This window comes from Curtobacterium sp. VKM Ac-1376, assembly GCF_015351025.1.
In the GTDB taxonomy this organism is placed as follows: Bacteria; Actinomycetota; Actinomycetes; order Actinomycetales; family Microbacteriaceae; genus Curtobacterium.
The window spans coordinates 1-41,331 of record NZ_JADKRV010000021.1; the positions used below are offsets into that span (position 1 = coordinate 1).

Sequence of the window (41,331 nt, forward strand, 5' to 3'; positions counted from 1 at the left end):
GTACCTCAACCGCGTCGGGCTCGCCGCCCGGGACCCGTTCGCGTGCCCCATGGTCACCGAGCTCCGCATCCACTGACCGCATCACCGGAAGCGAGCCGCATGACCGACCCACACGCCCCGCAGCGCGCAGCCGTCGTCGTGAACCCGATGAAGGCCGACGGCGCGCGCCTGCGAACGCTGGTCCTCGCCGAGGAGCGCGCGCACGGCTGGGCCGAGTCGCTCTGGTTCGAGACGAGCGCCGACGACGACGGACGTGCCGCGGCGCGGGCGGCCCGTGACGCGCACCCGGTGGTCGTGCTCGTCGCCGGCGGGGACGGCACGCTCCGGGTCGTCGCCGAGGAACTGCGCGGGACCGGGACGCCGGTCACGCTCGTCCCGAGCGGCACCGGTAACCTGTTCGCCCGCAACCTCGGGCTGCCCCTGGGCGACACGGGGCGGTCGGTGCGTGCCGCCTTCACCGGGACCGACCGGCCGATCGACGTCGGGTTGGCCGAGCTCACGGACGGGTCGGGCACCACCACGTCCCACGCGTTCCTCGTGATGACGGGGATCGGGCTCGACGCCAGCATGGCGGCCGACACCAACGCCTGGGTGAAGAAGCGGTTCGGCTGGGTGGCCTACTCCGACCCCATCGCGCGCTCGATCATCGGCAACCGGCAGATCCCGGTGCACTACCGCATCGACCAGGGACCGCTCCGCGACATGAGCGCGCACACGATCATCGTGGGGAACTGCGGCACCCTCACCGCCGGCGTCCTGCTGCTCCCCGCCGCGGAACCGGACGACGGCTTCCTCGACGCGGTGGCGTTCCGGCCCGCCGGTTGGTTCGGGTGGACGAAGGTGGGCTACGCCCTGACCCTCAACCGGTTCTACTCCCGCACCGGGTTCGGACGGCTCCTGGCGCGGGTGCTGCCGACCTCGCGGGCGCTTCGCTACACCCGCGCGCGCACCCTGCACCTGACCGTCGACACCCCGGAACGCGTGCAACTCGACGGCGATGCCTTCGGCGAGGTCACTTCGGTGACCCTCACCACGCACCGTCACGGCCTCGTGCTGCGGATCCCGTCCGACGCGCGCGAGCGCCGCAGTCGTCGGGGCCGACAGGCCGTGAACAGCTCCTAGACGGAGGTGCCCAGATCGGCACCGCGCTGGACGACGTCCTCAGCCATCGCACGCATGCCGCCACCGGCCGTGTGCGCCGCCCGGCGCAGGACCTGGAACGCCTCGTCGATGCGGATGCCGCGTCGGTAGGCCAGTGCCCCTTTCGCCTGCTCCACGAGCACCCGCGCCTGGATCGCGTCGTCGATCTGTTCCTGGAAGCTGCGCAACCGACCGGCGTCCCGTTGCCGCACGAGCGCGGCCGATGCTGCGTCGGCGAGGAGCTGGATCACGACCACGTCGCTGTCGTCGTGCCCGTCGGTGTGCTCGGCGAACAGGCACAGCGAACCGATCACGCCGTCCCGAAGCCGAACCGGTTCGGCGAACGTGCCGCGGAGGCCCCGTTCGCGCATCGTCTCGGCGAACGTCGGCCACACGGCCTCGTGGGTCGAGACGTCGGGAACGTCGATCGTCTTCCCGGTGCTGAAGCAGTCCAGACACGATCCCTCGTTCGTCCCGAGCTGCGCCTCCTCGGCGTCGCTGGTGCGTTCGCTCGTCGAGGCGATGACGTGCAGGGTGCCGGACGGGTCACCCAGGACGATCCCGGCCTCCGTCGCCGAGGTGAACTCGACACACGCCGCGATCACGCGGTCCATCGCGTCGAGGGCCTCGAGGTCCGGGTCCAGGACACCGCTCAGGCCCGCGGACAGGCGCTCGAAGCGGTCCTCGCCTCGATGTGCCTCTTTCGTGGTCATGTGCCGACCCTACGACGGGACGAATGGCGCAACTCTCAGCCGCGATGCGACTCTGCTCCGGTTGCTGCGGGATCGTGCGCACCGGCGACGCGGTGCCGGGTGTCGTTCGGGGTCTCGCCGTACCGCTCGCGGTACGCGGCACCGAACCGGCCCTGGTTCGAGAAGCACCAGCGCGCGGCGATCGTCCCGATGGGCGTCACCTCGTCGACGAGCAGTTCGGCGTGCGCCCCCGCGAGCCGCGCGTCGCGGACGTACCGCAGCGGGCTCGTCCCGAGCGAGCGCTGGAAGACCAGCTGCAGCGCGCGGGGCGAGACCCCGGACGCGGCGGCGATCTCCGCGGCGGTGACGGTGCGGCGCAGGTTCGCTCGGATGAACGCGACGGCCCGACGGACGGTCCGCGGCTGCTGGGAGCCCTCGTGGTCGGGGCGGAGCTCCTGCGGAACGACCGCCGCGGCCGCTTCGAGGTACCGGGACGCGGCCCCGCGAGCGGCATCCGTCCCGCCGACCGGGTGGGTGAGGATGAACTGGACGTGCGCCGACACGTGCGCCCAGTACTGCACGAGCGCAGCGCGGGCGTCGGGAGAAGAGGAGAGAAGGGAGATGCCGTTGGCCTCTGCGCACCATGGGGAAGAGGCGCCGCAAGATGCGTGGGAGACGGTACCGAGCAACGTCGTTGCCCACGAACCGTACCCCGGCCGATTGTGAGCCGGCGGTGAGGTCCTCCACCGGTACTCCGTCCTGCTGTCGCGGGCCGTCGCCCTCAGCTGAGCGCCTGCGCGGGCGGGTGGACGACAGTGGGCGCATGAGCCAGTACGAGAAGCGCGACCCGAACACCCTCTACCCGGCCCCGCCGTACCCGAAGCAGGAGCAGTCGCTGCCGGGCGCTGCCTGGAAGATGGACCCGAAGCCCGACCACGGCGAAGAGAGCTACGTGGGCAAGGGGCGCCTGACGGGCTACCGCGGGATCGTCACCGGAGCGGACTCCGGCATCGGTCGCGCCGCCGCCATCGCCCTGTCGCGCGAGGGCGCCGACCTGGTGCTCTCCTACCTGCCGGACGAGCAGGAGGACGCCGAGGAGGTCCGCGACCTGCTCGAGTCCGAGGGTCGTCGTGCCGTGCTGTTCCCCGGGGACATCTCCGACGAGCAGTACTGCACGGACCTGGTGCAGAAGGGCGTCGACGAGTTCGGCGGCCTCGACACCCTGGTCATGGTCGCTGGCCGGATGGACAGCAACGGCGACATCCTGACGCTCGACACGTCGATGTTCGACTCGACGTTCAAGACCAACATCTACTCGCTGTTCTGGCTGACGAAGGCCGCGGTGCCGCACCTGGAGCCGGGGTCGACCATCGTCACGACCGGTTCGATCCAGGCGTCGACGCCCTCCCCGGACAAGATCGACTACGCGGTGTCGAAGGGTGCGATCAAGCTCTTCACCGAGGCCGTCGCGCAGCAGCTCGCGCCCAAGGGCATCCGCGTGAACTCCGTCGCACCGGGACCGGTGTGGACACCGCTGCAGCCCGGATCCGACGACGCCGAGACCGTGTCGCACTTCGGGGAGAGCTCGCCCTTCGGCCGCCCCGGGCAGCCTGCCGAGCTCGGTGCCGCCTACGTGCACCTGGTCAGCCCGGAGTCGAGCTACCAGTCGGGGTCGACCATCACGGTCGCCGGCGGCACGCCCGCGTTCTGATCTCGGCAAGAGGGGACCACGTGTCCGGAGTGACGCACACCGTGCTGGTCGAGTGGGACGGGGATGACCGGTCCTCCGAGGCCGGCGCCCTGTCGCGCCGACACCTGCCGCGGGTCGACGGTGTCGAGTCCGTGCAGTGCGGGCGGAGCGTGAGCGCCGAGGGGCTGGAGGGCGGGTTCCACTGGATGCTCGTCGTCCGGTTCCGCGACCGTGCGGCGCTCGCCGGGTACCTACCGCACCCCGAGCACCGGCCGGTGGCGGAGTTCATCGGCGGGGCGAGTGCGCGGGTGGTCGTGTTCGACGTCGAGGACGCGGTGTAGCCCGAACGTCGACGAGCCGAGCCGCGACTGTCCTGTGGACATCGTGCTGGTTCTCGTCCTCGACGACTGCGGGGCGGCTGGCAGGATGACCTGATGGCGGATGGGTCCACGGCAGCGGTGGGGGACTACGCCGGCCAGGCGGCGCAGTGCATCGAGACCATGCGGGAGGCGCTCCGTGCAGCAGGGGCGTCGATCGGTGACGTCGTGAGCACCCGTGTGCTGGTCGCGTCCTCCCGGCAGGCCGACCTGGTCACCGCTTGGGAGGTCGTGCGGGACGCCTTCGGGAGCCACGACGTGCCGAGCACGCTGCTCGGGGTCACCGTGCTCGGCTACGACGACCAGCTCGTCGAGATCGAAGCCGTCGCCGCCGTCACCGACGGAGCGCCGCGGCCCAGCGCCGGGCCGTGACGCGCCAGGAGCGAGCGCCCGCTCTGATGCTGACGCAGTGACGGCCTGGAGGCGCGGCGCCGACTGGCACCGTGCCTCCCGGCCGTCAGCCGGTCGCGTCTACAGCAGCTGCCGTGCGTTGGTCGACGCGAGGTCCAGCAGCTCGTCGCCGCGACCGGACAGCACCGTGCGGATGGCGTAGAGCGTGAAGCCCTTCGCCTGCTCGAGCGTGACCGCCGGGGGCATGGAGAGCTCCTGGCGGTTCGCACGGACGGACACCAGCGCGGGGCCGTCGTGCGCGAGCGCGGCGGCCATCGCGTCCTCGAAGTCGTCGGACACGTCGACCTTGAAGCCCTTGATGCCGATCGCCTCGGCGACGGCGGCGAAGTCCGGGTTCTGCAGCTCGGTGCCGTAGTTGACGAAGCCGGCGGCCTTCATCTCGAGTTCGACGAAGTTGAGCGACGAGTTGTCGAACACGACGATCTTCACCGGCAGCTTGTTCTGCACGATGGTGATGAGCTCGCCGAGCAGCATCGTCAGACCGCCGTCACCGGCGAGCGCGATCACCTGGCGGTCCGGGAACGCGGTCTGCGCACCGATCGCCTGCGGCACGGCGTTCGCCATCGTGCCGTGCACGAACGAGCCGATCAGTCGGCGCCTGCCGTTCATCGTCAGGTAGCGCGACGCCCAGACGACGGGGGAGCCGACGTCGGGGATGAAGACCGCGTCCTCGGCGGCGAGCCTGTCCAGCACGCGTGCGACGTACTGCGGGTGCAGCGGCTTGTGCCGACCGGCGGGGACGGCCAGGTCGTCGAGCTTCTCGCGGGTCTTCCGGTAGTGCTTGAGGGAGTCCTCGAGGTGCTTCGTCGGGTGCGATCCGGTCAGCAGGGGGATGAGCGCGAGTGCGGTGTCCTTGACGGTGCCGACCAGGCCGATGTCCACCGGGTGCCGCCGGCCGAGCTGCGAGCCGCGGATGTCGACCTGCACGTGCTTCGCCTTCGCCGGGAAGAACTGCTGGTACGGGAAGTCCGTGCCGAGCATGAGGACGACGTCGGCGTCCTCCATCGCCCGGTAGCCGGAGGCGAAGCCGAGCAGCCCGGTCATGCCGACGTCGTAGGGGTTGTCGTACTCCAGGTACTCCTTGCCGCGGAGCGCGTGCACGATCGGGGCCTGCAGGCGCTCGGCCAGGGCGACCACCTCGTCGTGGGCATCGGCGACCCCGGCGCCGGCCAGGATCGTGATCCGGTCGGCGCCGTTGAGCAGGTCGGCGGTGCGCTGCAGCTCGGCTTCGCTCGGCACGACGCGCGGCGTGGTCCGCTCGATGCGGGTGACACGGTCGTCCTTCGCCTCGGCGAGCAGGACGTCTCCGGGGATGACGAGCACGGCGACGCCGCGCTTCTCGATGGCCTCACGCATCGCGATCTCGAGCAGTCGGGGCATCTGGACCGGGTCGGCGACGTACTCGACGTAGACCGAGCACTCGCGGAACAGCTCCTGCGGGTGGGTCTCCTGGAAGTAGCCGGTCCCGATCTCGGCGGTGGGGATGTGCGCGGCGATCGCGAGGACCGGCACGCGCGACCGGTTCGCGTCGTACAGGCCGTTGATCAGGTGCAGGTTGCCGGGCCCGCAGCTGCCGGCGCAGACGGTCAGGTCACCGGTCAGGGCGGCTTCAGCGGAGGCGGCGAACGCGGCGGCCTCTTCGTGGCGGACGTGCTCCCACCGCATCGTCCCGTCCTTGCGCAGGGCGTCGGTGAACCCGTTGAGGGAGTCACCGGGCAGGCCGTAGACGCGGTGGATGTCGTTGGCACGGAGGGTGGCGACGATGTTCTCGGCAACGGTTGGCATGCCCCCTGTCTACTCGTCTCCGTCCACTCGTCTCCGTCGCGCTGGTCGATGACCCGCGGCCGACTGAACGCTTTCGAGGGATGCGCGCCGTCCCGACGCGGGTGGCCCTGTCACGATGGCCTGATGACCGACGACCCGCCGCTGCTCCACCCCCGCCCACGGGAGCCAGACGCGGACGGGATCCTGGAGCGCTCGCCGTACCCGCTCGTCTCGATCGCGATCGCCGTCATCGCGGTCGTCGTGATCACGATCGTCGGGTTCACGCTCGGCACGGTGGACCTCGGGCTCTCGATCGCCGTGAACGCGCTGCACACCGGGGCGATCGGGGCGTTCAGCACGGCGGTCTACCACGTCATCAGCCCCGCGCCGGCGATCGGGATCACGGTCGTCATGGTGGCCGGGATCTGGTGGCGGACGCGGGACCTCCGCCCGGCGCTGGCCTTCGGCGGCACCATCGCGATCACGTGGGTGCCGTCCGCGATCGTGAAGGAGATCGTGCACCGCGCGCGTCCCGACGTCGCCGTGCTGCCGCACCCGTTCCCCGTGCAGCCGGACGCCGGCTACCCGAGCGGGCACACCGTCTACATCACGGTGTTCGTGATCGCCCTCGTCTGGTTGCTGCGCGAGACACGCTGGCGACGACTTGCACTGTGGCTCGGGATCGTGGCGATCGTCGTGGTGTTCTTGGCGGTGTCGATCGACGCCGTGCACTACCCGACCGATGCGGCGGTGTCGATCCTGTGGGCGCTGGCGGTCGCACCGGGCGCACGGGTGGTGTGGGTCGACTGGCTGATGCCGCGGATCCTGCCCTTGCGGCCGCGTCGGGGCTGACCGGGACCCGGGACCCGGGCTGGGCGACAGTCCGCGGGCTCGTCGGCGCGAGGACTGTCGCTCAGTCCGAGACTCGGCGGGGCAGCGGCGCGTCGTCCTCGATCGGCAGCAGCCGCCGGGCACCGTGCCCCTCGTCACCCAGGGCGTCGCCGGGGTTCACGACCGAGCACGCCCCGAGTGAGACGCACCCGCAGCCGATGCACTGCGTCATCTCCTGCTGCAGCCGCTCGAGTTCGAGCTGGCGTGCTCGCAACCGTGCTCGCCACCGCTCGTTCAACCGGTTCCAGTCGCGCAGCGAGGGCATCCGGTCCGCGGGCAGCGCCTCGAACTGCTCGGCGACCTCGCTGAGCGGGATGCCGAGCCGCTTGGCCACCTGGATGATCGCGATCCGCCGCTCGACGTGCCGCGGGTACACCCGGGTCCCGCCGTCGGTGCGCTCGGGGCGGATCAGGCCCTTGCGCTCGTAGAAGTGCAGGGCCGAGGCCGGGACGCCGGTGCGGCGGACGATCTCGCCGATGGGCAGCAGGTCGGTCGGCCGCGGTGGCTGGAACTCGACCATGGTGCAGATCCTATTGCTGGAACGATTCCCACAGCAGGAACCCGGTGAACAGCACGAACGGCGTGCAGGCCAGCGCGTTCAGCCAGCGGTGCTCGACGATCACCGCGGCGAACTCGCGCAGGAACGCGCTCGGGATGAAGTAGGCGGCGGTGCGCGCGCCGACGACCTGCGCCGGCAGCTCCAGCCGTCGGGCCAGCGTCGCGGCGCGGAGCACGTGGTAGTCGTTCGTCACGACGACGATCGGCCCGTGCCGCCCGGCAGCGGTCTGCACGTCCCGCGAGAAGCGCAGGTTCTCGCGGGTGTTCCGCGACTCGGTCTCCGGCGCGACGTCGTCCGGGTCGGCGCCGTTCGCCACCAGGTACTCGGCCATCGCGGTGCCCTCGGGGCGTGGCTCGTCGTCGCCCTGCCCACCCGAGGGGATCAGCAGCGGTCGGCGTCCGGCGGCTCGTTCGGCGCGGTACACGGTGAGTGCGCGGTCGAGCCGGCTGCGCAGCAGGGGCGGGACCTCGCCGTGCACGAGTCCGGACCCGAGCACCACGATCGTGTCCGGCGCGATCCTCTGCCGCGTCCGGCCGTAGACCACGGAGGAGACGGCGAACGCGACCAGCGACAGGGCGAAGTACCCGCAGACGAACACCATCAGGACGGCCAGCGCGATCTTCGTGCCGTCCCAGAGCGTGAACCCCTCGCCGCTGCCGGAGACGAACAGGGCGATGGCCAGTGCCGGCAGCACGAACACGGCCACCCCGGCGGCGAGGGACAGCAGGTTGCCGAGGCTGCGCCCCTCGGACCGGAGCATCTGGAAACCGTTCGCGATGAGGGCGACGCCGAGCACGACGACCGCGAGCGGCACGAGCAGCAGGACGACCGCGACGAGCAGGCTGAACCCCGGCACCACCGCGGTCAGCACGGACACGATGGTCGCCAACCCGAACAGCACGGCCGCGGTCAGGAACACCCCGTTCCGGAGCATCCGCGGGTCCCGTCGGCGGCCCAGGACGTACAGCACCAGGAAGAGCAGGGCGAAGACGGGTGCAGCACCCAGCCCGAGCACCGTCAGCCGACCGCGCGGCGGATCAGGTCGGCCACGACCGCTTCGTCGGCCTCCGAGAACTCCGGGGTGATCGCCCACGACGTCGGCCAGAGCGTGCCGTCGTCGAGCGCGGCGGAGTCCTGGAACCCCAGCGTCGCGTACCGGGCCTTGAACTTCGCGGCGTCCTGGAAGAAGAACACCACCTTGCCGTCCCTGGCGTAGGCGGGCATGCCGTACCAGAGCTTGGGGGCCAGTTCGGGGGCGACCTCGAGCGCGATGCGGTGGATGCGCTCGGCCAGCCCGCGGTCCGGCTGGGGCATCTCGGCGATCTTCGCCTCGACCGCTGCGGCGTCGGCCGCCGCCTTCTCGGCCCTGGTGCCCTTCGTGCCGCGAGCGCGCTTCACCTCGGCGGCGTGCTCCTGCATCGCGGCGCGCTCCTCGTCGGTGAACGTGGTCTCGGTCTTCGCCGTCCGTGCCATGGTCGTCTCCTCCTGGTCTCGTGCCCCCATCATGGGTCCGCGAAGCGAAGCATGCGAGGCCCGGGTCCGATCGAGTGCCAGGCTCGACCCATGACCTACATCGCCAGTGACGACCGCTACGACTCGATGACGTACCGCCGGACCGGCCGCTCGGGCCTCGACCTGCCGCTGCTCTCCCTGGGCTACTGGCACAACTTCGGGGACGACCTGCCCTTCGAGAACCAGCGCGCGATCAGCCGCCGGGCGTTCGACCTCGGGATCACCCACCACGACCTCGCCAACAACTACGGCCCGCCCTACGGCGCCGCCGAGGTGAACTTCGGCCGCCTCATGCGTGAGGACTTCCGCCCCTACCGCGACGAGATGGTAATCTCGACGAAGGCCGGTTGGGACATGTGGCCGGGGCCGTACGGCCAGGGCGGCGGGTCGCGGAAGTACGTGCTCGCCTCGCTCGACCAGTCCCTGCAGCGGATGGGCCTCGACTACGTCGACGTCTTCTACTCGCACCGCCTCGACGCCTCGACCCCGCTCGAGGAGACGATGGGCGCGCTGCACACCGCCGTCCAGCAGGGCAAGGCCCTGTACGTCGGCATCTCGTCGTACGACGCCGAGCGCAGCCGGCAGGCGGCCGAGATCCTCCGCGACCTCGGCACCCCGCTGCTCATCCACCAGCCCTCGTACTCCATGCTCAACCGCTGGATCGAGACCGAGGGGCTGCTCGACGCGGCCGGCGAGCTCGGCTTCGGTGTCATCGGGTTCACCGCGCTCGCGCAGGGCCTGCTGACGGGCAAGTACCTGGACGGTGTGCCGGAGGGCTCCCGCGCCGCGGCGGGGAAGTCCCTCGACGCGTCGAGCATCACCCCCGAGGTCGTCAGCCACCTCCGCGCCCTGAACGACGTCGCCGCCGCTCGAGGCCAGTCCCTCGCGCAGCTCGCACTGGCGTGGGCGCTCCGCGACGAGCGGGTGACCTCGCTCGTGATCGGTGCCTCGCGGGTCTCGCAGCTCGAGGACAACGTGGCGGCGCTGTCGAACACCTCGTTCACGGACGAGGAACTCCGCGTCATCGACGAGCACTCGGTCGGCATCACCGACGTCGACCTGTGGGCGGGAGCGCGCGCCGGCGAGGTCTCCTGACCCCAGCCCGCTGGGGCGCTGCGGCCGGTTGGTACGATCGACACCGTTCGACAACACGCAGTGTGTATCTACCGGCCGCCGGCATCCCGGCGGACAGCGGCGGCACCCGATGGGTCCGCCTCCACCGAACCGGGCGGGCCGAGAAGGCACACCCCCATGCTCCAGACGCGTTCCACCGCGGACCCCTCGCTCGTCTCCCTCGCGGGCCGCTGGTACTTCCCGGTCGCGTTCATCGCCCGGCTCCCGTTCGCGATGATGGTCGTCGGCGTCCTGACGCTCGTCGTCGCCGCCCGTGACTCGGTCGCCCTCGGCGGCATCAACTCGGCCTCGGTCGGCATCGGCTCGGCGATCTTCGGGCCGATGGTCGGCGCGGCGGCGGACCGTTTCGGCCAGCGGGCCGTACTCGTCCCCGTCGGGCTGGTGAACGCGGCGCTGCTCGGGGTGTTCCCGTTCGTGGTCAGCGGCACGGCGCCCGACCTCGCGGTCCTCGCGATGGCGTTCTGCATCGGCGCCTCGGCCCCGCAGGTCGCCCCGATGTCGCGCACCCGGCTCGTCGCGATCGTCCGGCAGCGGATGGCCCCGGACCGCCGCGAGAAGACCCTCAGCGGCACGATGGCCTACGAGTCGGCCGCCGACGAGACCGTCTTCATCATCGGCCCGTTCCTGGTCGGCATCCTCGCCAGCGCGATCGCTCCGTGGGTGGCCGTCGCCGGCGCCTCGGTGCTGACCTTCGTGTTCGTCACCGCGTTCGCGCTGCACCCGACCGGCAAGCTCGTGGTCGGCCAGCACGCGGAGCTGACGCAGGCACCCGCCCGCCAGCTGCTGCGCCCGCGACTCGTCGTCGTGGTGGTCGGCATCCTCGGCATCGGCCTGTTCTTCGGCTCGACCCTCACCTCGCTCACCGCCTTCATGGAGATCCACGGCGAGGCGTCCCAGGCCGGCCTGCTCTACGGGCTGATGGGCATCGGTTCCGCCGGGCTCGCCCTCGGGTCCGCCGCGTTCCCCCGAGCGTTCGGCCTCGGATGGCGCTGGCTCGTGTTCGGCGTCGTGCTGTTCGGCGGTGCGGTCGCGTTCGCCGGCGCCGACTCCGTCGCCGCCGCGGGCATCGTCCTCGCGATCATGGGCATCGGGATCGGCCCGACCCTGGTCGCCCAGTACAGTCTCGGTTCGGACCGGTCCCCGGTCGGCCGCTCCGCGACCACCATGACGATCCTCGGGTCCGCCGTCATCGTCGGCCAGTCGATCGCCTCCGCGATCACCGGTGACGTCGCCGAGCACCACGGCACCGCCGCAGCGATGCTGCTGCCCGCGGCATCCGCTGCGATCGTCGTGGTCGCTGCGGTCCTCAACCTGCTGTTCCCGCGTCGGGTCGCCACCGCCTGATCACGAACGTGGACGTGACCGCCTGACGGACGGGAGGCCCGTGGTGACGCCGCCACGGGCCTCCGGTCCGTCAGGTCGGTGCGTCAGGACACGCGTCCTCAGGACTCGGTGTCGTCGACGAGCAGGTCCTCGTGCCGGTAGTCGTCGGCGCGCAGCCCGGCACGGGCGATCATGTGCGTCGAGACGGGCACCAGGAACAGCTGGAACACCATGATCGGCAGCACGACCCACAGCGCCGTCCACGTCCCCACCGCGACGACGATGGCGGCCAGGGCGAGGGCGAGCCCGAGCACCTGCGGCTTCGCCATCGCGTGCAGGCGGACGAGCGGGTCGGGGAACCGGACGATGCCGAGTCCCGCACCGAGCGACAGCAGGGACCCGACGAGCAACAGCCCGATGGCGATCCACGCGCGGATCCCGGCGTCGTCGATGAACGACTCGATCATCTCGATCACGACAGCTCCTCTTCCGCGGCGCGCTCGGGGGTGGTGACCGTCAGCCCCTCGTCGGACGGGTCCGCCGAGGGCGTGACGGCCCGGGCGACGGCGATGGTGGCGAACACGCTCGTCGCGGCGATGACCACGAGGACGGGGATGCCGCTCAGGTCCTGCCGGATCACCATGGCGGCGGCGATGACCACGAGCACGGTCGTCAGGACCATGTCCGACCCGATCATCCGGTCGAGGATCGTCGGGCCGCGCACGATCCGGAAGACCGCGAGCGCCAGGGTCGCACCGAGGAGCGCGAGCACCAGGACGATCGCGATCCCCATCACGACGACGGCGGCGCTCACCGGGGTACCTCCGGCAGCGGCCCGGACAGCTCGGAGACGTCCTGCTTCGAGCCGAGTGCCCGGATGACCATGGCCTCGATGCCGAGCGCCTCGCGCTTCGCGTCGTCGACCTGCTCCGGGCGCTCGGTGTCGAGCACGTGGAGCAGCAACCGACGGCGTCGCAGGTCGACGTCGGCGACGTAGGACCCGGGCACGAGCGAGATCGCGAGGGTGGCCAGCGTGAAGGTCATCTCGGACGTGGAGTGCAGCTGCACGAGCGTGATCGAGCTGCGCCGGACACCGCGCGGTCGGAACGCGACCCAGGCGACCCGGAACGACGCCACGATCACGAGTCCGGACCACACGGCCAGGAACCGCACGGCGTGCACGATCGAGAACCGTGCCGACAGCGGGACCGGGGGCAGCGGCAGCGCCTGGGTGACGAGGAGCGCCACGACGAGACCGCAGAGCAGGGTCAGCGGCGTCCACGATCCCCAGAGCAGGGCCCACAGGACGGTGAGCCCGGCGACGAGCGGGACGTCGTAGCGCCACGCCACGGCGATCCGTCGGGCGTTCGTGATGCGGCGGACGTCGGTCATCGTTCACCTCCGAGCACGGCCTGCACGTAACGGTCGGGCGATTCGAGGGACTCCGCCGCGCGGGTCGCGTAACCGTACAGGGGCCCGGCGACGACGGTGAGGGCGACGGACCCGAGCACCGCGATCGTCGTCACGCCGACGAGCATGCGCGGCAGGCGCACCTTCTCGGGTGCCTCGCCGGCCGTCGCGGTCGCGCCGGTGGTCGGACGGGAGGAACGGCTCGCGTGCGGTGCGTCGGTGACCGTCACCGAGCCTCCCGGGTGGTAGGCCTCTCCCGTCTCCTCGGAGACGGTGAGCGGCGCCGGTTCCGGCGACCGCAGGTGGGCGTGCGGTTCGGCGCTCGTCGCGTGCGGTGCGGCCGCTTCGGCAGCCGGCTTCGGCCGCCAGAAGGCGGCGTCCCACACGCGCATCAGCGCGTACAGGGTGAGCAACGAGGTGACGACGCCGGCCCCGATCGTGACGTACGCCATCGGGGAGCCGTCCTCGGCAGCGGCTCGGAACAGGCCGAGCTTGCCGATGAAGCCGGAGAACGGCGGGATGCCGCCCAGGTTGAACGCCGGGATCAGGTAGAGCGCCGCCAGCAGCGGTGCGGCCTGCAGCAGGCCGCCGAGCGATCTCGTCGAGGTCGTCCCACCGACGCGTTCCATCAGCCCCGACACCAGGAACAGCGTGGTCTGCACGACGATGTGGTGCACGGTGTAGAACACCGCGGCCGCCGTGCCCGCGACGGTGCCGAGGCCGATCCCCATCACCATGAAGCCGATGTGGCTGATGAGCGTGAAGGACAGCAGCCGTTTCACGTCGGTCTGTGACACCGCGCCGAGCACCCCGACGATCATCGTCAGCGCCGCCACCACGAGCAGTACCGTGTTGAGCTGCGGCCGGGGGAAGATGATCGTCTCGAGCCGGATGATCGCGTAGATGCCGACCTTCGTCAGCAGGCCCGCGAAGACCGCGGTGACCGGCGCCGGGGCCGTCGGGTACGAGTCCGGCAGCCAGAACGCCAGCGGGAACACGGCAGCCTTGATGCCGAACCCGATCAGCAGCATCGTGTGCAGCAGCAGCTGGACGTGCTCGGGCAGGTCGGCGACGCGCTCGCTGATCTGGGCGATGTTCACCGTGCCGGTGGCGCCGTAGACCAGGCCGATCGCCGCCAGGAAGATCGCCGACGCGATCAGGCTCGTCACGATGTACGTCGTGCCGGCCCGGACACGCTGTTCGCTGCCGCCGAGGGTGATGAGCACGTAGCTCGCCACCAGCAGCATCTCGAACGCGACGTACAGGTTGAACAGGTCACCCGCGATGAACGAGTCGAGCACGCCGGCGGCCAGCACGAGGTAGGTCGGGTAGAAGATCGTGACCGGGGCGTCCTCGTCGTCGGCGGCCAGGCCCTGCCCGATCGAGAACAGCAGGACGAGCAGCAGGACGCTCGCGCTGACGGTGAGCAGGAGCGCGCTGAGCCGGTCGACGACGAGCGAGATGCCGTACGGCGCATCCCAACCGCCGACCTGCACGACGACGGTGCCGTGCCGGTCGACCAGGACCATGAGCGTCGCGGCGACGGCCAGGGCCACGACGAGCACCACGACGGTGATCGCCCGCTGCAGCTTCTGGTGCCGGAGGAGTCCGAGTGCGACCGCGGCACCGAGCAGCGGGACGAGGACGAGGAGCGGGACGAGCCAGGTCATCGGGTCGCCTCCTGTTCTGCGTCGGTGGTGGTCTCGGGGTCCTCGTCCGCCGGCTCGTCGCGCTCGCGGCCGATGGCGGCGTCGGCCTCGTCGACCTCGACCTCGTCGGCACGGGACAGCTGCCACGAGCGGTGGATCAGGGCGAGCAGGAACGCGCTCACGGCGAAGGTGATCACGATCGCGGTGAGGGCGAACGCCTGGGGGAGCGGATCGGTGATGCCCTCGGCGCTCGTGCCGATCGGTGGGTCGCCAGCGGCGCCGGACATCACGAGCAGGAGCAGGTTGAGCGAGTTGCCGAGCAGCAGGAAGCCGAGCAGCATCCGGGTCAGGGAGCGTTCGAGCAGCAGGTAGACGCCGCACGAGAACAGCACCGCCATCGCGATCACGAGGACGAGGGTGACGGTCATGTGGCGCTCCCTTCCGGGGTGGGGGCATCGATGGCGTCCCGGACGGAACCCTCGCTGGTGTCACGCGAGGACTCCGAGGCGTCCTCGAGGCGCTGGCGGTCGACCTCGGCGCCGAGACTGCGGAGGACGTCGAGCACCAGGCCGACGACGACGAGGTAGACGCCGATGTCGAAGAACGTGGCGGTGACGAACTCGACGTGCCCGAGGACCGGGACGGTTGCCTCGAAGAACTCGGAGTACAGGGCTTCGCGGCCGAAGAACAGCGGCACGATCGCGGTGATGGCGGCCGTCGCGACCCCCAGGCCGAGCAGGCGACCAGCGCGCACCGGGGCCGCGGCACCGAGTTCGGCCGGGCCGCCGGCCAGGTAGCGGGCCGCGAGGGCGATGCCGGCGACCAGGCCACCGGCGAACCCGCCACCGGCCGAGTTGTGGCCGGCGAACAGCAGGTAGACCGACAGCACGATGAGGCCGTGGAAGAGCAGGCGGACGACCACGTCGAGCAGCGCCGAGCGGCCGGTCGGGATCGCGGCGCTCGTCGGCAGCCAGGCCCGGGGCTCGCCGTCGGTGCGCTCGCCGTTCGCGGTCAGGGTCTCGGGGAGGTCGCGCAGCCGGGGCAGGGTGTCCTCGCGCGAGTTCACGAAGATCAGGCTCGCGACGCCGGTGGCCGCGGCGACCACCACGGTCAGCTCACCGAGGGTGTCCCAGCCGCGCAGGTCGACGAGGGCGACGTTCACGACGTTGAGGCCGTGCCCGAACGAGCTCGTCAGCGCGGGCAGGTCCGGCCAGAGCGGCTTCGCGGTGCGGGCCGACGCCGCCACGACCACGACGATCGCCAGCGTGAGGCCGGCGAGCCCGGCGAACAGTGCGCGCACGACCCGGAACCGCGACGGGTTCGTGGTCGCGATGCGCGGGGGCAGGCGGCGGAGGACCAGGACGAAGGCGATGAGGGTGACCGTCTCGACCACGAGCTGTGTGAGGGCGAGGTCGACCGCGCCGTGCAGGACGAACAGCACCGAGAGGCCGTAGCCGGTCACGCCGACGAGGACGGCGGCCGCGAACCGGGTCTTCGCCGTGAGCACCGCGATGCCGGCGGACGACATCACGATCATCACGGGGACCTGGCCCCACGAGTCGGCGAACCGGACGTGGATCTCCCACGGTCCGCCGAGGACCAGGTTGGCGAGCGCCCCGGCGACGAACACCGACAGGATCACCGTCAGGTAGTAGGGGAGCGACCCGCGCTGCAGGCTCGCGGTGAGCCCGGTCGCGGCACGGTCGAGCAGCCGCATGCCGTGCCGGTAGGTGCCGGCGGCGCTCGGGAACCCGGCGAGGCGGTGCTGCAGCGCCTCGACCGGACGGCGTGCGGCGAACAGTGCGCCGCCGCCGACCAGGGTGATCGCGGACAGGCCGAGCGCCGGCTCGAGGCCGTGCCAGAGCGCGAGGTGCGGCACCGGTTCCCCCGCGAGCGCGGCGGTCGCGGCGGCGGGCTCGAGGCCGTGCGCGACCACGGGCGTCAGGAGCCCGAGCGCGACACCGGTCAGGGCCAGGATCGAGGGCACGACCGCGAGACCGTGCAGGGCGTGCGGCTCGGTGGTCGCGACGCCGGGCTTCCGGGCGAAGGCGCCCCAGAGGAAGCGGAGCGAGTACGCCACGGTCAGCACCGAGCCGACCGTCACGCCGATCAGTGCGAACCAGGCCCAGTGGGCGTCCGGTCCGTGCAGCGACTCGGCGAAGCCGGTCAGCACGGCTTCCTTCGCGACGAACCCGACGGTCGGTGGGATGCCGGCCATCGACAGGACCGCGAGCGCCGCGACGACCATCAGCCAGGGGCGGGACCGGCCGAGTCCGCTGAGACGGGCGAGGTCGCGGGTGCCGGTGACGTGGTCGATCGCGCCGACGACCAGGAACAGCGTCGACTTGAACGCGGCGTGTGCCACGAGGAGCGCGATGCCACCGAGGGCGACGGCGGGGGCGCCCCACCCCGCCGCGAGCACGAGGAACCCGAGCTGGGCGACCGTGCCGTAGGCGAGCAGGAGCTTCAGGTCGGTCTGCCGCAGCGCCCGGTACCCGCCGACGAGCATGCCGAGCACACCGAGGATCGTGATGGTCTCGCGCCAGCCGTCGAGCAGCGCGAACGCCGGGGCGAGCCGGGCCACCAGGTAGATGCCGGCCTTCACCATGGCCGCGGCGTGCAGGTACGCGCTGACCGGGGTCGGGGCGGCCATGGCGGCGGGGAGCCAGAAGTGGAACGGCACGATCGCCGACTTGGTGAGCGCCCCGAGCAGCACGAGCACGACCGACACCGACACGACGGTCCCGCTCGGCGGGTCGGCGACGACGCCGGACAGCGAGGTCGTGCCCGCCGCGACGGAGAGCATCACGAGGCCCGCCAGCATCGCCAGGCCGCCAGCGGTGGTGACGACGAGGGCCTGCATCGCGGCCGCCCGGCTCGCCCGCTTGGCGGCGTCGTGCCCGATGAGCAGGTAGGAGAAGACCGTCGTGGCCTCCCACAGGACGAACAGCACGATGACGTCGTCGGCGATCACGAGGCCGTACATCGACCCGGCGAACGCGGTCAGGACCCCGGCGAACCGACCGAGTCCGGGTTCGTCCCGACCGAAGTACGACGCGCAGTACACGAGCACCAGGGCGCCGACGGCCGACACGACGAGGGCGAGCACCCACGACAGGGCGTCCATCCGGAGCGTGATGTCGAGGTCGAGCTGGGGGACCCACCGGTGCCGTTCGACGACGCTGCCGTGCAGTGCGGCGTCGGTCTGCGCGATCGTCAACACCGCTGCCGCGGCGGGCGCGAGGGCCGCGACGAAGAACACACGGCGGCCGAGGACGGGGGTCAGGGCGGGGACGATCAGGGCGACGATCGCGAACGCGACGAGGACGAGGACCATCGGGCACCTCCTCGGGGTCGGGCTGCTGTCCGGCTCACTGGGCCCTCACAGCTTACGAAGAAGGCCATGTGGAGAACCTGTGCGGGCGGACAGCCACCCGTTCAGGTTCGGCCGTGCGCCCGCGCCGGGATCTGGGTCGCCAGCTTGCCGCCGGACACGTCGAGCAGGCTGCCGGTGATGTACCCGGAGGCGTCGCTCGCCACGAAGACGAGCAGGTCGGCGACGTCGTCGGCGGTCTCCCACCGGCGCAGCGAGAGCGTGTCGAGCAGCCGGTCCTGCGCCTCGGCCGGCATCGTCGCGAAGCCGTTCATCGCCGTCGGCACCATGCCGGGCGCGTACGCGTTCACGGTGATGCCCCACGGTCCGAGTTCGGACGCGAGCACCCGGGTGAACGAGACGACCGCGGCCTTCGACGCCGCGTAGGCCGCGCTCCCCACGCTCGGGACGATCGCGGCGAACGAGGCAGCGTTGATGATCCGCCCGCGTCCCGCCGCCTGCATCACCGGCGCGACGGCCTGGCTCATCAGGAAGGTGCCGCCGAGGTTGACGTCCATGCAGCGGCGCCAGGCATCCCACTGCAGCTCGGCGACCGTGCCCTCGACGTTGATGCCGGCGTTGTTCACGAGCACGTCGACGGTGCCGTGCCGTGCGACCACCTCGTCCACTGCGGCGCGGACGGACTCCGGGTCGGCCACGTTGCAGACGACGTGGTCCAGGGGGAAGTCGGGGTCGAAGGCCAGGTCGAGCGCGACGACGCGGCACCCCTCGGCGACGAAGCGGTCGGCGAGCGTGCGGCCGATCCCGCGCGCTGCTCCGGTCACGACCACCACGCGGTCGGTCAGGTCGAGGTGCATCGTTGCTCCCGTCGTCGGTGTCTTGAATAGGCATACTATTCGCACATGACAGATCAGCGTGTGCTCTGGGTCACGGGTGGGGGCAGCGGCATGGGGGCCGCGAGTGCCGAGGCAGCGGCGCGGGACGGGTGGACGGTGGTGCTCAGCGGGCGCCGCGTGGACCGGCTCGACCGGGTGGCGCAGTCGATCCGCGCCTCCGGCGGCACCGCCGACGTCCTGCCCCTCGACGCGAGCGACCCCGACGCCGTCGCGACCGCGCGGGACACCGTCCTCGAGCGGCACGGACGACTCGACGGGCTCGTCCTCGCCGCCGGCCTGAACGCGCCGCGGCGCCGGTGGGACGACCAGTCGCTGCCCGACTTCCGCGCGATCCTCGACACCAACCTCACCGCGGTGGTCACGGTCGTCGACGCCACGCTGCCGGCGCTCCGGGAGTCCGGCGGCGTGGTCGTCGTGGTGTCCTCCTACGCCGGCTGGTCCTTCCAGCCGGGGGCCGGGGTCGCGTACTCGGCGAGCAAGACCGCGCTCGGGTCGGTCGTCCGCAGCCTCAACCAGCAGGAGGCCCCGCACGGCGTCCGGGCCACCCACCTCTGTCCAGGCGACGTCGCCACGGACTTCCTCGACCAGCGTCCCTCGGTGCCGGACGCCGCCGCGCGCCGGGCGATGCTGCAGCCGGAGGACATCGCCCGCACCGTGTCGTTCGTGCTCGGCTCGCCGCCGTACATGCGCGTCGATGAGCTCGTGGTCAGCCCGGTGTCCCAGCGGTGACGAGCACCTTCGACCGCGTGCGCGACGAACTCGGCAGCGCCGTCGTCCACGGCGTGCTGCCGCCCGGGCACCGGGAGAGCATCGATGGGTTCGTCGGCCGGACCGGTGCCAGTCGGAGCATCGTGCGCGAAGCCGTCCGGGTCCTGGTCGGCTGCGGGCTCCTCGCTGCGCAGCGCCGTACCGGGCTCACCGTCCAGCAGTCCGCGGCGTGGGACGTCACCGATCCACTCGTGATCGGCTGGCAGCTCGCCGGCCCGCACCGCGAGCAGGTCCTCGCCGAACTCCGGGCCCTGCGGCGCGCGGTCGAGCCGGCGGCGGCCGCGGCCGCCGCGGCACGCGCACCGGACGCGACCAGCAGGGAGGGTCTGGAGGCGCTGCTCGCCGCCGCCGACCGTCTCGCCGCCGCCGCCGGTCCCGGCGGCCCCGCCGCGTTCCTCCAGGCAGACCGTGCGCTGCACCGGAGCGTGCTGACGCTGTCCGGCAACGCGGTGTTCGTGCGGCTGGGGCGTGTGGTCACCCGCGCGCTCGACGAGCGCGCGGACATCCGACCGGACGTCCACGACGTCGCGCTGCACGGACGGCTGGCCCGGGCGATCGCCGACGCCGACGCGGTGACCGCCGAGGCGACCATGACCGAGATCATCGACCGGACCTGAACGAAGGAGTTCCCATGGAGTTCACCGACCTCGTCCCGGACGCCACCGCCGTCGAGCGGATCGCGACGGGCAACACCTGGGCGGAGGGGCCGTGCTGGGTCCCGGCCAGCCGGACGCTGCGGTGGTCCGACATCCCCGGCGACCGGATCCTGCAGTGGCACGCGGACTCCGGCGAGACGACCGTGTACGCCCAGGACGTCGAGTTCACCAACGGCCGGACGCTCGACCGGGACGGCAGTGTCGTGCAGTGCTCGCACGGGCTGCGACGGGTGGAGCGCGACCGCGACGGTGTCGTCACGCCGGTCGTCGACACGCTGAACGGCGTCCGGTTCAACTCGCCGAACGACGTCGTCGTCGCGCGGGACGGCAGTGTCTGGTTCACCGACCCGGCGTACGGCATCACCCAGCCGCGCGAGGGGCACCCCGGAGTCCGCGAGTACGGCGACCACTGGGTGTTCCGCTGCGGGCCGGCGGGCGAGGACCTGCGCCCCGTGGCGATCGACCTCGACGAGCCGAACGGTCTGGCGTTCGACCCGGCCGAGGGCGTGCTCTACATCGCGAGCTCGTCGGGCGACGAGCCGGTCATCCGGGCGTACGACCGTCGCGGGGACCTGCTGAAGAACGGTCGGGTGTTCGCGCGGCTGGCACCGGGCGAGGGGGTGCCGGACGGCATCCGGGTCGACGTGCACGGCAACGTCTGGTCGTCCTCGCACCGGGGCGTGGTCGTGTTCGACCCGTCCGGGGCGCGGATCGGCGAGGTGCCCGTGCCCGAGGTCACGTCGAACCTGTGCTTCGGCGGCGACGACGGCACCACGCTGTTCCTGACGGCCACGACCTCGGTGTACCGGCTCACCACGACGACGCGGGACGCTGCCGTATCCTGACTCGGCCATGCAGTGCGACTACTTCGACCGCGGGGTGTGCCGGTCGTGCACGCTCATGGGACAGCCCTACGCCGACCAGGTCCTCGACAAGGAACTCCGGACGCGCGAGCTCCTGCACGACGCCGTCGAGGCCGCTGGTGGTCCCGGAGCGGTCGCGTGGTCGCCGGCGGTCACGAGCCCCGAGTCCGGGTACCGGAACAAGGCGAAGATGGTCGTGGGCGGGACGGTGCAGCACCCGACGGTCGGCATCCTGGACCACCGGCAGCGGGGCGTCGACCTGCGGCACTGCGGCATCTGCACGTCCGGCATCCGGCGTGCGCTGCCCGTCCTCGCCGACTTCGTGTCGAGCGCGGGGCTGATCCCCTACGACGTCGCCGCACGCCGGGGTGAGCTGAAGTACGTCCTGGTCACCGAGTCGCCGGACGGCGAGCTGATGGTCCGGTTCGTCCTGCGCTCCGAGGGGCAGCTGCCGCGGCTCCGGCAGCACCTCGACGCACTGCGGGCCGCGCTGCCGAACGCCGTCGTGGTCACGGCGAACCTGCTCCCCGAGCACAAGGCCGTGACCGAGGGCGACCGCGAGATCGTGCTGACCGAGCAGGAGACGCTGCCGATGCGCCTCGGCGGGGTCACGATGCACCTGCGCCCGCAGAGCTTCTTCCAGACGAACACGGGTGTCGCGACCGAGCTCTACGCGCAGGCCGCAGCGTGGATCGACGAGCTCGACCCGGCGTCGATGTGGGACCTGTACTGCGGTGTCGGAGGGTTCGCCCTGCACGCAGCCCGCCCGGGCCGCGTGGTGACGGGCATCGAGACGAGCGTCGAGGCGATCCGGTCCGCCAAGCAGTCCGCCCGCGAGTCCGGGCTCGAGGGACTCCGCTTCGCCGCTGACGACGCGACGGAGCACGCGCTCCGGACGCGACCCGACGCGGTGCCAGAGCTCGTCGTCGTGAACCCACCGCGGCGCGGGATCGGTGAGCGGCTGTCGACCTGGCTCGAGGAGTCCGACGTGCAGCACGTCGTGTACTCGAGCTGCAACCCGGTCACCCTCGCGGCAGACCTGGCGCGGATGCCGTCCTTCCGCCTGCGCCGCGCGCGGGTGCTCGACATGTTCCCGCAGACCGGCCACCTCGAGGCGGTGACCCTGCTGTCCCGGGCGTGACCGGGCCTCCCGATCGGCATTGCCAGGGAACTGCCAAGGTCACGTACCCGGGTACGGACGGATCGCCATGCCCATGGGCATCCGGGCGTACAGGTTTGCCAGAGGGGTACATAGCATGGGTGGGTAGAACCGTTTGTCTCGGTTTGATAACGGTGAAGAGTTTCCTATGGTTGCCGACCGAGGTGCCGCCGGCCCGATGACCACTGCCCCCGGTGGCGCACCCACAATTGACCGCGATCGGTCGGGGTGGGCAGTGGAACCCGCATCCGGTGCGGCTCGTGACCCCGGTGGAGCAATCACATGAAGAAGCTTTCCCGTACCCGCACCATCGTCGGCGGCCTCGCGTTCGCCGGCATCGCCGCGACCGGTGTCGGCCTGGCGGCCACCCCCGCGAACGCAGCGTCCGGATCGACCTGGGACCAGCTCGCGCAGTGTGAGTCCGGTGGCAACTGGGCGATCAACACCGGCAACGGCTACTACGGCGGCCTGCAGTTCAACCTCGGCACCTGGCAGGCGAACGGCGGTGCCGGCAACCCGGCCGCCGCCAGCCGCGAGGCGCAGATCGCCGTCGCCGAGCGCGTCCTCGCTTCGCAGGGCTGGGGCGCCTGGCCTGCCTGCTCCGCCCAGCTGGGGCTCAGCGGCACGAGCGGTGCAGCCCCGGCCGCTGCTGCTCCGGCCCCCGCGCCGGCTCCTGCTCCTGCCGAGCAGGCTGCCCCGCAGACCGCCGCGCCTGCTCCGGCCGAGCAGGCTGCCCCGCAGCCGGCTGCTCCGAGCACGACCGAGTCGACGCCGGCCCCGGCCGTGACGACGCCCAGCAAGCCGGCCGCCGTGAAGACGAGCGGTAAGACCTACACGATCGCCTCGGGTGACACGCTCGACACGATCGCGACGAAGCTCGGGATCGACGGCGGCTGGAACAAGCTCTGGGCCGCGAACACGTCGACCATCGACGACGCGAACCTGATCTACGCCGGCCAGGAGCTCCTGCTCCCCGCCTGATCACTCCGCAGACCGAACACGACGACGCCCCACGACCTCGAGTCGTGGGGCGTCGTCGTGCGTGAGCGAGCCTGCGCTGCGGTGACGGCGTCGCTACTGCGGGTTGTCGGCGAGCCAGCCGGCGAGGTCGTCGGAGCGGAGCGCCTGGGACAGCGACCCGACGGCCAGGTCGTTCAGCGTGACGACCGACTGGCCGTCCGGTGCGGTGCCAGCGCCCGCCGTCGGCACGGTGAAGGTCACCAGGTCGTCGGTCCGGACGTCGCGGAGCGCCCAGCCGAGTCCGACCAGTCGCGAGAACGACAGGCCGGCGTCGGTCGACAGGTGGTCGCTCGTCGCCGTGACGAAGTCCTGGATGCGGCCGGGGTTCGTGAGGGTCCCGCGGGACAACAGCCCGTCGAGGACCCCGTGCATGAAGGCCTGCTGGTTGCGGACACGAGTGTGGTCGGCGTCCGCGAACGAGTGGCGCTCCCGGACGAAGGCGAGCGCCGCGGCGCCGTCGAGACGGTTGGCTCCGGTGACGAAGTCGTGGTGGGGCGTGGAGAACGCCTGGCTCGACGAGACCGTCACGCCCCCCAGGGCATCGGTCATGTCCTCGAACCCGGTGAAGTCGATCTCGGCGACGTGGTCGATGCGCACGTCGAGGAGCTGTTCGACGGTCTGCACGGTGAGGGGGGCCCCGCCCCACGCGTACGCGGCGTTGATCTTGGCCCGGCCGTGCCCGGGGATCTCCACCCACGAGTCGCGCATGATCGACATGAGGTACACGGACTTCCGGTCGGCAGGGACGTGCGCGAGCATCAGGGTGTCGGAGCGGCCGCCGAGCTCTGCCGGTCCGCCGTCCGCCCCACCCTGCGCCCGGGAGTCCGACCCGATGAGCAGGATGTCCTCGCCACCGGAGACCGTCGGCCGTGCCCCCGTCGGGAACGGGGCGGCGATGGTGTCGCGGCCGGCGTCGAAGCTCCGTGCCAGGCCGCCGACGAAGACGCTGGCCACCACCGCGATGACCGCGGCGATGCCGACGAGGGACCCGATCGTCGCGACCAGCGCGACGAGGAAGGGGCGCCGACGCTTCGGTCGGCGGTCGGGACGGGTTGCCAGTTCGGCAGCCAGACGGGCCGCTCGGCGTTCGGACATGCGGGACTCCTGCGGGTTCGAGTCGGCGGGCGACCGACCGAACCATCCTATCGCATGTGGTATTTCAAGTACAGGGTGTCAGATCCGTGGCGGTCGCGCCAGCAGTTCGACCAGCGCTGACCGGAGCGCCGCGTCGTCCGGCAGGACCTCGCGCTCGATGTGACGCGCGGTCTCCCACGCTGCGCGGCCGGTCGGTGTCACGTCGACGACCCGGCGTCGACGGTCGGCGGGGTGCGGGGATCGCTGCACCAGGCCGTCGCGCTCCATCCGCTCCAGCGTGCGTGACATCGTCTGCGGCTGCACCCGCGCGGTGCGGGCGATGGTGTCCGCGCCGGTGGGGCCGGTGCGGATGAGGATGTCCATCGCGACCACCGCAGCGTGCGAGAGCCCGACGGCGCGGAGCCGCTCGTCCCAGTCGCGCTCGACCGACCGTGCCGCGGCGGAGAGCAGGCGCCCGAGTGGCCACTGCGCGGTCGTGTCCTCCATCCCGTGATTCTACGGTCGGCACGTGCCGCCGCCCGTCTAGTAATCAGCATGCTGACGATCGGTGTACGCTCACCGTCGTGCCCCGCTTCCTGCGCATCGTGGTCCCCGCACTCGTCATCGTGGTCTGGCTCGGGATCGCCTCGGTCGGCGGTCCCTTCTTCGGCAAGGTCTCCGAGGTCTCCACGAACGACCAGACCTCGTTCCTGCCGGCCTCGGCTGACGCCACGAAGGTGCAGGAGCGGTCCTCGGAGTTCCGCGAGGAGTCCGGCGCCCCCGCGATCGTCGTGCTCGAGCGCGACGGCGGCCTGTCGTCGTCCGACCTGACCGACGCGACGTCCCTCGCCACCACGCTGTCCGACCGCCAGGACGTCGAGGCCGTCAGCCCGGTGATCCCGAGCGAGGACGGCGACGCGGTCGAGATCGTCGCGACGCTCACCCAGGGCGCCGAGACCGGGGACGCGGTCGAGGCGATCCGGGCCGACGTCGACGACGCGATCCCGTCCGGGGCGCACGGCTACGTCACCGGCCCGGCGGGCTTCACGGCCGACCTGACCGAGGCGTTCGCGGGGATCGACGGGCTGCTGCTCGGGGTGGCGCTCGCCGCGGTCTTCGTGATCCTCATCATCGTGTACCGCTCACCCCTGCTCCCGATCCTCGTGCTCGGCACCGCGACCTTCGCACTGTGTGCGTCGATCCTCGTGGTGTGGTGGCTCGCGAAGGCGGACATCGTCACCGTGAACGGCCAGGTGCAGGGCATCCTGTCGATCCTCGTCATCGGAGCGGCGACGGACTACGCGCTCCTCTACACCGCGCGGTTCCGCGAGGCCCTGCGCGATCACCGCACCGGCTGGGACGCGACGAGGGCCGCCCTGCGGGGGAGCCTCGAGCCGATCCTGGCCTCGGGTGGCACCGTCATCGTGGGAGTGCTCTGCCTGCTGCTCTCCGACCTCAACTCGAACAAGGCCCTGGGGCCGGTCGCCGCGATCGGCATCGCCTTCAGCCTGCTCGCCGCCCTGACGCTCCTGCCGGCGCTGCTGCTCGCCTTCCGACGCGCGGCGTTCTGGCCGCTCCGTCCCGCGCACGGCAGCGCCCACCCCGTGCTCACCGGACCCGACGCCCGGGGGGTGTGGGCGCGCGTCGGTCGGCTCGTCGCCCGTCGCTCCCGGGTCGTGTGGGTCGTCTGCACCGTCGGGCTGCTGGCGATGGGGGCCGGTCTCTTCGGGCTCGAGGCGGACGGCGTGCCGCAGAGCGACCTGATCATCGGCTCGTCGCAGGCCCGCGACGGCCAGGAGGTGCTGGCCGACCACTTCCCCGGCGGCTCCGGCAGCCCCGCGCAGGTCATCGCCGCCGAGCGGGACCTCGACCAGCTCGTCGCCGCGATCACCGCGGTCGGCGGCGTCGACGGGGTGGTCGCAGCGGTGAAGGACTCCCCGGCCGGCACCGTGCCGGTGACGGACGACGGCGACGGCGGTTCCACGGCAGGTCGCGGGGCGGCGGGCGCCTCCGCCGAGCCCACCGTCTCGCGCGGCGACGTCCTGCTCGAGGCCACACTGTCCGACCCGGCCGACTCCGACGCCGCGGAGCAGACCGTCCGCGACCTCCGCACCGCCGTCGAACGGGTCGACCACGGTGCGATCGTCGGGGGTGTCACCGCGACCGCCGTGGACACGAACGACACCGGCATCCGCGACCGCACCCTGATCATCCCCGTGGTGCTCGTCGTGATCCTGCTGATCCTGATGCTCCTGCTCCGCAGCATCGTCGCCCCGCTCGTGCTGATCGGCAGCGTGATCGTGTCCTTCGCGGCGGCCCTCGGCGTCGGAGCGCTCGTCTTCGACCACGTGTTCCAGTTCCCGGGCGCCGACCCGAGCGTGCCGCTGTACTCGTTCGTGTTCCTCGTCGCGCTCGGCGTGGACTACAACATCTTCCTCATGACCCGGGTGCGTGAGGAAGCGCTGCAGCACGGTCCGCGCGAGGGCGTGCTCCGCGGTCTCGGCGTCACGGGCGGCGTGATCACGTCCGCCGGCATCGTGCTCGCCGCCACCTTCGCCGCCCTCGGGGTCATCCCGATCCTGTTCCTCGTGCAGATCGCCTTCGTCGTGGCGTTCGGCGTCCTGCTCGACACCATCGTGGTCCGGTCCCTGCTCGTCCCGGCGCTGGCGTACGACCTCGGGCGTCACGCGTGGTGGCCGTCGCGCCTCTCGCGCACGAGCCCTGACATGTGACACGCTCGGTCCATGCCAGTTCCCTCGACGCAGCCCGCTGCCGAGCGCAAGCTCCTCCGTGACACCGTGCAGGACAAGATCCGCGACGCGATCATGGACGGCACGCTCGAGCCCGGAGAACGGCTCAACGACGACGACCTCATCGCGTGGCTCGGGGTCTCCCGCACCCCCATCCGCGAGGCACTCGCCGAGCTCGCCCGAGCCGGCCTGATCGAGATGGCACCCAACCGCTACACCCGGGTGGCGGCGCCGACCAAGGACGAGCTCTTGGACGCGTACCGCACGCTCGGCGTGATCTACGGCGGCGTCGTGCGGCTCGCGGTGCCCCGGTTCACCGATGCCCAGCGCAAGAAGATCGTGAAGATGCTCGACGACGTGCATGCGCGCGTCAGTGCCGACGAGCAGGACCAGATCGCCAGGGACGGCGCGAGCGTCTACTCGATGTGGGCCGACGCCTGCGGCAACCCCTCGCTCGTGCAGCTCTGCAACTCGACCACGGACGGCCTGTCGTTCAAGCTCCGCGTGCCGGAGCTCGCCGAGCTGGTGCCGGCGGACGTGATCCTGCCCGAGGTCGTGAAGCTCCGCGACGCGGTGGTCGCGAAGGACCCGATCGCGGCGGAGCTCGCGATGGAGGCGCTCCACCTGCTCCCGTCGCGCGACTAGCGCGACCGCAGGCAGGACGGGAGGCCCGTGGCGACCCCGCCACGGGCCTCCCGTCCCGTTCGTGACGGTGAGTACGAGGCAAGCTTCCAGGCTCATCCCATGTCCGCTGCGCGCGCTCCCGTTATGGTTTCCCGGTGAGCAACGAACCCGAGCAGACGACCGAGCCCGCGCACCGCGGCGCCGCGACGCCGCGCCACGGGCGCCAGAAGCGCCGGGCGGGTGTGGTGTTCCCGGCCGTGGCGGGGGTGCTCACCATGGCGCTCCTGCTCAGCGGCGGGTACGCGGCCTACGCCTACAACCGGCTGCAGGGCGGCGTCACCCGGATCGATGCGATCGCCGGGACCACGAGCGAGAAGGACGACGTCGACGGCAAGGCGCAGAACATCCTGCTCGTCGGTGACGACCACCGGCCGGACAACGCGACGCCGGAGCAGCTGGCCGAGCTGAGCACCCAGGACGACGGCGGTGGGACGAACACCGACACGATGATCGTCTTGCACATCAACGCCGACGGCACCCAGGCGACGATGATCTCGTTCCCCCGCGACTCGTACGTCGACATCCCGGACGTCGGCAAGGGCAAGCTCAACAGCGCGTTCTACTACGGCACCCTCAACGGCGGCGGCGACACCGGCGGTGCGAAGTTGCTCATCAAGACCATCGAGAACCTGAGCGGCCTGTCCATCGACCACTACGTGCGGGTCTCGCTGCTCGGCTTCTACCAGGTGGTGAAGGAGCTCGGGCCCGTCCAGGTGTGCCTGAAGCAGGCCACGAACGACCCCTACTCCGGCGTGGACCTGCCAGCGGGCAAGTCGTCGCTGAACGCGAAGGAAGCGCTGTCCTTCGTGCGGCAGCGCCACGGTCTGCCGAACGGCGACCTCGACCGCAACGTCCGCCAGCAGTACTTCCTGTCGCAGGAGGCCCGGAAGGTCCTGTCGGCCGGCACGCTCCTCAACCCGGTGAAGATGGGCAACATCCTCGGGGCGGTCGGGGACTCGATCCAGACCGACACCGACCTGCTGTCGCTCGCGAGCCAGATGCGGAACCTGCGGCCGGCGAACATCCAGTCGGCCACGATCCCGACGCTCGGCACGCCCACCGTCTACGTGAACGGCTCGGCGCTGTCCATCGTCGAGGTCGACACGGTCGGGCTGCCCGCCTTCGTGCAGGGGCTGGTCGGCGAACCCGAGGCGTACGCGAAGGCCGGGCGTGCGCAGCCCGCGAACACCTCGGTCACCGTGCTGAACGGCAGCGGGGTCGAGGGCGCAGCAACGGCGGCGGGTCAGGTCCTGACAGCGCGCGGTTTCCAGGTCGCCCCAGCCGGGACTTCGGCGACGACGAAGGCCACACAGGTCCAGTACCCGGCCGGCCAGGAGTCGCAGGCGAAGGCGATCGCGGCCGTCGTGCCCGGCGCCGTCGCGGTCCGGACCAGTGGCGCGACGGGGGTCACGCTCGTCCTCGGCACCGACGGCAAGGCCGTCACGGCAGTCAGTGAGCCGAGCGCCGCGGCATCGACACCCGCTGCCGGCGACACGGAGTCGAAGCCGACGAAGGAGCCGTCCAAGGAGTCGTCGCCGAAGTCGACCGACGTGCACAACTACGGCACGGACGACACCTGCATCTACTGATGGGAACGGCTCAGGAACCGCGTCGGTAGGTTCGTGGGGTGACCAGCGCCGCACGCCCGATCGTCCTGATGACCTACAACATCAAGAACCCGGACCCCGCGCACGACTGGCCGGCCCGGCTACCGGTCGTGCTCGACGTCATCCGCCGGCACGATCCGGACCTGCTGTGCGTGCAGGAGGCGTTCGGGCACCAGATGGACGACCTGCGTGCCGGGCTGCCGGACCACGCGGACCTCGGGCAGGGGCGCGAGGGCGGCGACGCGGGGGAGCACGCCGCCGTGTTCTACCGCCGTGATCGGTTCCGCCCGGCCGACGAGGGATCGTTCTGGCTGTCCGACACCCCGGACGAGCCGGTCTCGAACACCTGGGGCAGCCTGTACCCGCGGATCGCGAACCACGCCCGGTTCCTCGACGCCGAGGGGGCCGCGTTCACCCTGCTCACCACGCACCTGGACCACGAGCCCGGGCCGCACGGCGACGAGGTCCGGGGGCGGAGCGCCGCCCTCATCGTCGAGCGACTGGCCGGCACCTCCGGTCCCGTGGTGTTCGCGGGGGACTGCAACGAACCCGCGGGGACCGGCGCGGCGTCGCGCGTGTTCGCCGAGGCTGGGTTCGACGACGCCTGGCTGGCCGCCGGTGACCCGTCCGACCGCACCGCGTCGTTCAACGACTGGCAGCCGCCCGTCGATTCCGGGGAACGGATCGACTGGGTGCTGACCCGTGGCGTCAGTGGCGTGGACCGCGTCATGATCGACCACGACGGCCCGGAGACGTGGTTCGCCAGCGACCACTTCCCGGTGGTCGCGACGCTGCGCGTCTGACGGCCCGCAGCCCGACGGTTCGCGGGGTCAGCAGCTCCGCTGCGCGTGGACCGGCATCGGGGAGCCGAGCACCGTGACGGTCGTCTCGTTCGTCAAGGCCGACACCCCGTTCGTGCCGGAGTCGGCGCCGTCAGGGGTCGTCGACAGACGGGGCTCGTCGTCGGCGTGTTCGGCGCCCCACCCCTCGCGCAGCAGCAGCTGCCAGGCACGCGAGTCGTCGGAGCCGTAGGACACCCGTTCCGAGTGCGGTGCGTCGGCGATCTCGTTCGCGATGTCGTCGCCGACCTGGATCCCGTCCGGCCCGCTCAGGTCGATCTCGGCGCCGAGCTTGCTGCGCACGGAGTCGCGCAGGATCCGGATCTCGACGGCGTTGCCCGCCGCCGCGTCGGTCTTCAGGGCCGCGACCCGGACAGCTCCGCCCCACGTGGAGGTCGTGCCGGCCGAGAAGCACGCGCCACCGTCGCCCTCGGCGGTCTGCGTGCGCGAGGGCGTGCCGAGCAGTCGGTCGAGCAGGCTGACGGTCAGGTGGGAGTCGCGCATCGAGGACTCGACGACGGTCTTGCCGCCGTTGCGGAGCACCAGGGCCTCGGCGTCGAGCTCGATCGAGTCCACCCGGCGGAGCTTCGCGTTCGACACGCGCACGGGTGCGGCGTCGTACGAGGTGTCCGCCGCGACGGCCGCGTCCGCCCCGAGCCCGGTGACGCCGTCGGTCGCGAGCGCACCGGCCGAGAAGGCCAGCACGGCAGCGCCGAGCGCCAGCAGGGTCCGAGGAGTCACCGTTCGACGGTACGACCTCGCTCCACACAGAACGACAGGTGTTACCGAATCGGAGCCTGCCCGTCACCGGACCGTGACCTTCGAGGATCCGCCGGCACCGGCTCGCGAACGGGACCGAACGGCCGACGCAGGCCGCTCTGCGCACCGGGGGACAGCCTCCTGGACGGGTCTGCGCGACCCCCTGCGTACCGTCGGCGACATGACGGACCAGCAGAACGACCAGACCGGGCCTGACCAGTACGTGATGCAGGACCCCACGAAGATGTACGCCGACAAGAAGCCCGACGAGCAGTACCTCGAGGGCGCCGGTACCGACGCCGAGATGGCGCAGAACGTCCCCGCCGACCACGGCGAGGACACCTACCGCGGCTCGGGTCGGCTGGCCGGCCGCAGAGCCCTCATCACCGGCGGCGACTCCGGCATCGGCGCAGCCGTGGCGATCGCCTACGCGCGCGAGGGCGCCGACGTCGCGATCTCGTACCTGCCCGAGGAGCAGGAGGACGCCGACCGCATCGTCGGCCTCATCGAGGCGGCCGGCCGCAAGGCCGTGACGCTGCCCGGTGACATCACCTCGCTCGAGGTCTGCGAGCAGATCGTCGCCGACGCCGTCGAGCAGCTCGGTGGCCTCGACATCCTGGTGAACAACGCCGGCAAGCAGCAGAACATCGACGACATCACGAAGATCTCGGACGAGGAGTTCGACGAGACCTTCAAGACGAACGCCTACGCGACCTTCCGCATCACCAAGGCCGCGGTCCCGCACCTGCAGCCGGGGTCGACCATCATCAACACCACGTCGATCCAGGCGTACGCGCCGTCGCCGCACCTGGTGCACTACGCCGCCACGAAGGCGACCGTGAACAACCTGGCGAAGGGTCTGGCGGCGCAGCTCGCACCGAAGGGCATCCGTGTGAACGCGGTTGCTCCCGGCCCCATCTGGACCCCGCTGCAGCCCGCCGGTGGCCAGCCGCCGGAGGCGCTGCCGAGCGCCGGTGAGCAGACCTACCTCGGTCGCTGGGGGCAGCCGGCCGAGCTCGCACCCGCCTACGTGTTCCTGGCGAGCGGTGAGTCGTCGTACGTCGTGGGCGAGACGCTGCACGTCGACGGCGGGATGCCCACGCCGTAGGCCAGCGGAAGTCCGACGGAACCAGGTTCCGGACACAGCACCGTGCAGTGGCGCGGTGCGGTGTCCGGAACCTGGTTCTCTTCGTGCGGGCGCCGCCTCAGCAGGCGACCGACCGTGCCATCCGTTCGAGGAGTTCGCGCGCGGAGAGCGCGGCGGCGAGTTCGACCTCGACGGGGTTGATGCCGATCGCGTGCTCGAACGCGCGTCGCCTCACCTGGTCGACGATCGGCACCTCGGGGCGCTGGGGCAGCACGGCGATGGCCCGCGCGGCCGCGTCGAACGCTCCCGACGGGCGCCCGAGCTGTTCCCACATCGTGCGGACGTCGTGCGCGACCTGGTCGGGGTCGCCACCGAACTCGAAGCCGGCCGAGGCCATGGTGGCGAGTCCCTGCGCGGTGGGGTCGTTCGGGGTCATGTCCGGCATCGTCACACGGATCACCGCGAACACGCTGGGCATGGTGCGCTGCTGCCCGGTCTGTCCCCCCTTGTGCCGACACCCGGACCGGGGATGCTGGTGTCCCCCGTTCTGCGTTTGGATGGACGTGTGCCCCCGAGCCGGGGCGACTCGGACAGGACGTCCGCGGGACGACGGAGGGCACGATGCTCGAACACACCAGCGCCGACACGCGAGCGGCCGCAGCGGCGGCCGCGACCCTGCACCTCCGGATCATGATCGTGGGCGCGACCGTCGACCTGCTCCGCGACGTCCCGTTCCACGAGGCCCGGCCCGTGCAGGTCGCCGAGCGCACGGGCATCTCGGTCGCGGAGCTCGAGCAGCACTTCCCGTCGTGGGACGGCCTGGTGCTCGCCGCGCTGGACCGCTGGAACGGCGCCCGCATGGACGAGGTGACGCGCGAGGTCGCCGACGGGTCCACCGTGGACCTGCTGCGCGCGATCGTGGCCTCGAACGCCGAGGACCCCGCCCTGATGCGACTGCTCGTCGCGCTGCTGTCCGTTGCGGGCAACCCGCAGCACCCGATGTCGACCTACCTGCGCTCGCGGTACCAGCTGTTCTTCGCGCAGGTCAAGCGCGGCCTCGAGCGGGACATCGCCGTCGGACGCGCCCCGCACACGATGGATCCCCGCCGGGGTGCCGAGCAGCTCATCGCACTGTACGAGGGACTGCAGCTGCAGGCCCTGCTGCGGTCCGAGCTCGACCTCGTGCCGGCGTTCGACCGCGCCGTCGCCCGGCTCGAGCGCGGCTGGATGGAGCGGTACCAGCCGCAGGCGGCCCGCCGTCTGGCGACGTGGAGTGACGGCGACGACGGCAGCTGGGAGCTCTGACCGGCTCGTCGATCGTCCGCGGAGCGCGTGCCTCCGTCGTCGTGCAGGGGCTTCCGGGTACTCCGTGGAGACGCAATCCGACGGAAGGAACCGACATGGCAGCACCGAACCCCATCCAGGTCCAGAAGTACCTGAGCGGCATCGACTACCCGGCGTCGAAGGACGACGTCGTCTCCACCGCCGAGCAGGAGGGTGCGCCGGACGACGTCCTCGAGGCGCTCCGCGCGATCCCGGACGGCCAGTACGACGCCCCGACCGCGGTGTCGAGCGCCGTCTCCGACGCCGGCTGACGGTCGCCGAGGCCGTTCAGTGCGCAGAAGACGTCGGGTACGAGGACCGCACCCGACGTCTTCTGCTCACGAACTGCCGTCGCCGCTGCTCCGCGAGCCGCGCGGGACCGAACCGTCGCCGGGGTCGTACCCGGTGTCCCGGATGACCCGGAGCGCCGTGGTGTCGTTGTGGACCGAGTGCACGACGACCCGTCGGGTGCGGCGGAGCGCTCGACGGGCGCCCGGCGTCGCGAACAGCCCCCCGAGCACCAGGCCCGCCCCGATCCCGAGGGCCACCGACACCGCGGCCACGAAGTCGAGCGCCGCGCTCGACGACCCGGACATGAAGTTGAGCAGCGCGTTCGACACGGCGACACCGGGCAGCAGCGCGCCGCAGAACGCCGGCACCGCGATCGCCGCCACCGCCGTCCGCATCCGCACCGCCGCGTAGGTCGACAGCACGCCGAGCAGGACCGCGGCCAGGAACGTCGCACCGAGCAACGGGAGCCCGGCCTGCCGCAGCGCCCAGAGCGCGGCTCCGGCGGCGACGGAGAAGACCACCGCGACCGGGATCACCCGTGCGCTCGCCTGCTGCACGAAGCAGTTCGCCCCGGCGGACACCACGGTGAGTGCCAGCGAGGCCCAGAGCGGCAGGGTCTGCGTCACGATGCCGGACGGGTCGACCTCGATCTGCAGCCAGTGCGTCATCGCGATCCCGGCCGGCACCCCGACCACGATCGCCGCGATGACCAGCCCGATGTAGAACGCCCGGGCCACGGCCATCGCCCGGAACCCCGAGATGGCGTCCTGCGCCCACGTCACGAGTGACGGGTGCGGCAGCAGGAGCACGACGAGCGCAGCGACCATCGTGGCCGCCCCACCGGCGTTCAGGACGCCGGCCCAGATCGCGAGCGTGCCGATGGCCGACGCCACCGCGCCCTGGGCCCCGGACACGAAGAACTGCGGGTAGCCGCGGCCGGTCAGCCACCGCCCGGAGACGATGATCCCGAGCATCAGCACGAACGCACCGAGTCCGGCGCGCCAGCCACCGCCGGCCTGCATCGCGATCGAGATGCCGAGGATGGACAGCCCGATGTCGGAGAGCCACATCGGCCAGCGCGGCGGCATCCGCACGACGGCGACCAGGGCGTTCACCGCCGAGGTCATGTCGCGGTCGTCGTGGATCAGGTCGTCCACGATCTGGTTCGCGCGCGCCAGCTTGTCGAGGTCGGAGCCGTCGGAGCGGACCGTCCGCACCTTCACGAGCGGCGGGATGTCGGCCGGTGCGTACTGGATCGTCACCGAGCTGCCGGAGAAGTCGAGGTCGAGGGGTGCCAGGTTCCACTTCGTCGAGACCGCGACGACGGCCGTCTCGACGCTGCGGGTGTCCGCGCCGGAGGCCAGCATCACCTCGGCCAGGTCGAGACAGAAGTCGACGATCTGCGTGGCCGTGTACTGGTCACGCCCCTTGGCGTCGGGTTCGACGTGCTCGTAGATCGTCCCGCGCAGGCGCGCTCGGGCGTCGCGCAGGTCGTGCTGCGCCAGGCTGCGGCGTCGCGGCCGGGGCGGGCGGCCCGGCTTGTGCGGGCCCTGGGGATGCTGCTCGGCCATCCCGCCATGGTGCCAGTCGTGCTCTGCACGCGACCAGTACGCGGACGGGAGGCGGGATGCCAGCTGGCACCGCGCCTCCCGTCCGTGAGTCGGTCGCGTCTCGGACGCGACTCGGTTACTGCTCGAAGGTCGCGTGCAGCGTGATCTCGACGCCGGTCAGGGCCTTGCTGACGGGGCAGGTCGCCTTGGCGTCCTCGGCGGCCTTGAGGAAGGCTGCCTCGTCGATGCCGGACACCTCGCCGCTGACGGTGAGGACGATGCCGGTGAGCTGGAAGCCGCCGGCCGGATCCGGGCCGAGCGAGACGTCGGCCTTGACGTCGAGCGCCTCGACCGTGCCGCCGGCCTCGCCGAGGACGGCGGAGAACTGCATGGCGTAGCAGGCCGAGTGGGCGGCGGCGATGAGCTCCTCGGGGCTCGTGGTGCCACCGGCGTCGTCGGCAGCGCGCTTCGGGAACGAGACGTCGTAGGTGCCGACCTTCGAGCTCGAGAGTTCGACCTGGCCGGAACCGTCCTCGAGGCCGCCGTTCCAGGCGGTGCGTGCGGTGCGCGTGGGCATGGCGCTCCTTTCGTGTGGGGGAGCGGCCCCGAACGGGACCGCTGCCACCGAGTCAAGCGGGGAACGAGCGTTCTCGCAACCGGCTCACGGTGAAGACGCAGGTCTGCTGCTCCTGGCAACAGATGTCGTCCTGAGCGACAGGTGTAGCTTGAAGGGGTCCAAAGGAGACCCACCATGCGCGCCGTCGTGTTCGAGCAGTACCAGACCTTCCCGTCCCTCACAGACGTTCCGAAGCCCACGCCGGGGCCGGGGGAGGTGCTGCTCAAGGTCGCCGGAGCTGGCGCCTGCCACTCGGACGTCGCCGTGTACCGCGAGTTCCAGGAGGGCCAGCCCGGAGCGCAGGCCCCCGCGTTCGTGCTCGGTCACGAGAACTCCGGCTGGGTCGAGGCCGTCGGCGACGGTGTCACCGGGTTCACCGAGGGTGACGCCTACCTGGTCTACGGGCCGGTCGGCTGCGGGCACTGCTCGTACTGCTCGAAGGGGCAGGACACCTACTGCGAGAACGCCGCGACGAACCCGTACATGGGCATCGGCCTCGGCCGTGACGGCGGCATGGCGGAGTACGTGACCGTCCCCGCGCGGAACCTCGTGCCGCTCGGTGACGCCGACCCCGTGGCCGCAGCGCCGCTCAGCGACGCCGCGCTCACCCCGTACCACGCGATCAAGAACTCCCTGCCGAACCTGGCGGGCGGCGGTCGCTTCGCACTCGTCGTCGGACTGGGTGGGCTCGGCCAGATCGCCGTGCAGATCCTCACCGCACTCACCGGCGCCACCGTCATCGCGACCGACCTGAAGCAGGACGCCATGGACCGCGCCGCTGCCCGCGGCGCGATCACGGTGCCCGGCGGGCCGGACCAGGCCGCTGCGATCCGCGAGATCACCGGCGGCCGCGGTGTCGATGCCGCGTTCGACTTCGTCGGTGCGACCCCCACCATCAAGGTCGCCCAGGCGTCGATGGCGATCGGCGGCCGGTTCACCGTGGTCGGGATCGCCGGCGGCACCACCGAGTGGAACTTCTTCGCGACGCCGTACGAGTCGACGATCACGAACACCTACTGGGGCACGATCGAGGACCTGCACGAGGTCGTCGCCATGTACCGCGCCGGCCAGATCGTCCCCGACGTCGAGCGGTACGCGTTGTCCGACGCACTCGAGGCGTACCGGAAGCTCGAGGCCGGCGAGCTGTCGGGCCGCGCGGTGGTCGTCCCGACGCTCTGAGCGCGGGGCGCTCGCACCCCTGGTCGAATCGGGCGTACCTGGTCGGACGTTTCGACCAGGTACGCCCGATTCCGCTTTCCGGCGCGGGTGTTCTGGGAAGGAACGAGCGCGGGGGGTCAGCGGCCCGCGGCGTAGCCCTGGTTCCCTCGGGGGTTCGCGGCGGCACCGAGGACTCCGGTCGCCGGGTCGCGGGTCACGCACGACAGCCGCCCGAGGCTCCAGTCGCCACCGCGGGTCACGACGTGACCGCGCGCCTCGAGCCCGGCGATGACGTCGTCCCCGAGACGGTCCTCCACCACGAGTCCCGCGGGGGCCCAGGTGCGCGGCCAGAACGACCCCGGGAACGACGTCGTGTGCAGCGCCGGGGCGTCGATCGCCTGCTGCGGGGAGTAGCCGCCGACGATCCAGCGCAGCAGGAACAGCAGCTGCCACTGGTCCTGCTGGTCGCCGCCGGGTGACCCGAGGGCCGCGATCGGTTCACCATCACGGAGCACCAGGGTCGGCGTGAGGGTGGTGCGGGGGCGCTCACCGGGGCGCAGCGTGGACGCCGTGTCCGGTTCGAGCCAGGTCATCTGCAGGCGGGTACCGAGGCAGAACCCCAGCTCGGGGATCGTCGGCGACGACTGCAGCCACCCGCCGGACGGGGTCGCACTGACGATGTTGCCCCAGCGGTCCACGACGTCGATGTGGCAGGTGTCGCCGCGGGTCTCGCCGTCCGGGGCCACGAACGGTTCGCCGCGGTCCTCCACCGGGGCGGCCGGCGGGACCTGGGCGTCGCGGGCCACCTGCACCGTCGGTTCACCGAGCCCGGCCGGTGCGCCGTCGCCGGATGCGGTGCGGATGGGCGGCAGCGCATGCTCGACGCCGCCGATCGTGCCGGGGCGGAGCTCGGCGGACGCCCGCTCGCCGATCAGGGCGCGGCGCTCGTCCGCGTAGGCGTCGGACAGCAGCACGCCGATCGGGACCTCGCCGTCGCCGTAGAAGGCCTCGCGGTCGGCGAGCGCGAGCTTCTGCGCCTCGACGATCGTGTGCGCACCGAGCTCGGTCGACGGGTCGAGCAGGGCGTCGTCGAGCGGTTCGAGCAGCCGGAGGGTCTGGAGCAACGCCGGCCCCTGCCCCCACGGTCCGGTCTTCGCGATCGTGCAGCCGCGGAACTCCGCGGTCGTCGCGGGTTCGTACGACGCCCGGAACGCCGACAGGTCCGACGCCCGGATGACGCCGGCGTGGTCGGTGCCCGACGCGTGCCGGTGCGGTTCGCGGACGAAGCGGTCGATCGCCTCGGCCACGAAACCCTCGGCCCACTCGGACCGGGCGGCGTCGATGCGGCCGGTCCGGCTGCCGGCCCCGTCACCGGCGTCGACGAGCCCGTCGAGCACTGCGGCCAGTGCCTCGTTGCGCACGAGGTCCCCGGGAACCGGCACCGTGCCTCCCGGCAGCCACCGCGCTGCGGACGTGGGCCAGTGCTGCTGGAACAGGTCCTGCACGGCGGTGATCGTCCGGACCACCGCAGGTGCGACCGGGTGGCCGTCGCGGGCGTAGCCGATGGCGGGCGCGAGCACGTCGGCGAGTTCCCACGTTCCGTGGTCGCGGAGCAGGAGCAACCACGCGTCGACGGCGCCGGGGACGGCTGCCGCCAGCGCGCCGGACCCGGGCACCAGGTCGAGGCCCTCGGAGCGGTAGTGCTCCGGGGTCGCGCCGGCCGGCGCCGGGCCCTGCCCGGCGAGCACGATCGGTGTCGGGTTCGCCGCCGTCGCGAAGACGGCCGTCAAGTCGCCGCCCGGGCCGTTCAGGTGCGGCTCGACGACGTGCAGGACGAAGGCGCCCGCCACGGCGGCGTCGAAGGCGTTGCCGCCCCGCTCGAGCACCGACTGCGCCGTCGCCGTCGCGATCCAGTGCGTCGAAGCCGCCATGCCGAACATGCCCTGCAGGTCCGGGCGCGTGGTCTGTGGTGTGGGTGGGACGAAGGCGGGGTTCGGCGTCGACATGGACCCATCCTGTCCCGCGGCGGCGGACCACGCGCCGTGTACCCCCAGTCCAAGGGGTTGTGCGCCCCGCTCAGAAAAGCGAACATCGGTCGGCGACTCGTGCAGGGCGAGCGCCGAACGACCGTGCGCTCGCGCGGTCGGTTCCAGGGCAGGGGATCCATGACCACCACTCCGTCGACCGTCGCACGCACGCGCCGACTCCCACGCATCGCCGGCGCCGTCATGGCACTGGCCCTCGCCGCAGGGGCGCTCGTCGCGACCGCCGAGCCGGCGGCGGCCTCGGCCGTGTGGGTCGGTTCGGCACCCGCCGGGACCAAGCTCAACCCCGGCGACCAGGTGACGTCGCCGAACGGCCAGTTCAAGCTCATCATGCAGGGCGACGGCAACCTGGTCGAGTACGGCATCGGCAACCGCGTGCTGTGGGCGTCGAACACCGCAGGCAACTCCGGTGCGATCGCCGTGGTCGGCAAGAACCGTGCCCTCGACATCACCCGCAACGGGAAGCGCGTGGCGCGCTGGGCGTCCGCGGGGGCCGTGAACTCGACTGCGTTGAAGGTCCGTGCCGACGGCACCATGGCGCTCCTGGCCGGCAAGACCGTCGTCGTGAGCTGGAACGGATACCAGGACCGCGTCCCTTCGGGGAACACCATCCTGGGCGGGACGGTCCTGCGTTCCGACACCTCGAGCACGCGCATCCTCAACATGCGCACCGACGGCAACCTGGTGCAGAAGGTCAGCGGTCGCGTCGTCTGGCAGTCGCGGACCGGCGGGCACCCGGGCGCCTGGGCCGAGCTGCAGGCGAAGGGCAACTTCGTCATCTGGACCCGTGACGCGACGCGCAAGAAGGTCGCGCTCTGGAGCTCCCGCACCAGCACCGCCGGGTCGGGCAACCTGCTCGTGCAGGTCGACGGCAACGTCGTGCTCTACGGCGCGAAGGACACCCGCGTGTGGTCGAGCCGCCCCGTCACGGGACTGGCCTGGCCCGTCAACGGCACGAAGATCTCCGGCCGGTACGGCGACGACCGCGGTGCCGGGCACGTCCCGCGTTACCACCAGGGGACCGACGCCCCGGTCGCGGTCGGCACGCCCGTGTACGGCTCCGGGACCGGCACGGTCACCAAGACCATCGCGAACGACGCCGCGTACGGCAACTACGTCGTCGTGACGTACGGCATGACGACGGTGCTGACCGCACACCTCAGCAAGATCGAGGTGAAGCAGGGGCAGATCGTGAAGCTCGGCACCGAGATCGCGAAGTCCGGCAACACCGGGCAGTCGACGGGGCCGCACGTGCACGTCGAAACGCGGCGGAACGGCACGCTCGTCGATCCGCTGAAGAACATGCACTTCCGCTGAGGCGGGGCACGCGGCGCGGGCGGGCGGCGCGGGCGTCGGCGTGCGTCCGGGGTTCGCTTCGTGAGCAGAAATGGTCGGGTCGCCTTCGGGTACCCGACCATTTCTGCACTCCAAGCGCGGGCGGCCTCGCACGGTGCACGCGAAGGTCATCCCGGCTTGTCTATGTTGCTTGCCTTGAAGGATCAAGGGCGGTAGACATACGCTGTGAAACGCCAAGCCGTGCTCGAACGCATCAAGATCGCGGCACGTGCGGCCGGCCTCGAGTACCGGGAAGTGGAACTCACGAACCACACCGGCATCGTCGTCGGGTCGACCCGGAGTACCGTCGGACGGCACTCCGAGATCGCCGACGGCACCGCTCGGGCGTTCTTCGAGCAGTTCGAGCAGGAGCTCGGGAAGGGGTGGTGGCGATGACCTACACGTCACGTGCGCATCGCGAGGGCAACTGGTGGATCGTGCAGAACGACCAGTTCCCCGGCGCGATCTCGCAGGTCCGTCGGCTCGACCTCGCTGCCGACGCCCAGCGCGAAGCGATCGCCTTCGTCGCCGAAGTCGATCAGGACGACGTCACCGTGGTCATCCGTACCGAGCTCGAACCAGCCCTGGCGCGCTCGCTCGAAGAGGCCACCGCGCTGCGCGCCGAGGCCGAGGTGAAGGAGGCCCGCGCGCTCTCGCTCCGCAGGGCGATCGCTGTCTCATTGAAGGACGACGGCCTCACCCTTCGGGACATCGCGGTCGTCCTCGGGGTCTCGTACCAGCGGGTGCACCAGCTCGTGCACGAGGGTGAGCCGGCGGCGCTCGCTGCGTCGTCGCTCGCAATCGCTCCTGATCTGCCGAGTCCAGTAGCCAGACGGTAGCCCCACGAACGGGGGCGGGACAATCGGTCGATCGCTGACAGGTCGTCAACTAGCTGTACTGCCCAGGGACGTTGGTCAACCGTGTGATGGGTGACCGGTTCCCGATGGCGGTGTGGGGCCGGTGGT

42 protein-coding genes and 1 pseudogene are annotated in these 41,331 nt (G+C 71.6%); 23 read left to right on the forward strand and 20 right to left on the reverse strand.

Features of this window, described 5'->3' with window-relative positions; all coding sequences use genetic code 11:
• The first annotated feature begins 99 nt into the window (after positions 1 to 99).
• Entirely contained in the window at positions 100 to 1,122 is a 1,023-nt protein-coding gene (locus tag ITJ56_RS16160) for a diacylglycerol/lipid kinase family protein (RefSeq protein ID WP_194631657.1), read from the forward strand.
• Here ITJ56_RS16160 and ITJ56_RS16165 read toward each other — a convergent pair.
• Together ITJ56_RS16165 and ITJ56_RS16170 are read right to left on the reverse strand one after the other, a co-directional pair.
• The gene (locus ITJ56_RS16165; protein ID WP_194631658.1) at positions 1,119 to 1,853 is read right to left on the reverse strand and encodes a GAF and ANTAR domain-containing protein; all 735 of its coding nucleotides are present in this window, start codon (positions 1,851 to 1,853) and stop codon (positions 1,119 to 1,121) included. The genes ITJ56_RS16160 and ITJ56_RS16165 overlap by 4 nt on opposite strands.
• A gap of 35 nt (positions 1,854 to 1,888) precedes the next feature.
• The gene (locus tag ITJ56_RS16170; RefSeq protein ID WP_194631659.1) at positions 1,889 to 2,395 is read right to left on the reverse strand and encodes a helix-turn-helix domain-containing protein; all 507 of its coding nucleotides are present in this window, start codon (positions 2,393 to 2,395) and stop codon (positions 1,889 to 1,891) included.
• Between the two features lie 260 nt (positions 2,396 to 2,655).
• Between ITJ56_RS16170 and ITJ56_RS16175 the strand changes: the two genes are divergently transcribed.
• From ITJ56_RS16175 to ITJ56_RS16185, 3 genes and pseudogenes are all read left to right on the forward strand, one after another.
• On the forward strand, positions 2,656 to 3,543 hold the full coding sequence (locus tag ITJ56_RS16175) for an SDR family oxidoreductase (protein WP_194631660.1): 888 nt from the start codon (positions 2,656 to 2,658) through the stop codon (positions 3,541 to 3,543).
• 20 nt (positions 3,544 to 3,563) lie between these two features.
• On the forward strand, positions 3,564 to 3,863 hold the full coding sequence (locus ITJ56_RS16180) for a Dabb family protein (RefSeq protein WP_194631661.1): 300 nt from the start codon (positions 3,564 to 3,566) through the stop codon (positions 3,861 to 3,863).
• A 90-nt stretch (positions 3,864 to 3,953) separates the two neighbouring features.
• Positions 3,954 to 4,271 (forward strand): annotated as a pseudogene (locus ITJ56_RS16185) (Rid family hydrolase); the annotation flags it as partial.
• Between the two features lie 99 nt (positions 4,272 to 4,370).
• Here the strand turns inward: ITJ56_RS16185 and poxB are convergent.
• Complete coding sequence (gene poxB / locus ITJ56_RS16190; protein ID WP_194631662.1) at positions 4,371 to 6,095, reverse strand: ubiquinone-dependent pyruvate dehydrogenase; 1,725 nt, start codon at positions 6,093 to 6,095, stop codon at positions 4,371 to 4,373.
• A gap of 123 nt (positions 6,096 to 6,218) precedes the next feature.
• Here poxB and ITJ56_RS16195 point away from each other — a divergent pair, with 123 nt between their 5' ends.
• Positions 6,219 to 6,926 carry a phosphatase PAP2 family protein gene (locus tag ITJ56_RS16195; protein ID WP_194631663.1) on the forward strand — a complete coding sequence of 236 codons (708 nt, stop codon included), beginning with the start codon at positions 6,219 to 6,221 and terminating at the stop codon, positions 6,924 to 6,926.
• Between the two features lie 61 nt (positions 6,927 to 6,987).
• On the opposite strand, the gene soxR is transcribed toward ITJ56_RS16195, so the two are convergent.
• The 3 genes from soxR to ITJ56_RS16210 are packed head-to-tail and all read right to left on the reverse strand — an operon-like array spanning position 6,988 to position 8,997.
• Complete coding sequence (gene soxR / locus ITJ56_RS16200) at positions 6,988 to 7,485, reverse strand: redox-sensitive transcriptional activator SoxR (protein WP_194631664.1); 498 nt, start codon at positions 7,483 to 7,485, stop codon at positions 6,988 to 6,990.
• A gap of 10 nt (positions 7,486 to 7,495) precedes the next feature.
• Positions 7,496 to 8,539, reverse strand: a complete 1,044-nt coding sequence (locus ITJ56_RS16205; protein ID WP_323749847.1) for a YdcF family protein — start codon at positions 8,537 to 8,539, stop codon at positions 7,496 to 7,498.
• Positions 8,540 to 8,541: 2 nt separating this feature from the next.
• Positions 8,542 to 8,997, reverse strand: coding sequence for an iron chaperone (locus tag ITJ56_RS16210; RefSeq protein WP_228518092.1), 456 nt, complete (start codon positions 8,995 to 8,997; stop codon positions 8,542 to 8,544).
• A 90-nt stretch (positions 8,998 to 9,087) separates the two neighbouring features.
• Between ITJ56_RS16210 and mgrA the strand changes: the two genes are divergently transcribed.
• Positions 9,088 to 10,131 (forward strand): L-glyceraldehyde 3-phosphate reductase, encoded by a 1,044-nt coding sequence (mgrA, locus tag ITJ56_RS16215; protein WP_194631665.1) that lies wholly within the window; start codon positions 9,088 to 9,090, stop codon positions 10,129 to 10,131.
• A gap of 156 nt (positions 10,132 to 10,287) precedes the next feature.
• Positions 10,288 to 11,514: an MFS transporter gene (locus ITJ56_RS16220; RefSeq protein ID WP_194631666.1), complete on the forward strand. Its 1,227-nt coding sequence runs from the start codon at positions 10,288 to 10,290 to the stop codon at positions 11,512 to 11,514.
• A gap of 98 nt (positions 11,515 to 11,612) precedes the next feature.
• On the opposite strand, the gene ITJ56_RS16225 is transcribed toward ITJ56_RS16220, so the two are convergent.
• From ITJ56_RS16225 to ITJ56_RS16255, 7 genes are all read right to left on the reverse strand, one after another.
• A complete protein-coding gene (locus ITJ56_RS16225; protein ID WP_228518097.1) occupies positions 11,613 to 11,960 on the reverse strand; it encodes a cation:proton antiporter in 348 nt (115 codons plus the stop codon).
• 5 nt (positions 11,961 to 11,965) lie between these two features.
• Positions 11,966 to 12,307: a sodium:proton antiporter gene (locus ITJ56_RS16230; protein ID WP_194631668.1), complete on the reverse strand. Its 342-nt coding sequence runs from the start codon at positions 12,305 to 12,307 to the stop codon at positions 11,966 to 11,968.
• Complete coding sequence (locus tag ITJ56_RS16235) at positions 12,304 to 12,885, reverse strand: Na+/H+ antiporter subunit E (RefSeq protein ID WP_194631669.1); 582 nt, start codon at positions 12,883 to 12,885, stop codon at positions 12,304 to 12,306. Before ITJ56_RS16235 ends, ITJ56_RS16230 begins: the two co-directional genes overlap by 4 nt.
• Complete coding sequence (locus ITJ56_RS16240) at positions 12,882 to 14,573, reverse strand: Na+/H+ antiporter subunit D (protein WP_194631670.1); 1,692 nt, start codon at positions 14,571 to 14,573, stop codon at positions 12,882 to 12,884. The genes ITJ56_RS16235 and ITJ56_RS16240 overlap by 4 nt, the downstream gene beginning before the upstream one ends.
• Positions 14,570 to 14,980 (reverse strand): Na(+)/H(+) antiporter subunit C, encoded by a 411-nt coding sequence (locus ITJ56_RS16245; RefSeq protein ID WP_194631671.1) that lies wholly within the window; start codon positions 14,978 to 14,980, stop codon positions 14,570 to 14,572. Before ITJ56_RS16245 ends, ITJ56_RS16240 begins: the two co-directional genes overlap by 4 nt.
• Positions 14,977 to 17,889: a Na+/H+ antiporter subunit A gene (locus tag ITJ56_RS16250; protein ID WP_194631672.1), complete on the reverse strand. Its 2,913-nt coding sequence runs from the start codon at positions 17,887 to 17,889 to the stop codon at positions 14,977 to 14,979. Before ITJ56_RS16250 ends, ITJ56_RS16245 begins: the two co-directional genes overlap by 4 nt.
• A 101-nt stretch (positions 17,890 to 17,990) precedes the next feature.
• A complete protein-coding gene (locus tag ITJ56_RS16255) occupies positions 17,991 to 18,743 on the reverse strand; it encodes an SDR family NAD(P)-dependent oxidoreductase (protein ID WP_194631673.1) in 753 nt (250 codons plus the stop codon).
• A 45-nt stretch (positions 18,744 to 18,788) separates the two neighbouring features.
• On the opposite strand from ITJ56_RS16255, the gene ITJ56_RS16260 reads away from it, so the two are divergent.
• From ITJ56_RS16260 to ITJ56_RS16280, 5 genes are all read left to right on the forward strand, one after another.
• Complete coding sequence (locus ITJ56_RS16260; RefSeq protein WP_194631674.1) at positions 18,789 to 19,511, forward strand: SDR family oxidoreductase; 723 nt, start codon at positions 18,789 to 18,791, stop codon at positions 19,509 to 19,511.
• Between the two features lie 17 nt (positions 19,512 to 19,528).
• On the forward strand, positions 19,529 to 20,167 hold the full coding sequence (locus ITJ56_RS19055) for an FCD domain-containing protein (protein ID WP_323749848.1): 639 nt from the start codon (positions 19,529 to 19,531) through the stop codon (positions 20,165 to 20,167).
• Between the two features lie 14 nt (positions 20,168 to 20,181).
• Positions 20,182 to 21,051, forward strand: coding sequence for an SMP-30/gluconolactonase/LRE family protein (locus tag ITJ56_RS16270; protein WP_194631676.1), 870 nt, complete (start codon positions 20,182 to 20,184; stop codon positions 21,049 to 21,051).
• Between the two features lie 7 nt (positions 21,052 to 21,058).
• Positions 21,059 to 22,210, forward strand: coding sequence for a 23S rRNA (uracil(747)-C(5))-methyltransferase RlmC (gene rlmC / locus ITJ56_RS16275; protein ID WP_194631677.1), 1,152 nt, complete (start codon positions 21,059 to 21,061; stop codon positions 22,208 to 22,210).
• 300 nt (positions 22,211 to 22,510) lie between these two features.
• Complete coding sequence (locus ITJ56_RS16280; RefSeq protein ID WP_194631678.1) at positions 22,511 to 23,209, forward strand: transglycosylase family protein; 699 nt, start codon at positions 22,511 to 22,513, stop codon at positions 23,207 to 23,209.
• Positions 23,210 to 23,302: 93 nt separating this feature from the next.
• On the opposite strand, the gene ITJ56_RS16285 is transcribed toward ITJ56_RS16280, so the two are convergent.
• Complete coding sequence (locus ITJ56_RS16285; protein ID WP_194631679.1) at positions 23,303 to 24,343, reverse strand: LCP family protein; 1,041 nt, start codon at positions 24,341 to 24,343, stop codon at positions 23,303 to 23,305.
• A gap of 78 nt (positions 24,344 to 24,421) precedes the next feature.
• Positions 24,422 to 24,829 (reverse strand): MarR family winged helix-turn-helix transcriptional regulator, encoded by a 408-nt coding sequence (locus tag ITJ56_RS16290; protein WP_194631680.1) that lies wholly within the window; start codon positions 24,827 to 24,829, stop codon positions 24,422 to 24,424.
• Between the two features lie 77 nt (positions 24,830 to 24,906).
• Here ITJ56_RS16290 and ITJ56_RS16295 point away from each other — a divergent pair, with 77 nt between their 5' ends.
• The 4 genes from ITJ56_RS16295 to ITJ56_RS16310 all read left to right on the forward strand — a co-directional run bounded on the left by ITJ56_RS16295 (position 24,907) and on the right by ITJ56_RS16310 (position 30,166).
• Positions 24,907 to 27,054 (forward strand): MMPL family transporter, encoded by a 2,148-nt coding sequence (locus ITJ56_RS16295; protein ID WP_194631681.1) that lies wholly within the window; start codon positions 24,907 to 24,909, stop codon positions 27,052 to 27,054.
• A gap of 12 nt (positions 27,055 to 27,066) precedes the next feature.
• A complete protein-coding gene (locus ITJ56_RS16300) occupies positions 27,067 to 27,717 on the forward strand; it encodes a GntR family transcriptional regulator (protein ID WP_194631682.1) in 651 nt (216 codons plus the stop codon).
• A gap of 134 nt (positions 27,718 to 27,851) precedes the next feature.
• The gene (locus ITJ56_RS16305) at positions 27,852 to 29,345 is read left to right on the forward strand and encodes an LCP family protein (protein ID WP_194631683.1); all 1,494 of its coding nucleotides are present in this window, start codon (positions 27,852 to 27,854) and stop codon (positions 29,343 to 29,345) included.
• Positions 29,346 to 29,383: 38 nt separating this feature from the next.
• Positions 29,384 to 30,166 carry an endonuclease/exonuclease/phosphatase family protein gene (locus ITJ56_RS16310; protein ID WP_194631684.1) on the forward strand — a complete coding sequence of 261 codons (783 nt, stop codon included), beginning with the start codon at positions 29,384 to 29,386 and terminating at the stop codon, positions 30,164 to 30,166.
• Positions 30,167 to 30,193: 27 nt separating this feature from the next.
• On the opposite strand, the gene ITJ56_RS16315 is transcribed toward ITJ56_RS16310, so the two are convergent.
• Positions 30,194 to 30,943, reverse strand: coding sequence for a hypothetical protein (locus ITJ56_RS16315; RefSeq protein WP_194631685.1), 750 nt, complete (start codon positions 30,941 to 30,943; stop codon positions 30,194 to 30,196).
• A gap of 199 nt (positions 30,944 to 31,142) precedes the next feature.
• Between ITJ56_RS16315 and ITJ56_RS16320 the strand changes: the two genes are divergently transcribed.
• Positions 31,143 to 32,069 carry an SDR family oxidoreductase gene (locus ITJ56_RS16320; protein WP_194631686.1) on the forward strand — a complete coding sequence of 309 codons (927 nt, stop codon included), beginning with the start codon at positions 31,143 to 31,145 and terminating at the stop codon, positions 32,067 to 32,069.
• A 97-nt stretch (positions 32,070 to 32,166) separates the two neighbouring features.
• Here ITJ56_RS16320 and ITJ56_RS16325 read toward each other — a convergent pair whose 3' ends face one another.
• A complete protein-coding gene (locus ITJ56_RS16325) occupies positions 32,167 to 32,526 on the reverse strand; it encodes a hypothetical protein (protein ID WP_194631687.1) in 360 nt (119 codons plus the stop codon).
• Between the two features lie 143 nt (positions 32,527 to 32,669).
• On the opposite strand from ITJ56_RS16325, the gene ITJ56_RS16330 reads away from it, so the two are divergent.
• Positions 32,670 to 33,353 (forward strand): TetR/AcrR family transcriptional regulator, encoded by a 684-nt coding sequence (locus tag ITJ56_RS16330; protein WP_194631688.1) that lies wholly within the window; start codon positions 32,670 to 32,672, stop codon positions 33,351 to 33,353.
• A 95-nt stretch (positions 33,354 to 33,448) separates the two neighbouring features.
• A complete protein-coding gene (locus tag ITJ56_RS16335) occupies positions 33,449 to 33,643 on the forward strand; it encodes a DUF2795 domain-containing protein (RefSeq protein WP_194631689.1) in 195 nt (64 codons plus the stop codon).
• A gap of 66 nt (positions 33,644 to 33,709) precedes the next feature.
• Here the strand turns inward: ITJ56_RS16335 and ITJ56_RS16340 are convergent, their stop codons facing one another.
• Both ITJ56_RS16340 and ITJ56_RS16345 read right to left on the reverse strand, forming a co-directional pair.
• Complete coding sequence (locus tag ITJ56_RS16340) at positions 33,710 to 35,233, reverse strand: threonine/serine ThrE exporter family protein (protein WP_194631690.1); 1,524 nt, start codon at positions 35,231 to 35,233, stop codon at positions 33,710 to 33,712.
• Between the two features lie 115 nt (positions 35,234 to 35,348).
• Positions 35,349 to 35,789, reverse strand: a complete 441-nt coding sequence (locus tag ITJ56_RS16345; protein WP_194631691.1) for an OsmC family peroxiredoxin — start codon at positions 35,787 to 35,789, stop codon at positions 35,349 to 35,351.
• A 174-nt stretch (positions 35,790 to 35,963) separates the two neighbouring features.
• Here ITJ56_RS16345 and ITJ56_RS16350 point away from each other — a divergent pair, with 174 nt between their 5' ends.
• Positions 35,964 to 37,007 (forward strand): NAD(P)-dependent alcohol dehydrogenase, encoded by a 1,044-nt coding sequence (locus tag ITJ56_RS16350; RefSeq protein ID WP_194631692.1) that lies wholly within the window; start codon positions 35,964 to 35,966, stop codon positions 37,005 to 37,007.
• Positions 37,008 to 37,123: 116 nt separating this feature from the next.
• Here ITJ56_RS16350 and ITJ56_RS16355 read toward each other — a convergent pair whose 3' ends face one another.
• Positions 37,124 to 38,992, reverse strand: coding sequence for a gamma-glutamyltransferase family protein (locus ITJ56_RS16355; RefSeq protein WP_194631693.1), 1,869 nt, complete (start codon positions 38,990 to 38,992; stop codon positions 37,124 to 37,126).
• Positions 38,993 to 39,151: 159 nt separating this feature from the next.
• Between ITJ56_RS16355 and ITJ56_RS16360 the strand changes: the two genes are divergently transcribed.
• The 3 genes from ITJ56_RS16360 to ITJ56_RS16370 all read left to right on the forward strand — a co-directional run bounded on the left by ITJ56_RS16360 (position 39,152) and on the right by ITJ56_RS16370 (position 41,205).
• Positions 39,152 to 40,348, forward strand: a complete 1,197-nt coding sequence (locus ITJ56_RS16360) for a peptidoglycan DD-metalloendopeptidase family protein (RefSeq protein WP_194631694.1) — start codon at positions 39,152 to 39,154, stop codon at positions 40,346 to 40,348.
• A gap of 204 nt (positions 40,349 to 40,552) precedes the next feature.
• Positions 40,553 to 40,762 carry a ribonuclease PH gene (locus ITJ56_RS16365; protein WP_228518093.1) on the forward strand — a complete coding sequence of 70 codons (210 nt, stop codon included), beginning with the start codon at positions 40,553 to 40,555 and terminating at the stop codon, positions 40,760 to 40,762.
• The gene (locus tag ITJ56_RS16370) at positions 40,759 to 41,205 is read left to right on the forward strand and encodes a hypothetical protein (protein WP_194631695.1); all 447 of its coding nucleotides are present in this window, start codon (positions 40,759 to 40,761) and stop codon (positions 41,203 to 41,205) included. The genes ITJ56_RS16365 and ITJ56_RS16370 overlap by 4 nt, the downstream gene beginning before the upstream one ends.
• The last annotated feature ends 126 nt before the right edge of the window (positions 41,206 to 41,331 follow it).

Excerpts from the sequence above, each read along its gene's own strand:
- ITJ56_RS16270 (WP_194631676.1), top strand. The coding sequence starts at position 20,182 with ATGGAGTTCACCGACCTCGTCCCGGACGCCACCGCCGTCGAGCGGATC.
- ITJ56_RS16285 (WP_194631679.1), bottom strand. The coding sequence starts at position 24,343 with ATGTCCGAACGCCGAGCGGCCCGTCTGGCTGCCGAACTGGCAACCCGT.
- mgrA (WP_194631665.1), top strand. The coding sequence starts at position 9,088 with ATGACCTACATCGCCAGTGACGACCGCTACGACTCGATGACGTACCGC.
- poxB (WP_194631662.1), bottom strand. The coding sequence starts at position 6,095 with ATGCCAACCGTTGCCGAGAACATCGTCGCCACCCTCCGTGCCAACGAC.
- rlmC (WP_194631677.1), top strand. The coding sequence starts at position 21,059 with ATGCAGTGCGACTACTTCGACCGCGGGGTGTGCCGGTCGTGCACGCTC.
- ITJ56_RS16255 (WP_194631673.1), bottom strand. The coding sequence starts at position 18,743 with ATGCACCTCGACCTGACCGACCGCGTGGTGGTCGTGACCGGAGCAGCG.
- ITJ56_RS16290 (WP_194631680.1), bottom strand. The coding sequence starts at position 24,829 with ATGGAGGACACGACCGCGCAGTGGCCACTCGGGCGCCTGCTCTCCGCC.
- ITJ56_RS16370 (WP_194631695.1), top strand. The coding sequence starts at position 40,759 with ATGACCTACACGTCACGTGCGCATCGCGAGGGCAACTGGTGGATCGTG.
- ITJ56_RS16325 (WP_194631687.1), bottom strand. The coding sequence starts at position 32,526 with ATGCCCAGCGTGTTCGCGGTGATCCGTGTGACGATGCCGGACATGACC.
- ITJ56_RS16335 (WP_194631689.1), top strand. The coding sequence starts at position 33,449 with ATGGCAGCACCGAACCCCATCCAGGTCCAGAAGTACCTGAGCGGCATC.
- ITJ56_RS16260 (WP_194631674.1), top strand. The coding sequence starts at position 18,789 with ATGACAGATCAGCGTGTGCTCTGGGTCACGGGTGGGGGCAGCGGCATG.
- ITJ56_RS16345 (WP_194631691.1), bottom strand. The coding sequence starts at position 35,789 with ATGCCCACGCGCACCGCACGCACCGCCTGGAACGGCGGCCTCGAGGAC.
- ITJ56_RS16340 (WP_194631690.1), bottom strand. The coding sequence starts at position 35,233 with ATGGCCGAGCAGCATCCCCAGGGCCCGCACAAGCCGGGCCGCCCGCCC.
- ITJ56_RS16225 (WP_228518097.1), bottom strand. The coding sequence starts at position 11,960 with ATGATCGAGTCGTTCATCGACGACGCCGGGATCCGCGCGTGGATCGCC.
- ITJ56_RS16320 (WP_194631686.1), top strand. The coding sequence starts at position 31,143 with ATGACGGACCAGCAGAACGACCAGACCGGGCCTGACCAGTACGTGATG.
- ITJ56_RS16360 (WP_194631694.1), top strand. The coding sequence starts at position 39,152 with ATGACCACCACTCCGTCGACCGTCGCACGCACGCGCCGACTCCCACGC.
- ITJ56_RS16300 (WP_194631682.1), top strand. The coding sequence starts at position 27,067 with ATGCCAGTTCCCTCGACGCAGCCCGCTGCCGAGCGCAAGCTCCTCCGT.
- ITJ56_RS16165 (WP_194631658.1), bottom strand. The coding sequence starts at position 1,853 with ATGACCACGAAAGAGGCACATCGAGGCGAGGACCGCTTCGAGCGCCTG.
- ITJ56_RS16355 (WP_194631693.1), bottom strand. The coding sequence starts at position 38,992 with ATGTCGACGCCGAACCCCGCCTTCGTCCCACCCACACCACAGACCACG.
- ITJ56_RS16250 (WP_194631672.1), bottom strand. The coding sequence starts at position 17,889 with ATGGTCCTCGTCCTCGTCGCGTTCGCGATCGTCGCCCTGATCGTCCCC.
- ITJ56_RS16350 (WP_194631692.1), top strand. The coding sequence starts at position 35,964 with ATGCGCGCCGTCGTGTTCGAGCAGTACCAGACCTTCCCGTCCCTCACA.
- ITJ56_RS16210 (WP_228518092.1), bottom strand. The coding sequence starts at position 8,997 with ATGGCACGGACGGCGAAGACCGAGACCACGTTCACCGACGAGGAGCGC.
- ITJ56_RS16280 (WP_194631678.1), top strand. The coding sequence starts at position 22,511 with ATGAAGAAGCTTTCCCGTACCCGCACCATCGTCGGCGGCCTCGCGTTC.
- ITJ56_RS16235 (WP_194631669.1), bottom strand. The coding sequence starts at position 12,885 with ATGACCGACGTCCGCCGCATCACGAACGCCCGACGGATCGCCGTGGCG.
- ITJ56_RS16160 (WP_194631657.1), top strand. The coding sequence starts at position 100 with ATGACCGACCCACACGCCCCGCAGCGCGCAGCCGTCGTCGTGAACCCG.
- ITJ56_RS16240 (WP_194631670.1), bottom strand. The coding sequence starts at position 14,573 with ATGACCTGGCTCGTCCCGCTCCTCGTCCTCGTCCCGCTGCTCGGTGCC.
- ITJ56_RS16175 (WP_194631660.1), top strand. The coding sequence starts at position 2,656 with ATGAGCCAGTACGAGAAGCGCGACCCGAACACCCTCTACCCGGCCCCG.
- ITJ56_RS16220 (WP_194631666.1), top strand. The coding sequence starts at position 10,288 with ATGCTCCAGACGCGTTCCACCGCGGACCCCTCGCTCGTCTCCCTCGCG.
- ITJ56_RS16195 (WP_194631663.1), top strand. The coding sequence starts at position 6,219 with ATGACCGACGACCCGCCGCTGCTCCACCCCCGCCCACGGGAGCCAGAC.
- ITJ56_RS16245 (WP_194631671.1), bottom strand. The coding sequence starts at position 14,980 with ATGACCGTCACCCTCGTCCTCGTGATCGCGATGGCGGTGCTGTTCTCG.
- soxR (WP_194631664.1), bottom strand. The coding sequence starts at position 7,485 with ATGGTCGAGTTCCAGCCACCGCGGCCGACCGACCTGCTGCCCATCGGC.
- ITJ56_RS16330 (WP_194631688.1), top strand. The coding sequence starts at position 32,670 with ATGCTCGAACACACCAGCGCCGACACGCGAGCGGCCGCAGCGGCGGCC.